Origin of the sequence: Mucilaginibacter jinjuensis, assembly GCF_028596025.1 — a bacterium.
In the GTDB taxonomy this organism is placed as follows: domain Bacteria; phylum Bacteroidota; class Bacteroidia; order Sphingobacteriales; family Sphingobacteriaceae; genus Mucilaginibacter; species Mucilaginibacter jinjuensis.
The window spans coordinates 3,802,806-3,860,476 of sequence record NZ_CP117167.1 but is presented as its reverse complement, the minus strand read 5'-3'; the positions used below and the strand labels follow the sequence as shown (position 1 = coordinate 3,860,476).

The following is a 57,671-nucleotide window of genomic DNA, read 5'->3' as shown; positions in this document are numbered from 1 at the left end:
AATATTGTTCGCAGGCTTTTTTTAGTTGTCGTTGGCCACCAATTCGCGGGTAGCCCAGGTTTTGCGTTAGCATTTTTTTAATGTTTTAATTAGAAATACTTTAAAATTGCTTTTGACAAACTTTACAAGCTTCGCGAAAACCAGGGCATGTTGAGGGTAGGGGCAGGCAAATTGCCGGCCATTGAGAACCCTCATATCAGGCCATTTGCTTTTTTCGCGAAAGCATTGTCCTTCCAAAACAGGCAGGTATCCTGGCTTATAACATTTCAGCGTCCTTCCCATCCGCCGATAGGCGATCAGTGGACATTGCTGGCTGAAACTTGTTTTGTTACTTACAGTTGCGCGACAGCCCGTGATTTGCACACGGTTCCCTATTAATTTCGATCTCTCGAAAACCTTTTTTGGTTGATAAAGTAATGAAAAGAACTACGTTACAATTTGCCTTTGTTACAAGGTTAAATTTTCAAACAAAGCTACCGAGTAAGATTTAATAACTGTATATATGTATTTATTTAAGTATAATAATCCATTTTATATTGATTGGAAAGAATTTTATACTTTTGATGTGTTCGAAATTAACCTGTAAAAGAAAATTATTCTATGGAAGGGCTTGATGATATTGATATTCAGTTATTAAAACTGCTGGGAACAGATTCGGAAATAACGGTTAAAGAGTTGGCTGCTAAAGTGAACCTTTCTGCATCACCAGTTTTTGAACGGGTAAAAAGGTTAAAAACCAATGGTTACATCAAAAAATATATTGCTTTGATCGATGCAGAAAAGCTCAATTATGGCCTAATTGTTTTTTGCAATATCAAACTTAAACAACACGACAAGAGCATAGGGTACAAGTTTGTGACAGACATTATGCAACTGAACGAAGTTGTTGAATGCTACAATATCTCCGGCGATTTCGATTTTCTTTTAAAAGTGTACGCCAGGGATATGAAACATTACCAGGACTTTGTGTTTAACAAACTCGGCTCGGTAACCAGTATTGGAAGCACACACAGCACTTTTGTGATGAGCGAGAATAAAAATACGTATAACATAAATCTTTAGTCTCTAAAGCTGCATTTTTTACAACCCGCTTAACCGCGTGGTGGTAAAGACAAAGTGACCGGGTATATCGCCTGTTTCCACATCCCATTTATACTTGCCTCCGGGTGTAAAGCAGTACAATCTGCCCGGGGTAACATAATCCTTGGCATCGGTCACAAAAATTTCCTTTGTTTGTGGGTTTACGGCAATACCGTAGGGGATGGTTATCTTTTTATCTGTGCCATCGGTAATAAAATTGGATGATACTACGGCTTGTTGCGCCGTATTTACGATAGCATAGCTAATGGTATTTTTTTGTGTAGTATAATTAAATCCGGCACTGATCACGTAAGCCGAATCTCCACAGATGGTAAGGTTACTTGCCGGCAGATTAAGTGTTTTAGAAACCTGGTCGCTGGAGTTTAGGATATAGATATTGGATGGGATGGTGTAATAATCCCCCCGCGAAGTTACATAGATATTGCCGTACGTATCCAATTTTAAGTGTTCGAGATTGATCGCAACTGTGATCTTTTTAACCTGTTTAAAAGTGTTGAGATCTATTACCGACACTGTATTATCATAGTTGGGTACCCGGTAACCACCTGAGTTGGCTACGTATAAAAAATTGTTACGCACCACCATTTCTTCGGGTTGGTAACCCACCACGCAGGTATCTTTAACCGTAAGTGTAGTAGTATCAATACGGGCCACATAACCCAATCTCGCATTCGGATCAATCTGTACCGGCCCCGCATAAGAGCTTACATAAGCATAACCTTTGTCAAAAGCCAGGTAGCGGCAATTGGGTATCGAGATGGTGGCGATATGTTTTGCAGTTTTTACATCCATTACCTCAACCAGATTTGATACATTAATAACTGCATAAAGCTTATTGCCGTAGATCTGGATATCATTCCCAACATCACCCAACTCCTTCACAATTGATGGGTTGCGTGAGGGATAAATGTTTTTGAGATAAGTTCCTGAGGGATAATCATAATAATCTATAGAAGCTTTATTACTACCCATGTTACCTTCGTTTAACAAAAAGAACCCTTTTATCGAGCCTGTTGTGCCGGTTGTTACCGTTGTGGTTGTGGGTTGGATAACTTTATCATCCTTCCTGCAAGAATAAAGCACTGCGACAATTAGCAGGAATAAAAAGATCTTTTTCATATAGTGATATTCATAATGATTTTATAATTGATCCCAGGCATTGGGTAATAAGGCACTACTTCATATTGCTGGTTAAACAGGTTATTAACCTCGGCAGTGAACCTGCATTTTTTAAAATTCCGCGACAACGAGATATCATGGGTATAAAAAGGCTTCTCATAATTTTCGGGGATATTAGCGATAGACTGATACCGTTCGCCAGTATAGATGTAGCTATAATTTAAACTCCAGTTTTTGTACGATGGGCTGATGATTACAGAGCCGCTGTTCCAGGGAGCATAAGGGATTTGTCCGCCGTAATATGGGCTGGTTAGGTCTGTAAAGTCTTGTGCTTTTTGATAGGTATAACTTAAGCGGGAGTTAAGCAAAATAGAGTTACTTATTTGCCATGTGCTTTGTACAGTCGCGTCAATACCTTTGATTTCCACATACCCGAGGTTGATCATCGTCCAGCGAAACTGGTTAGAGGTAGGTACTGCGATGATTTTGTTTTTTACCTGGTTGTAATAACCATCTACCTGTAATTCTATGCGGCGAAGCGCCTGGTGTTCATAGTTATGCCCATACGTAAAGCCTGCATCATATTGGGTAGTATATTCGGGTTTGAGGTCGATGTTACCTATAAACGTATAGTAAAGATCATTGAGCGTTGGCATCCGGAAGATGCGTTTATAAAAGGCACGAAGATTAAAATCCTGATTTGCCCAGGGCTTATAAGCAAAGATGAGCGAAGGCGTATATTGCTGCTTATCATCTGCGGCGCTATTGGCTATGCGGGTAGTTTCATGCACATAAGTTGCCAACAAAGAGGCTTGTAGTTTTAATTTGCCAAAATCTAATGAAGTGGCCAGTGCACTTAATCCGGTATAGCGGGTAGGGTAAACAAAGTTCACCAGGTCGGCATCGAGTTTATTCCAGATAAAATCGGTAGATAGGTTAACGCTCCACCACGGGTTCAGGTTAAACAAGTTGGCGGCTGACAGATAGGTTTCCTGCTGCTTATAATGGTTGTTAACGTAGATGGTAGAAACATCCAGGCGTGGGTCTGACAAGTAATGCAGATAATCATAAGCATATTTGCCACTCACCTGTAGGCTATAAAAAGGACTGAATGTTTTGCGGAAATTGGACTGGATAAATAAATTCTCATCCCATTGCCGGTCCTGATGAGGGAACTGGCCCGGCACATCCCTTACAGAAGCACCCGGATAACCCCTGTCCGAATCATAAAAATAAATCTTGGTGTTCCAGTCTCCATTATCAATTCGGCCGTGTACGCCGGCTTCTAAACGCAGGTATCGTACATCATCATTGGTACGCCTTTGCGTGGTATCATAACCATTGGCTTTGGTATAAGTGAAAGGATAATTGCCTTTGGTATACAAATATTCGCTGCTGAAAGATGTTGCAATACTATCGGTTAACCGGTGCTCCCAAAGTACGGATGGATTTATGGTACCGAATGAACCGCCCTTTAAAGTTATTTTATAGTGATCAACGGTATCACCCGCAAACTTGGGCACCCGTGAAACCATATAAATAGAACCCGCCGAGGCAAAATCTTTGGCGGGCTGAAAAATGGCGCTCTTCTGCCCGTTATAAAGAGAAATAGACTCCATATTGTCTAACGAGAACCTGCCTAAATCAACCATGCCGTTTTGTGCATTACCCAATTCAATGCCGTCATAAAATACCCCAACGTGTTGCGTACCCAGGCTCCGGATGTTAACTGTTTTTAGGCCACCTATACCGCCATAATCTTTAACCTGCGCACCAGAAAAGTAACGTATGGCATCTGCAACCGAGTGGGCACTAAGATTTTTAAGTTCCTGGCCCGATAGGGTTTGTACCGGGATAATCTCTTTACGGATACGGCTATCCATAATCTGCACCTCTTTAAGGTGGTGGGTGGTATCAGGAGTAGATTTAGTTGTTGTATCCCGCTTTTGGGCATCAGCGGCAGTGATCCCCAAAAGGACGAACATAAAAAATAATAAATGATAGCGTAAAGCTATTTCCATAAGCGATGCAGAGTTAACTCCACAGCCTAAGGCACAAAAATGAAATGAAAGGTATAAATAAAGACACCTGCACATCCCAGCTTCAATCCCCGAAAGCTATGAATTATATAATGCAATGGCAGGTCTTCTGACTTACTCTCCTCGGCCCGGTCTTCCCATCTCAATATAAATTGAAACAGTGACCATTTGATTGGGCTTTGTTAACAGAGCTTACAGCTGCGGGACAGTCCCGGAATTACACCGGCTTCCCTTTTAATCCCGGTCGTGAGTTCGGGAACCAAAACGGTGCAAAGGTAATTAATAATTAAGTATTGTGGTTATTGTTGCGAAACAGTAGCGCTTATTACGCCAGTAGTTCATAAGAGGCTCGCAGATAGGTAAATAAAGCGGGGCGAAGGTCATCCAGTAGAGATAGACGGATATGGTTTTCAAACTTTTTACCCCAGGCTGTACTTTTAATTACAGGCCGTTCTGCATGCTGTGTTTTGGAATAAAACTTAATATCCAACTCCTTTTTCATCGGCCTGATAACCAAAAAAGTGAGTCTGTGCGTAAATACAATACAATTTGGGGTTGTACCTACAAGTACACCATCCCAGTCGGCCACTTCGGCCAATATCTTGTCAAATAAAAGTATAAGCTCAGGCGAGCGCCCGTGGAATAGGCTGTCCAGGCTAACACGCTCGCAATAGTGCCTTTGCTCTGGTTTATGTAGTTCGCGGTCACATTTCGGGCAAATCCAGGTCATCTGTTTACTTATAAGATTTGATTTTTAAAGATAAGCTTTTAATAAGCAGATTAAACTTAACGCATTAACCAATACGCCGGTTTGGTAATTCATAGGGTATTCAATCAAATAATATTATAATATGCTATTAATGGGGTATTTTATATTATTAATGGCTTATTAGTTTTCTATTATAAGTTAATTAATACGCTGCCGGTAAATTGGTTACAATAAAGATGCAGGTCCCTGCTGCATTTAATATTAACCTAATACCAAATCTGTTAATGGAAATCACTGTATTAATACCACCTTAAGGCGTTTGCCTGTCTGTAACGCTCCATAATTAATCTTTTACCAATTATTAATCAATCAATTAATTTATGAATTACAAAAACTTAAAAATTAGCTTACTGCTAATGTCTGGCCTAATTATGGGAGCCTGCGCCAAAAAAAATGTAGGAGGTACCGAACCTGTCACGGCAAACAAATTAAATGTAAAAGTTAACTCTTCGCCCGTGGGCGATGTTGTAGGAAAAGTTACCGTTGGATACCAGGGCTGGTTTGCGGCCATTGGAGATGGTGGCCCATATAATGGCTGGTGGCACTGGTGTAACCCAGATAGCCAGACACCAAATGCGAACAACATCGGCATTAAATCATGGCCCGATGTGAGGGAATATACCAGCACCTATCAAACCGGTTTTGCTAACCTTAATAATGGCAGCCCGGCTAAGTTATTCTCATCGTACAATGATCAAACGGTTAATACACAGTTTACCTGGATGCAGCAAAACGGTATTGACTGTGCTGCATTGCAACGCTTTAACCCTAATGGTGGCGAAGGTGCAATCCGCGATGCGGTAACCGCCAAAGTTAAAACTGCAGCCGAGGCAACCGGCCGCAAGTTTTATATTATGTATGATGTTGGCGGCTGGACTAATATGCAGACCGAAATTAAGGCAGACTGGACTAATAAAATGTCGGCTTATACTTCATCGTCTGCTTATGCCCGCCAAAATGGTAAACCGGTGGTATGTATCTGGGGATTTGGTTTTAATGATGCTAATCACCCTTTCTCTGCCTCAGTTTGTCTAGATGTAATCAACTGGTTTAAAAGCCAGGGCTGCTATATTATTGGCGGTGTGCCTGCCTACTGGCGCGACCCGAATGCCAGTGAAGTGCAGCCCAACTTTTTGCCAACTTTTAATGCGTTTAACATGATTTCGCCGTGGATGATTGGTAAGATCGGGTCTATCGCCGATGCCAATAACTTTTACAATAATACCCAGATAGGTGATCAGGCGTATTGCAATAGTAACGGTATAGATTATCAGCCATGCGTTTTACCGGGCGATTTACAATTACGCCAGCGTGCTCACGGTGATTTAATGTGGACCCAGTTTTACAACCTGATCAGGGGCGGTGCGCAAGGGCTTTACATTTCGATGTTTGATGAGTATAACGAAGGTAACCAAATTGCCAAAACTTCAGAAAATTCATCATTTGTGCCGGCAGGCTCTAACTTTTTATCACTGGATGAAGATGGTACAGCATGTTCTGCCGATTACTATTTGCGACTTACCGGCGATGGCGGCAAAATGCTGAAAGGGCAAATCTCCCTAACCTCAATTCGACCTACAGCACCGGTAGTTGGTGGCGGTTCGGGCCCGGTTGCTCCAATAGGGCAGACTGTTACCTTCAAAGGATCAAATAACCTGTATGTGAGCAGCGAGAACGGCACTCAAGCCATGAATTGCAATCGCACTACGGCCCAAGGATGGGAGCAGTTTGCGGTAGTTAACGGCGGCAGTGGTAAAGTATCGTTGATGACACAGGGTAAATATGTATCGTCAGAAAATGGTACGCAGGCTATAACCTGTAACCGCACGGCGATTGGCCCATGGGAACAGTTTGATTGGATCAGTAATTCGGATGGGACAATCTCTTTACGTGGTAACAACGGTAAATACGTGTCGAGCGAAGGTGGAACACAAGCCATGACTTGTACACGGTCGACCATTACAGCAACTGAGAAATTCCGTATTAATCAGTAAGTAACACCGTTAATAAACAAGAAAGCCAGCATGAGGGATGCTGGCTTTCTTGTTTTAAATGGATTGTAGCAGATTAAGGCACATCTACCTTAATCACCTGCGAGTAGTTATATTTCTTATAACTATCATCTACACGTGCACCAACCCTGGCGTAAAACGTACGCCCCGATTTTAAGTTGGTAACAGTTAACGTGTAAGTGGTTGAAGCAATCGCATCAGACCATGCACTGTTAATGTTAACCTGGTTAGGGTCGCTGTACTGGCTGATGGTTGCGCCGCTGCCTACAAACTCAGTTGTGTTTACAAATGGCTTAACATCTAAGACATTAGGCAAACCTGCTGTAATAGGGGCTGCAATGTTGAATTTTAGTGTTAATGTAGTGCCTGATAAACTACTTGTCAGGTTCTTGATCTGCAGGTAAGGCGTAACGGTGAAATCTTTGGATGTTACCCCGCTGATGTCCAGTTCCTCACCTGTAACAGGCCAGAATGCACCTTGGGTAGGGGTTACGCGGTAGTGGCCTTTAAATAGTTTAGAATCTTCATAAGTGCCATCGTTTTTTGATGGGATATATTGCGGGGTAGGCGTAGCGCTCCAGCTTAATTCTTCGAGCATTACCTGCATGCCGGCTGTTTCTGTCAAAAAGTTGGCATTTGTTGTTTTATCAATGATCCTCCCTTGAAAGGTAGAATCCGGCCCCGGATAATTATCGGGTTTGGTACATGCTGAAATTAGTAGTGTGGCAAATACCAGCAATAGGGGACTGATTATTTTTTTCATGATGAAATATTTTTAGAATTAATAGCCTGGATTATTTGGATATAGGTTGGGGTTTTTACCTAATTCGCCACCTGGGATAGGTTCGTAATACCATTTTTTATCGAAGGTATAAGTACGCTGAAACGTTTCTACGTCGCGAATGAAGATGTATTTCTTCTCGTCGATAACATAGTAAGGCAGCAGGGCGTGGAATTTGGTATTATCCAAAACTTTATCAGCCGTATGCCATCTGCGCAGATCCCACCAATAGTGTTTCTCAAATGCCAGTTCTTTACAACGTTCGTTACGGATGGTATCGATGGTCATGCCACCTGTTGATAGGGTAGCGCCTGCACGTGTCCTGATCTGGTTGATCATGTTTAATGCATCAGCTGTTTGACCCAGTTCAAATGACGCTTCGGCACGGTTCAGCAACACTTCTGCGTAGCGGATATCTATCCAGCTTTGGGTACTTTTATACAAACCGCAGTCTGATTGAAGTTTGTTATAAGCCACATATTTTCTTACGAAAAAGCCTGTACGGGTTTTATTATCACCATCGGTGCTAATACCTGTAAAACCGATAATACGTAAGCCATTGTAAAGCGCATCTGTACTACCTGCTAAATGCTGATATTGATGGTTTGGTGGAGTAAGACCAATTTCGGCAGCAGCAGTACCGCTGAAATGATCATACAAACCTCTTTGTACATCGAAAGTAAGTCCCCTCAATGTAGCGCCAGGAAAGTAGATCGATGCCTTTAAGCGTGGCTCTAATCCTGCCATAATATCAGCCAGGCTATTGAATCTTATTGGTGTACCATCAGCATTGGTTACTTTAAGAGTGGTGTAACGCTCTACATCTTCAATAGTAGGGTAAGCGCGCGAATCACCATCAGCAGTCATGTAGCGTGGCGAAAACGTAGCATCATAACTGTGCGCAGTACCGCTCGGTACAGAATAATCCCGCACAAAAATATTCTCAGGGCTATCCTGGTCTAAAAACGCTTGTACATAGTTTTGCTCTTTATCGCCAACCTTGTTGTACAACTGGTAGTGGCCATCAAGCAATTTAGCAGCATCTACAGATTTCTGGAAGAAACCATTGGCTTCTGATGCCGGTATGCCGGTATAGCCAGCTGTTTGTGCAGGCCCTGCTACGAAATTAACCGAACCATATTTGGCAATACTACCTGCATATAACATAGCCCTTGATTTAAGTGCTGCTGCTACATATTTGTTAGCCCTGCCACGGTCATTACTCTCTGGCATCATGCTGTAAGCTTTGTCCAAATCGTCGGCAATAAAATTGTATACATCAATTTCCTTATCACGATGCACTTGTAATGATTCGAGGCTACCTTGTGGATCCTGCACAGTTTTAATGATCGGGATACCACCGTAGCGTTTCACCATAGCGAAATAAAAGTAAGCCCTTAAAAAATAGGCTTCGCCCAGTAACTGGTTTTTCTGTGCGTCAGTAATACCTTGGCCGCCTTTAGGCAGGTTTTCAATAAAATAATTAATATTACGCACCCATTTATAAGGCCAGTAACCGAAACCCTGTGCAGCATCACCTGTGCCGCCGTAAGGGCCAACAAGTTCGCCGCTTAAGCTGCCCGGGTTATAAAAACACTGCCAGCGGCCGCCATCCAGGTAACTAAAGCCTCCGTTGTTGCCTTCGTTGTTTGGGTCGTAGCCGCCGTCGTTACGGTAAATGAAATCTTCCATAGGCAAGCGGCTGTAAATACTTGCCAGGTAAGCCGTAACGCCCGTTGGGGTGCTAAATACAGCTTCGTCTGTAATAATGTTTTTTGGCGCTACCTCCAGCTTATGGCACGATGCCAGGGCCACGGTTGCGGCAATTGTTATGATGGTATGTTTTAAATTTTTCATATCTCGTAAATCTTAGAAAGTAACATTGGCGCCTACGTTAAATGATCTGTTCAATGGGTACAGGTAACCGCCTTGCGAGTAATTCCAGTCGGCATTAGGTGCCACAACACCCGGATGCTCTGGGTCTGAGTTTTTAAGGCCTGTTAGTGTAGCCAGGTTATAGCTGTTTACATAAACACGCAATTTAGAGATCCCTGCTTTTTTAAGTAATCTGCTAGGCAAAGTGTAACCCAGTTCCAGTGATTTGATACGCACATAAGTAGCATTTTGTACCGCTTTGGTACCATCTGCCGGAGGCGAACCGGTTGTTGGATAATAGCCCGGAACCCAAACGGTATTAGGGTCGTAAACATCAGCTCCCGGTACGGCAGTGTGCCATCTGTCCAAGAATTGTGTTAATGCACTACGACCGTACATTAAAGGCTGAGCCAATTGCTCTGCATATTGCACATGGAATAGTGTTGAACCTTGTAACAGCATGTTCAGGTCGAAGCCTTTCCAGTTGGCACCTAAGGTCATACCGAAGTTTACCAATGGGATGTCACGGGTTGCAATAGGGTGCTCATCTTTCGAGTCGATCACACCATCGTTATTCCAGTCTTTGTAATAGTAATCGCCGGGTACAACAGCCTGGTTACCACCACCAGTGTTTACATTATAACCATAGATCTGGCTGTAGCTTTGAAACTGGCCTCCGTAATCTTTACCCCACCAGATATTGGTGTAACGATCGGCCTGGCCATTTTTCCAGTTATCGTAAGAGTTACCGGCGCGGGTTTGCTGTACAACCAGTTTCATGGTTCTGGAAATTGAACCGTTTACGCTGATGTTGTAGCCCACGCTGCCAATATGGTTACGATGAGATATGATCATATCGAAACCTTTGGTTTGGTCGCTATCCAGGTTTTCTTGTGGTAATGCTGTACCTGCGGTGCCCGGTACAACAGATGTACGGGTATCAAGTAAACCAGTACGGGTACGCACGAAGTAATCGAAAGTACCATCTAACAGGCCGTTCCATAAAGAAAGGTCGGCACCAATGTCCAGTGTTTTGGCGGTGTACCAGGTTAGGTTAGGGTTAACCACACCAATTGATGCTAAACCGTTAACATAGTTGCCGCCTAAAATAGCACCTCCTGATGGGTAAGTATAACCCGGAATGAAAGGCACCAAACCAGCGCTGCTGTCATCACCCAACTCGCCATAAGATGCACGTACCTTAAAGTTGCTTAGTATTTTAGAAGGGATAAGGTTTTGGATGAATTTCTCCTCGCTTAAGCGCCAGCCGATAGAGCCTTCGGGGAAGAAGCCCCATTGCGCGCCGGGTTTAAACTTGCTCGAACCATCTTCACGGAAACCGAACTCGGCAAGGTATTTACCTTTGTAATCGTAATTGAAACGACCAACAACACCTTTGTTTACAGTTTCGTAAAGACCATTAGGATCCATATTGGCTACCTGGTTGGTTGAGTTACCTGCAAACAAATAAGGTAGGCCTAATGAAAACTCGCGCTGGGCGTTAAAATTATCGTTCTGGGTATCAGCTTCTTCATAAAGCAATAAGCCGGTAATATTATGGTTCCCAAACTTATGGGCATAATTTAACGAGAACTGCATCAGGGTTGATGTATTGGTATTATACCCCCTATATACGTACGATGGCGAGCTTACTAAAGTAGGCAGGTATGTTTTATTCTGCGGATCGTATTGATACAAGTTAAACGACTGGTTAACATTGGTATTGTCGGTAGGGCTGTAACCGTAATTGTACATACCTTTTGCCGATAAACCTTGTACGCCCGGGATGTCATAAGTTAAACTAGCCTGACCCTGGAAGTTTTTGATCTTGTTAATCTTATAGCCATTATAGCTCGAGGTAGTCATGGTTACCGGGTTAGCATTATCAGGTTCTACGTGCGGATATGCCGGGTTATTATTGGCGTAGATCTGATCAGTCGGTAGCTGGTTCCAGGCGTACTTAAACATGGTCCATACATCGGCATGCGGCTGATTTTTGGTGTCGGCATAGCCTGAAGTTAAAATTTCGGCACGTAAACGGTTGGTCAGCTTTACGTTTACATTCGAGCGGAAATTCCAGCGGTCGTAATTCATGTCGCCGCTTTTAAATACACCATCTTGTTTCAGGTAACCGAGGTCGAAAAAGTAGTTTACCTTATCGGTTCCGCCATTAATATTGAGGTTTTGTTGTACCTGTGGTACGTTCTGTTTCATCACAGCATCAATCCAGTCTGATGATTGCAGGGTACCGTTCTGATAAGGGACCATATCCGCAGCAGAAAAAGCAGGAGCAGTTTGCTGGTAAAAATTCTGGCCGAAATCTCGTTTTTGCTGCTCGTTTTTAAGCATCATGTAATCGAGTGCATCCACACCTTTTGGCAAGTTTAAAAACTGCTGCCAGCCGGCATTTATCGAATAACTGATGTTGAACTTACCGTTTTGGTTGCTTCCTTTTTTAGTGGTAACCAAAATTACACCATTGGCCGAACGAACACCATAAATCGCTGCTGATGCATCTTTCATTACCGAGATATTATCGATCTCATTAGGGTCCATCCGCGCCAGATCATCCGCGCTGCGTGGGATACCATCGATAACCACAAGCGGTGTAGCGCCATACCCACGGATATCAAATTTGGTATTAAAAGCACCAGGCTCACTACTTAACTGTTGGATACGCATCCCCGGTACTTTACCGGTTAACATATTCACCACGTTTTCATTCTTAGTCTCAACCAGTTCATCGCTTTTTAATGTTGATACCGAGCCGGTGAGTGTTGTTTTTCGCTGGTTACCGTAGCCCACAACAATTACTTCGTTAAGGCTTTTATTATCGGCCTTAAGCGTTATTTGCAAGCCCTTGTTATTGTTGCCTACCTGTACTTCCTGCGCAACATATCCTACAAAGGATACCTGGAGTATAGAACCAGCTTCGGGCGTGTTAATGGTAAATTTTCCCTGGGCATCGGTTACAGTACCTAGTGTGGTGCCTTTAACCTTGATGTTTACACCTGGGAGTGTAATACCGCTTTCATCCTTAACAAGGCCGGTAACCGTAACAGGAGCGGGCGCTGTTGAATGTGCCATGCTGCCGGCCATGCAAACATTGGTGAGCAGCAGTGTGAAGAGAAATAACCAGGCTGTCCTGGTCAGCTCTTTGCTTTTTAAGTATTTGTCCAATACTTTTCGGAGTTGTTTTTTCATGTTTTAAGGTTTAATCACTACCGGGGCAGCCATCATTCCTTGTTGCATTGCATTGTTAACCTATAAAATTGATATAGTAAGCCCGTTCGGCTACTATGTGTACATAGCGCCGTTGAACATCGTAATGGTACAGATGCATCGATCAGGATGTCTTTGAGCTAAATAAAATTGGTTTGTATAATTCTATATCAATAGGTCGTATTATGCGTTTGAAACAAAAGGTTGCGTGGATCCGGTTTACTAATTGGTTAATTTTTAGTTACTGGAAATAACTCGTTTTGCTGGCCTGGGTTGGGCGCGCTAACAATAAAACAATGCCGGTAAAAACTATGGCGGAGCATAATTTTACACAAGGAAGGATTAAATAAATCTTTCATCATACTTAGTTAATTTAGGTTTTGATTTAATTGGTTAATTACAGCAACTAAGTAATCGGCAAGGCACTAATAATTAACTAATAAATAGCTAATCGCATATTAATTGGTGGCATTAATAAACTTTTTTTAATATTTAATAAACAATCCAACTGTTTATAAACAACAATGGCTGTATAATGCCTTGTATTTGAGTATTATACAGCTATTTTTATATTGATTATTGCGGATTTATTTAATCACTTTAATTATCTGTTTGCCATTATAATTAAGGTTATAAGTTGATACTAAAGTATTAATACCGGTAGTTTTGCCTGGTGCAACAATCGAAATATTAAATATCCTGGTTTTTAGCATGCTGGGAAACGTGCCTTGCCTGTTGCTAATAGTGAGCGTATGCGCTTTATCGTTCCATTTAAAATCAATCAGGCTATAAATTCCGTGTTCATAATTGTATCCGTCGTTCTCATCTTCGTATAATGTGAAAGATCCATCGGCGCCGGGGTAAATCCTGATCTCGAGCTTATCATCAGCATGTTGCTCTGTATATTGCTGAAGCGAGCCGAATGGAATAATTGAACCGGCTTTAACAAACAAAGGGATTTGATCGATGGGAACCTTGGCTTGTATTTTCTTGCCTCCCTGGTAAGATTGTCCGGTCCAAAAATCAACCCAATCAGAACCTTTAGGCAGATATAAATTTTGCGACTTGGTGATATTGAAATCAACAATAGTATTTCCATTAGCACGGCTAACGTATAAAGAATCGGTAACCGGTGCTACCAGTATAGCTTTACCAAATAGGTATTGGTTATTTATATTCAGGACTGAAGTATCTGAAGGAAAATCCATAGCCAATGCCCGCATCATGGTTGATGAATGCGCGGTAACCTGCCATGCTGACGAATAAATGTAAGGTTGAAGGCGGTATCTTAAGTTGATGAATTTCTCCTGAGCATCGTAAGCCCAGTCGCCCTTTTTCCCGAACTGATAAATTTCCCTCGGTGTATTGGTGCCATGCGAACGGAACATGGGTGTGAATGCAGCAAATTCGAACCAACGGGTATACAATTCCTGAAAAGCCGGATCTGCTACACCTTTTGGATATTTTGTGCCAGAATAAAATCCGCCAATATCCGTATTCCAATAGGGGATACCGGATAGAGAAAAGTTTAAACCACCTGAAATTTGTTTACGCAATACATCCCAGGTTCCCTGTATATCACCCGACCAGGTCATGGTGCCATAACGTTGCTGACCGGCATAGGCAGATCGGGTTAAAATAAATACACGCTTATTAGGAATAGTTTGTCGTTGATGTTCGTATATACCTCCCGTTGTAGCTAATGGATAGGCATTTCTTAAGGTCTTAAATTTTCCTAAATAGGTTTGTGCGCTATCACTTTGGGCTGGGTTGCCCTGCTCTGGTTCAGTTGCATCAAGCCACCAGCCGTCTATGCCTTTAGAGAGGAGATTTTTGTTGATATATTTCCAGTATACATCACGCGCTGCAGGGTTAAAGGCATCGTAAACTTTAACCGACCGATCCTCTGGCCAGGTTTTAAAATCAAATAACATCCTCTTCTCTTTAAATTCTTTATAGATTTTGGTTTGGGGGCCGAAGTTTGGCCATACGGATATAATGATATGGGCATTTAATTGATGAACGCTATCCACCATTGCCTTTGGGTTAGGGTAAAGTGGGTTCCCAAAATCAACCGCATTCCAAACACTATCACCTTTGCCCCAGTACTGCCAGTCCTGAACTATACCATCTAACGGTACGTGCAGGTCGCGATATTTTTTCACAACACCAACTAACTCCTGCTGACTGGTATACCGCTCGCGACTCTGCCAAAAGCCGAATACCCATTTAGGGAACATGGGCGCATTGCCGGTAAGTTTTCTTTGCCCTGCGATAACCCCATCAGCATTACCTCCATCAATAAAATAGTAATTGACGACATCGCCTGCGGCAGATTCGAAAGACGTAATACCATCCTGATCCTGAAATCTTGTGGCAGACGCATTATCCCAAAATATTCCATACCCGCCGGAAGACAGTAAAACAGGTACAGCAATTTCCATATTCTGTTGTCGAAGGGTTACAGCATGGTTGCGGTAATTCATTACGCCCTCCTGATGTTGACCTAAGCCGTAGATGGCATCTTTGGTAGGTAAACTGAATTCTTGTTTAATACCCTCGTTTGAGTGGTTGCCGTTAACCCTTTCTGCCATTAATAATTTGCCGGTTAAGTTGTAATAGCTAATTGTGCCACCATTTATATCAACATTAATTTTTAACGCTTTTGTAGTTATCGTTAGTCGTTGTCCGGCTTGTTTTACCGAGAAAGAAGCATTTACAGGTTTGGCAATAACACTAAGGCTTAATGGTTCTTGCATCTTCTTTAACGGAGATTTCAGCACATGAACAATACCCGATGAGTAGAATTGCAATTCAACTACACCAGTGGATGTATTGACAGTAATTGCTCTATCTGTCCGGGTGAAACTTTGTGCATTAACAGGTGTAGCCATTCCGTACAGTAAGGCGGCTAACAATAATTTTTTTAACATCATTAATATTTAGGAAGGTTTGAATAATGCTAAGAAAGCGGCTTTGGTTAACAGACCATTAATAACAAACTAATTGGTGCCCAAACTCAATTAATTGCCCGGTTTGTGTGTAATAAAAATGATATACAACGATGGTTAAGGCTTTATTAACCTTTTATTAAACGATTAAAAGTAATTGCAGCAACAATTATACAGCCACCAAATGAGAAGAACTTTTAGTACAGTACTAACCACATTATTTCTAATTCTAACCACATGTCAGCTTTTTGCCCAGAGAAATATTCATCTGGAAGAAAGTTTTAACACCCCAACCACCAAATATGAAAAAATTGGCCGCGGCATAACAGACGTTAAAAACAATACACTAACTACCCGCGATGCTTACCTATGTTTCGGCGAAAACAGCTGGGCCGATTACGAGATTAAGTTTAAAGGCCGTGTACCCGATACCGCTAAACAGGTACAGCTTTGTGCCGGGTTCCGCGCTGCCAATCGCGACGATCGTTACATCCTGATGCTGAAAGGTGGGAACGAAAAGTTTCTATACCTGGCCCGTTTGGGTTATATGGGTTCTGATGATTTCCTGGCTTTGCGCGAGCTTGATTTCCATCCGGAACCGGGCACATGGTATGATTTTAAAATCCAGATTGCCGGTAACCGGATCCGTGTTTACCTCAATAATGAAAAGCTGCCACGTATAGATGTGGTTGATAAATTAAGCCATCTTGCCCCGGCAGGTAAAGTTACTTTAGGCGGTAGTTGGATTGCCAATGAGTTTAAAGAGCTTAGTATTACATCGCTCAGTAAAAATGCACTATTGCGCCAGCCGGTTGAGGAATGGGAGCCTGTATCTGTTGATAAAGTTGCATTACGCAAAAAGCAACGATCTGAATATAGACCAATAGAAGTTAAACAAGTTGCTGAAGGCCGCAATGACATTTCACTTGATGGCCGCTGGTTGTTTTCGCCCGGTTATGAAGTAAGTGATGAAACAGATGCCACATCTCCATCTCATAGCGATAAAGACTGGCATGTAATGACAGTCCCCAATTTCTGGAACCCACTGCGCGTATGGCAACATGGCGAAGCGTATAACACCGCGAGTAAAGGCGTGGCCGATAATTACTATCAGAAAGATTTGGACAGGTGCGAAGCTTACACTTTCGATTATAAAAAAACTGCCATAGGCTGGTATCGCCAATGGCTGAATTTGCCGGATAATATAAAGGGAAAACATTTAGAACTGACTTTCGATGCTGTATCAAAAGTAGCAGAGGTTTGGGTGAACGGTAAAAAAGCAGGCAGCCACGTAGGCATGTTCGGCGATTTTAAACTGGATGTAAGCAGTATGCTAAAACCCGGTAAAAATCTCATAGCGGTAAAAGTGATCCGTGATTATGTGAAGGATATTAAAGATGCCAATAAAATTGCCGGTGTTGCCGTAACGGTTGAAGTAACCCAAAAAATGGTAAAGGATCTGGCTCACGGCTTCTTTCAGGACGATCCTGCGGGGATCTGGCAACCGGTTACGCTTACAATTACCAATCCTGTAAGGATAGAGGACGTATTTATTAAACCCACACTTACCGGTGCAGAGTTTAATGTTACGGTTAAAAATAATGAAGCCAATCAAACATCATTCTCAATTTCAACAGGTATTAATGGAGTGAAATTTAAAGATGACTTGTATAATGCAGCATCTTTAAAGCAACTGTCATTAAAAGCCGGTGAAACTAAAACCTTTACCTATAACATTGATGGGTTAAAGCCAAAGCTTTGGTCGCCCGACTATCCTAATCTTTATGATTTTAAGTTTGATTTGGCAAATAATGATGGTAAGCAGATTGATGAAAAAATCATCCGTTCGGGCTTCCGAACTTTTAAGGTGGATGGCGATTATTTCTACCTTAATGGTAAGCGTTACTGGCTGCGTGGCGGTAACCAAACCGCTGCGCCGTTGGTACCTAATGATACAGCAATGGCCCATAAATTTAACCAGTTAATGAGGCAGGGCAATATTATGGTTACCCGTACCCACACTGTGCCTTACAATGAGATCTGGATGAATGCATCAGACGAGGATGGGATAGGGGTGAGTTACGAAGGCACCTGGCCATGGTTGTTTTTGGAAAGCAGTATGCCTGCACCAGAGCTGGTGAATTTGTGGAAAAATGAGTTTTACGATCTCATTAAAAAGTACCGCAACCATCCTTCATTACTGATCTGGACGATGAACAACGAAATGAAGTTTTATGATAACGATCCGGACGATGAAAGGGCCAAGATCAAAATGAAAACCATTTCTGATGTAGTAAAAACCATGCGGACGATTGATCCAAGCCGGCCTATTGTTTTTGATTCTAACTACCGCCGCAATACCAAAAGATTTGGGGCCGACTTTTATAAAGATATAGACGATGGAGATATAGACGACCCACATGCTTATTATAACTGGTATGATTATTCGATGTTTAAATTCTTTAAAGGCGAATGGCAAAAGAATAACAAGAATGATGGCAGGCCGCTTATATCGCAGGAAATGTCGACCGGCTATACTGACGAAACCGGTCACCCTACACGTTATTACACCTACGTGCATCAAAATCCAGCTTCGCTGGTGGGTAAGTTCGCATACGAGTATAACGATCCTAAATACTATTTAACCACGCAGGCTTTTATTTCAAAAGAGCTGGGCGAAGCGCTTCGCCGTACTGATGACCGCTCGGCAGGGATCCTGCATTTCTCCACCTTAACCTGGTTTGCCAATGTAGATATGGTTAATGAAATTAAGCCCTGGCCGGTTTATTATGAAATGAAAAAGGCCTTGCAGCCGGTATTAGTCACAGCAGAATTTTGGGGCAGGCACTTTTATGCAGGTGCCAAATTGCCAACGCAGATCTGTATTGTTAATGATAAAGAAGACGGTACAGCAGTAGGCCCGTCTACCCTGAAATGGGAATTGGTTGGTAACGATAATCACCAAATTGCCACCGGCGAATTGCCAATACCAACGGTTGAACATTATGGCCGCAAATGGATTGATCCACAAATCACTATTCCTGTTAACTTACCACAAAATCGTGTTGATAGTAAGTTATTATTAACGTTAATAGAAAACGGTAAAAAGGTTTCAGAAAATAGTTATGATCTGTTATTGATGAATAAAAATGATCTTAACGCAGATGTACTTAATAACAAAAAGATCCTGGTGCTCGATAAAAATAAAGGAATTAACGAAGCACTCAGTTTTTTAGGTGTGAAGTATACTTCGGCTAACACCGTTGCTGATCTTCAACAAAAGGCCGATGTTTATATCCTGTCAGGACTTAATTCCCTGAACACTAACACTGCTGAAACTGCGCAGATCAAAACCTTACTGGCATCAGGCAAGCATGTATTGCTTTCCGGCTGTGGCAATTTTGTGCACACCCTTTATCCTGAGTATATCAGAAGTATTGTAAAAGAAGATGGCGAGGTAACTAATATGGAAATCCCCGAATCACCAATTTATAATGGTTTAGAACCTTTAGATCTCCGCAATTTTAATAATAATGAACGCGAACTGCCATCAGTAATGGCTGGAGCTTTCCGTATCAACAGGAATGAAAATGTGGTACAACTGGCATCTTTCACCAAAGTGCATGGCTATTTGCCGGGCGATGTAAACGAAAGGATGAGCCGCCTGGATAAAATCAAAGGTTTCCCGATTGTGAAAATTGGCAATGTAATCCTTTCGCAAATGCGATTGGATAAAACCTTGACCGATCCTGTAGCCGGTAAATTATTAATTAATATGCTGACAGATCTTGCCCAATAATCATTTAAACTAACAACCTATGAAAAACAGTTTAATCACCTCAATTTTAGTGGCATCGGCAATTGCTTTCATTAGTAGTGAAATGAAAGTAGAACCTGCAAACAGACAGGTTCTTAGTCAGGTAGCCGGTTATACCCCCGATCCATCAACCCTCGATAAAAAAGTAATGTTTGGTTATCAGGGTTGGCAGGCTACCCCCAATGACGGCTCGGGCAACCATGTTTGGCGACACTGGTTTGGCCGTAGCTCGCCCGATTCGGCCAATGCAAACTTTGATGTTTGGCCGGATATGCGCGAGTACCCTAAATACGTAACCGAAGCTACCAATATGAAGTATCCTGATGGTACTAAGGCAATGCTTTACTCGGCCTATAAATATGGTACGGTAGATGTGCATTTTAAATGGATGAAAGAGCATAACCTCGATGGCGTTTTTGAGCAACGCTTTGTAACCGATGTGAGGCAGCCGGGAGGCCGTAAACATTTTAACCAGGTGGTATTGAACGTGAAAAAAGCCAGCGAGAAATACCAACGAGTGTTTTGTATCATGTATGACATATCGGGTGCTGGACCAAATTGGAAGAGTGAGCTGATGAACGACTGGAAACAACTGGTCGATTCGCTGGAAGTTACCAAAAGCAAAAGTTATTTGCACCATAAAGGCCGTCCGCTACTGGCTATCTGGGGTATTGGTTTTGATCATACCAAATTTGCTACTGCTGCACAGACGGATTCCTTATTGAACTGGTTCCATGCCACCGCACCCAAAAAATACCAGGCCACTATTATGGGCGGGGTAAATGATAACTGGCTAACACACAGCAGCGAGTGGAAAGCAGTTTATGACAAACTGGATGTTTTAAGTCCTTGGGCGGTTGGCCGGTATCACGATGAAGCAAGTACAGATCGTTTTATGAACAATGATATTGTGCCCGATAAATCCTATTGCGATCAGAAAAAGATCGATTACCTCCCCGTTATTTTCCCCGGCTTCTCCTGGTATAATTTAAGGCATGGCAAATCGCCGTTTAACCAGATCCCGCGCAATGGCGGGGCGTTTTACTGGCATCAATCGTACAACGTGTTAAGTGCCGGTGTAAATATGGTTTACATTGCCATGTATGATGAGGTTGATGAAGGCACGGCCATGTACAAACTGGCACCAACCGCTGCTCAAAAACCGGTGCATGGTAAGTTTATTTCGGCAGACCAAGACGGGATTACTTTACCTTCAGATTGGTATTTGCGTTTGGCAGAAGGTACGAGTGATATTCTTCGTGGTCGACAAAAAAATACGAATCAAATCCCGGCTTATTTAAAGAATAACTAATACTTAGCTATGAATAAAAGATTTTTTGCGGGATTGATTTTAGCATTATTTCCTGTACTGGGTTATAGCCAGCACCAGGAATATACGGGCACATTTGCACCATCTGAAAGCCTGGTGAAACCGGCCGAGAAACCATATCGTGACGATCTATGCCTTAATGGATCATGGCAATTTCAGCCTGTTGAGTTACCTGCCGGTTTTAAAGAGGGTATTGATCCAACACCAGAATTACCGGCAATGAGGAATGAAGGTTGGAATAAAACCCCGATCCGTATACCATCGCCCTGGAACGTGAATAGCTTTGCCGATAATCACGGCGAGGGCGGCGATTTTCGCACTTATCCAAGCTATCCCAAACTATGGGAAACTATAAAAATGGGCTGGCTGAAGCGCAATTTCATCGTGCCTCAAAAATGGGATGGAAAGAGAATAGTTTTACATTTTGAAGCCGTTGCCGGTGATGCCGAGTTTTTAATCAATGGTAAATCTGCAGGTCATCATTTCGGTATCTTTTTGCCGTTTGATATTGATGTTACCAACCTTATCCATCCCGGTGCGCAGAATGAAATAGCTGTTGGCATCCGTAAGGCCTCGCTTTTTGATAAAAGGGGAGAGTATGGCCGCAGAACATACCAGGCAGGCTCATTCTGGGGGCAGCATATTGCAGGGATATGGCAGGATGTTTACCTTGAAGCATTGCCGCAGACCTATACGGCTAATGTCTACATCCAACCTAAACTGCGTGAAGATAAGTTACAGGTGGAAGCAACTATAATCAACCAAAATAGCCAAACTATTGATGCTGTTATTGGCGGGGATGTGTTTCAATGCATTGGCCGTAAAAATCATTCTATTGATGAGGATGCTGATCCGGTTACAGCTTTGGCGACTGATGCTTCGCTTACTCTTCCTGTTGTGAAAGTTAAACTGCATCCCGGCGAAAATAAAATTATGTTATCGGCAGATGTGAAGGGGCGGTTAAAGAATTGGTCGACCGATGATCCTAACTTATATGGCTTAGTTTTGAAAACTAACATTAACGGAAAAACGATCGATCAAAAATATACAAGGTTCGGCTGGCGCGAAATCACGTTTGAAGGCAATAAAGTGCTGCTGAATGGAAAGCCTATCGTAATGAAAGGCGACTCCTGGCATTTTATGGGTATCCCGCAAATGACGCGTAGGTATGCTGTGCCCTGGTTTACGGCTATGCGTAATGCCAATTTAAACGCGGTGCGTTTGCATGCACAACCTTATCCATCTTTTTACCTCGATGTAGCCGATGAAATGGGCATTTTAGTGCTCGATGAAACTGCAATTTGGGCCAGTGATGGTGGCCCTAAAATGGACGACCAGCATTATTGGGCTGATACCAAAAACCATGTTGCAGAATTGGTTATTCGGGATAGAAACCACCCCAGTGTTTTTGGCTGGAGTGTATCAAATGAAGTAATGCCAGTGGTAACCAATGTAATGCACAACCCATCGGGTGTAAAAGATACTTTGGTGAAATATTACGGCATTTGGGCAGATATTTGCCGGAGGCTTGATCCATCACGACCATGGGTTTCTGCCGATGGCGAAGATGATGGCGAAGGCCGTTTCCCCGATTATATTGTGCATTATGGCGGCCCCGCTGCTATGGATCGGGGACAGAAAAGCGGAAAGCCCTGGGGTGTAGGCGAGGCCGGCAATGCCTACTATGGTACGCCCGAACAAGTAGCTGAAACCAATGGCGACCGTGCTTATGAATCCTTTTTAGGCAGAATGGAAGGTGTAGCTGCTGATTCGTACCAGATTTTAGTTAACGAGCGTAAACGTAATGCTATTTACCGCAGTGTATTTAACATGGTTTGGTACGGTTTGAAACCTTTGCCTTTGGGTTTGAGGGATACAATGCGACCGCCGAAATTAAGCGACGGGATTTGGTTTACAGCATTTAAAGAAAACCAGCCAGGTGTGCAACCCGAAAGGCTCGGTCCGTATACTACAACCTTAAATCCAGGTTATGATCCTGCATTACCACTTTACGAAACCTGGCCATTGTTTGAAGCCATTAAAGATGCCGGTGCCGAACCGCTTGTTGGTGAAGATAAATGGGTAGCTAAGAAGCTCATTGTTGCTGTCGCGAAACCTCGCCCGGCCGTTAAATCATTAAATGTTATCGCTGGCGAGAGTAGTACGCTTTCGGCAGAATTGAAAAAAATAGGTGTACCCTTAAATAAGGTAGGTAAAGGAACCGTTCCACAAATGCTTTTTGTTGATGGGGCACATCCGCCTAAAGAAAATAGTAAAGCGGTAATTGATAAGGTGCTGCATAATGGAGGCACAGTGTGGGTTTGGGCAGCAGACAGTACAAAGTTGCAAGAGCTGAACACCTTACTGCCAGCTCCGTTATCCATTACAAACCGTAGTGGCTCTGGCTTGCTGCCTGTTGTAAAAGACAGTTTGACGTCGGGTATTAGCAATGCCGATTTGTATTTTTCAGAATTAAAGCCAGCCGAGGTTGTGACTTGTGGATTGGTTGGCCCGTTGGTTAAACAAAGCAATGTGTTACTCGAAGTAAACCATACCGATTGGCTGAAATGGAACAAGCAGGCTGAGTATGCTAAAACGGCAATGATCGTTCGCTCTGAACGGGAGGCTAAGCCATCAGGCGTAGTGCTTATTAAAAAGCAAATTGGCAATGGTACTTTAATCATCACAACACTGCCATCGGCACCTAAACTGGCAAAGGCACAAAAGTTGGTAAAACAGTTATTAATTAATGCCGGTATACCTATTGATTTAGCAAATAGTGCAGATCAACCCTTATCGAAAGATGGTACAATAGTGCGCGAGTTGTTTTTAGGAAATTTTCCTGTCAAGTCCCTAACTGATGGAGAGGCCGCTCATTTTGTCGATCCGGCGCAAGGCGAAAAAATGCGTGAAGGAGTTGTTGTTAACGACAAGGTTTGGAGCCCAATAGTCAATGAAAATAAGGTAGCAGATCTGTCAGCGCTAAAAACCAACGGACCCAAGGACCATGCTGTTGCTTACCTTAGTTTCTGGGTGTCGAGTTCAAGATCACTGGAAGATTTATTGATAGAACCTAATATCCCGGTTGTGAAAATGAAGGTGGCGGCGAGTGATGCTGCACAGGTTTTTCTGAATGGAAAAATGGTAATCAATAATAGCCGTACCGGGAGCTATGCCGATGGGAAGTCGCAATCTAAAGAGTTGCCTTTGCGCCAGGGCTGGAACCACTTCCTGATCAAACTGATCCAGGTTGAAGGCAAATGGCAGTTCTCTGGTCAGTTAACCAGTAATCAGCCTGAGTTTCTATCGACGTTAGTTTCGTCACTCGAAAAACCGTAATCTATAATTAGAAAAGGCCTGTATCTATTATCGATACAGGCCTTTTTTATTCTACAATAGCGTGAAATTCTTTGTTGAATTCTTCGCCATAAAGTTGCTTAAACTCTTTATTGAAATGCTCGAATGTGGATTTAGCCAATGAGTGTTTACCTATCTGAGCCAGTGATTTACATTTAATCACCATCGCGTCTTCATTAACAGAATCGAAGTGGAAAATGCAGTTAGCAAGTTTGATTAAAAATTCCGGATCTTCTGATTGCTTGAGTTTACCGGCATATTCCAAACAAATGTCAATGATCTGATTGGCCACTTCCGATTTAAATTCGTCGAGCCACGAGAACTCATTGTTGGCCAGGAAATTACCACGTTGGGTAATATTAATCAGTTCATCAATTTTCTCTTTTGTGATGTTTTTACGGTCGGCAGCAATTTGCAGAAAGTGGTAATAATCAACATACATCAATTTAGGGTCAATCTCTACTTTCCACTTACCTGTTGTTTTTGACAATTGCAAACCACCGCTTTGTTGTAATATATTTTTAAGTTTCGACAGGTTTGCCGAACGGTTATTCTTAGCGCTTTCTTCCGATTTATCGAACCACAATATTTCAATCAGTTTCTCGGGGCTCACACCACGTCCGTATTTTAAGCTGTACACTAATATCAGTAAAAAGAGTTCCTTTAATAAGGAAGTAAATTGCTTGCTGATTTCTTCACCATCTGCTGTAAATAATTGCAGGTCGCCGAAAAGGAATAAACTGCTGCTATTACCCGTGACTTCAAATGTCGCATGTTCTTGTATTGGTGCTAAATGAGAAGAAACTGAAGGAACTACAGCGAGAGTTGGTTCAGCAACAGGTTCTGCTACAGCTGCTTTTGGTTTCCTTTTTAGCAAGAACCAAATTGCTGATAACAATAATGCAACTAATAAAGGCACTATATAAACAAGCTTACTTGTAGATTTTACTGAAGGGGTACTTATTAGCAGTTCGGGCGGGCTCAACAGCGTGTAGATATTTACCGTTGTTTTATTTTCAACTGTACGGAGTAGGGTAACAGCTATAAACTCCTTCTTTTCTTCGCTATAATAGATGTTGGCAAACGAAAACGTGTCAGAAAAATCGTAAGGTATCTTGCTGTTGACAACTTTGAACGACGGATTATCCAGCGAACCTATCAATAATTGCAGGTACGAGTTATAAGTATGGTTAGGGAAAATAAGTGTATAAAAATGCTTGTTATCCTTATCAATAATCATTGAATTGGCAAAAGCCCAATCCTCGTTCTTAACTTTTAAATCATAAAGTTTTGTGAAGGTCTTTGTCCTGGCATCGAACTTCGTCAGGTCATAAAAGTTTTTTGGGCCGAGTGCCTGCAGGCCACTGTTGCTACCGTAACCACCCAGAATGTAAGCAATATCACCATTATTGGTAGTACCTGTAGCCGCTAAATAACGTGGCGAAAAGTGGGCACCGCCTGCATTTACCATTTCCCATTGATGGGTATCGAAGCTGTAACGATTTATTGTGTTTTTATATTTAAACTGCCCATATCCATCTAATATATATAACGAGTTATCGGCAGACCGGAAGAAATTATTAGACTGCCAGAAATCTATTGCCGGGTCGGCAATGCTGTATTTCTGGTTCCATCGCCGGGTTTTAAAATCAAACTTTATAATTTCCTTCTGCTTGTTCTCTATATAGTAGTTATATAAGGTTGAATCATAAGGATTAAAGCTTGATTCATTACTTTTTACCAGGTTAAGCGGACCAGAATTATAGCCGATAGCCGACAGAGAATACTTCTTTAAGGAGAAGGTAATTAAAGAATCAGCACCTACAATATACAGTTCACTCGTACGCGGATTAAAAGCAACACTGGCGGCCCCATTAATTTTCAAGCTTTTTTGATGAGACCATTTGGCATGCAGCGAATACATCCATAATGGATTCACAACTTCGCTTTGCAGTTTGTCATGATCTTCATGCGCAATATTGCCCTGGTTTTCATTCAATGCCCAATGATAGGGGGCACTGTTATCGGCCTCAATTTTTACATCTCTTAATTTAAACGGAGGGCAATCATTGGTTTTAAAAGTTGAGAAATTATTAACGCCGAAAAATAACTTATAAAGGTTGGGCTTAAAATGAAAATTATGTTCAACATATTTATTGTTGTTCACCATCACCGTCAACTCGTCTTTCGCGAAATTAAATGTAAGTGTAAACTTATTCCAATGGTTAACCAGGTCGGTTTGCGAGATATTGAAACTGATATTAGAGTAGCGGTCGCCCATCACCAATTTAAAGTGGTTGGGGTCTATGCCAGGCTCATCAGGCCTTGGGTCGCGCTTGTTATAAATAAGGTCCACATTGTTTTTCCCGTTTTCAATCAGTCGAAAAATATAACCGTAATAATCTTCACGGTCGGGCAGGAACGACATTTCGAAGGAAATTCTGATAGTATTATCTATATGTAATCCGTTCTGTGGAAACAGATCTAAAGAAGTTCTTTTCTCAGGGACAGTATCGTGGCTGAAAAATCCCAAACCATACGATTGGCCCCAACTCTCGGGTACCAAACAGGTATTAAGCAGCAACAACACTAATAATAAGCGTATCGTGTTCATGACAATATATCACCCCGCAGGAGGCAGTATTGAAAATAGGTTTTAAAAATTCAATGAAATTGAAAAGGCTATAACTGGTAATAATTATAATCAAAATAAAGATAAATATTAAAACACTATCCACAACACTTTTTAATAAGGAATGTGAATTTTTCATCGCTTGCTTATGTTTCCACCTGCTTTAATCAAAATAGATGTAAAACTGTGCATTCAACAATTAACACTAAGGTCACATAAGTACGCCGAAAATATTTTCATTTTACCCGCATTTTTGAGACATTAATTTAAAATCTGCGCTCATATTTATAAAAAGGCCGTTTTTATTTTTCTCATTAAGGATCATTTAAGGTTCTGTTAAGGATCGATGCGTACTTAGCTCCCGATATTTTAACCAATAACACCTATTATTAAACCTTAAATTCTTAAACATGAGAAGACTTTTATTCATGCTTTTTTTTACATGGAGTGTGATTCAATGTTTGGGACAGAACCGTGTAATAAAGGGCAAGGTAACCGATGAAAAAGGCCAACCTTTACCCGGCGTTACAGTCACTGCCAAACAAACCACTCAGCGCATTGCCACCAATACGGATGGTAATTACACCATTACACTTAATGGTAATGTTAATGTGCTTGTATTTACTTTCGTAGGCTATCAACCCCAGGAGGTTAATATTGCCGGGAAAGCAACTGCCGATGTTAAGATGTTACCGGCCGCCTCCAGTACCCTGGATGAGGTTATTGTTACAGCGCTTAACATCCCCCGCGAAAAGAAATCATTGGGTTATGCTATTCAGAGTGTCAACGTAAATGACATGACCGAAGCCCGCTCGCAAAACATCAGCGACCTTTTGGATGGTAAGGTATCAGGCTTGCAGATTATTACCAGCGGGCAGCCAACGGGCTCCACTCGTGTAGTTATACGTGGCGCTAATTCAATCACCGGTAACAATCAGCCGCTTTACGTGGTTGATGGTGTACCGATTGATAACAATGACTCTAACGGCCAGGTGGGCAACCTCGATTACGGTAACAACGCTGCCGACCTTAACCCGGATGATATTGAAAATATCCAGGTTTTAAAAGGGCCTAATGCAGCTGCTCTTTATGGCTCGCGCGCGGCTAATGGTGCAATTTTGATTACCACTAAAAAAGGTAAAAAGAATTCGGGCCTGGGCATTTCTTACAATGGTAACTATATGGCCTCACGTGTACTGCAGTTTCCTGACTTGCAGTATATATATGGCGAAGGTACCGGTGGCCGTATGAATGGTACGCTTGTAGGTCCGTTGGGCTCTGGCGTTATACAGGCGGGCACAAGTGGTAGCCCTGCTCGTAACTGGGGTTCGCCAATGTTAGGGCAACCATATTTAACTTATAATGGTTTGTTGTCAACTTACTCACCTCAGGAAGAAGCAGTAACCGGTTTGTTTAAAGTAGGCGGTACATCAACACAAAACGTTTCTCTAACCAATGCCGACGACAAGAGCTCTTTCCGTATTTCTTATACCAGAACAGATGCTAATGACGTGGTGCAGAACCAAAACGTAGTTAGCAAAAATAATTTCCAGTTAACTGGCAGCAGGCAGTTTGCACCGTTTTTGAGAATAGAAACCCGCTTACAGTATATCCAGGAAACGGTAAAGAACCGTACCTATCGTAATGAAGACCCCGCCAACCCATTAAATTATATTAACAACGCGGTATTGAGCATTCCATTAGAAAGTTTGATCCCATGGAAAGATGCTAACGGCAACGCGATACTTGGTGGCGGTAATACCAGTATCGAAAACCCTTACTGGGATATTAACGAAAACTCGAACAAAGACACCCACAACACCCTGATCGGTGGGGTAACTGCTTATATTAAAATATTTAAAGACTTACAATTCAGGGCGCAGGAATCGGGCGATTTGCTGTGGGGCAATCGTTACACTTTCATTCAGAAAGGATCTTTAAGTAATATCCCTGGTTCGTATAACGAGTTTCAACAGAATAATAAGGTGTGGAATACCGAGGGCTTGTTTTTATATAACAAACACCTGAAAGATTTCTCAATCGTAGCCAACCTGGGGGGTAACTTACGTTATACCAATTATTATAATACCCAAACAGGGACAGCATCACTTGCAGTACATGATGTAAAGAACCTCTCGAACACTACCAGTATTTATACAGCTAATGAGTCGCTCGTTAGGTCGCAGGTTAACTCTGTGTATGGCACAGCATCTGTTGGTTACAAGGATTTTGTATTTGTGGATGTTACCGGCCGTAACGATTGGTCATCAACCTTACCTGCTGCCAACGCCTCTTTCTTTTACCCATCAGTTAGCGGCAGTTTTGTATTTACCGAACTGTGGAAAAACATCCCGCCGTCTATTTTAAGCTTTGGTAAGATAAGAGCATCAATAGCTAAAGTAGGTAATGATACCAGCCCATATAACCTGTACTCGTTGTTTGGCAACGGCGGCAGCTTTAACGGCATTAACTACGTAACCTTCGATCAGTTGCTGAAGAACAGCAACCTTAAACCGGAGTTAACAACATCAACAGAAATAGGGTTAGAGTTGCACTTCCTCAATAACCGTATTACTTTAGATGGCGATGTTTATAAGTCGAAATCAGTTAACCAGATCCTTACCGGATTTACCCCTCCCGAATTTGGCTTTAATCAACAGATAATAAATGCAGGGTCGGTACAAAATAAAGGTATTGAACTTTCTTTATCGGGAACACCGATCAGAAGCAAAAATTTTAGCTGGGATGCCATCTATAACTTCTCTGCAAATCGCAACAAAGTACTTTCTCTTGCTCCGGGAATATCATCCATTTTGTTAGGGCAAGCCGTTACCGGAAGTGTTTATGCCGAAGTTGGAAAACCGATAGGGGTAATACGCGCACAAGATCAGGCTTACTCGTCTGATGGTAAAGCGCTTATAGTCCCAAGCACGGGTGTACCTTATTATACAACGATAAACCCTGTTTTGGGTAACGCAAGCCCAAGTGCATTAATGTCCTTCGGTTCTACATTTAAATATAAAAGGCTGAGTTTTAACTTCCTGGTATCAAGCCGTATCGGAGGCTCAATTTATTCGGGCACCAGCTTCCGTTACTTTACATCAGGTATATCTTCTCAGACCTTACAAGGCCGCGATGCATGGTTGTTTAGCGATGGTGTATTGGGCGAGAATGGAAACGAACAAAATGGAACAACATCTATCTACAACTTGGCGTACCCGGATGCCGCCCGTGTAAAAGGATCGATCTTTCCGGGATATGCACCTTTGCTTAATGCTAACGGCCAACCGGTGTTAGATGCTAACGGCAATATGATAGCCAATCTTAATGCGCCAAATACCCGTTACATTTCCCCTCAAACTTACTGGCAGCAGGTAGGTGGGCACATTGGCCATTTGTATACTTATGATGCTTCTTATGTAAAGCTTACCCAGGTAATTTTAAGCTACCAGCTTAACCAGCGATGGTTGCCTCATGTTTTCAAAGCTGCATCTGTATCGCTTGTAGGCCGCAACCTGTGGATCATATTCCAAAAAACGCCTAAAGGTATCGATCCAGAATCCGCCGCTTCTTCAGGAAACGGACAAGGATTGGAAATGGGCGGTTCCTTACCCTATGCAAGCTATGGTGTTGATTTAAAACTTTCATTCTAAGTTGATTATGAAGAAGATTATTATATATATCACCCTGGTGCTTATCTGCACTACGGTATCATGTACCAAAGATTTTACGGGCTTAAATACAGACCCTTCGAGGTTTGCATCGGCTGCTCCCGAGTCTATATTAACCGGTGTTTTCTTGAATACCATTAACAAGCTGGAAAGCAACAATATTAGTTACCTGTGGGAGTACAGTCATATTGTTGACCCCGCTGGCCGCTATTTAGGTGGTGATGAAGGAACCTGGAAAACCATGTATATTAATGTATTGGGTAATACCGAACAGTTGAAAAAACTGTACGTAGGCAATGCAGCCTATACCAATCGCGTTGCTATTACAGATATTTGGGAATGCTATGTTTACGCTTACCTGGTAGGTACTTATGGCCCTATACCTTACAGTAATGCAGGCAAAACAAACAATCCTGATGTGGAGTATGATGATGAAAACACCATCTACACTTCTATCCTCAATCGCTTAAAGGCTGATGCTGCCGCCATAAATGTTAACGGCGATAAAGTAAACCCCGATGTAATTTTCAACGGTAACTTAACCCAATGGATAAAATTTGCCAATTCGTTAAGGTTACGTATTGCTTTACGTGTACAAAATAATTTACCTGATGTTGCCGCTACCCATGTTAAGGATGTGATGGCTAACGAAAGCATGTTAATGACTGCTGATGCTGATGATGCCAAATTTGCTTATGGAACTGCCACAGGCAGCCAATCTGTTTACTACACTCAACTGGTACAGGGAACCGCATTTTTAGGAACCGCAGCGCCGGTTATGAGCGATTATGTGTTTACTTATTTCCGCTCGTATCATGATCCGCGAATTGATGCTTATTTCCAGAAAGCGGCAACGCCTTTTAATATTACAGATACCTTAACCAGTACCAAAAGCAGTTTGCATTATATTGTGTCTTACCCTATACCTCACTTAGGGCAGCCAAAAACACAGCCAAGCCAAACAGCATTGACCGACTGGGGGCTTACCGGTGGGACATTTATTGGAGCCACGGTACCTACTAATTTTAGTACAATGCCTGCTGCGTTAACCGCGTCAACCCGTCCGTTTTATATGATGACTTATGCTGAGGTTTGTTTCCTGAAAGCAGAGGCCGTTATGAAAGGCTGGGGAGGTTCGCAAACTGCCGATCAGTATTATTATGCAGGTATCAATGCCAACTTTGCTTTCTGGGGGTTAACCCCTGCACAGGCATCAGCTTATGAAGCTCAAAATGGCATTAAATGGGGCACAGCTGGCCATGGCTTTAACTATGATCTGGGCTTTATTAGCACCAGTATTCCGGCCGATAACATGACCAAGATCTGGTTACAGGAATGGATAAATTTTTATGATGATGGCGCATTTGATGCCTGGTGCTTGCAACGCCGTACCCATAATCTCATTTTACCGCCGCATACCAATCCGGGCAATAACCCGGGGGTTACAGGTGTTGGCGCTAATTATGCCAACCTGCCCGATCGCTGGTTTTATCCGGTACAGAGCGAAGTTAATACTAACCCTCTTGGGTATGCTAATGGTGTGAAATTACTGGGTAGCCCCGGCGATTATGTATTCACTCCTTTAAAAATAGAACCGGCTTATACTTATCCTAACTGGCCCAAAACTAAAGTATTTATCGACTATAGTTTTGTAGAGAAATGGTACGGTAATAATATAGAAGACCTTACCGCCGCAGGTATAAAATACAGCGTGTTATCAACCTATTAATAAAAAACTGAAGATGAAAAAGAGACATATATATACAATTGGTTGTTTGGCGTTATTAGCGCTAACAAGCGCATTCTCCTGCAAAAAGAAGGAACCAACTGTAGAAGACAACTTCCTGGATTATAAGATCCCCGATGTACCGGTTACAAGTAATTATACGGTAGGTGCATTTTATTACCAATTTGGATCATTTAATACCAATGTTACCCAAAAGCCAACGGTTGGTGGGCCTGGGCCATATTTTTATTCAAACGGTTTCCCGGCACTGGGTACAGCTACAGCACCGGTACTTACCCCGGCTATTATGGATCAGCACGTGGCGGATGCGCAATTGGCTAAGATTGATTACTTTATATTTTCGGTAAGATCGCCCAATTTAAACAACGCCGGTTTCAAAGCCGATTCTAACACCATTGTGTCGTTTTTAAATGCAGCTAACTCATCAAAAACCAACTTCGCTGTTTCCTACAGTCTTGATATTGGGCTGTTAGGCATCACCAACTCTGGCGGCACCAGTGGTAATGGGGTAACCATTGAGTCCAACGCTACTAAACTGGCGGCATTTTATAACGATTTCAAAAGGTTATCCTATTGGATGACCAAGGCTAATTACCAAAAGGTGAATGGCAAATATCTGATCGTAATAAATAACGCACAAGATCTGAACTCAAATAACAATGCCGCATTATATGCGCAGCTCAGGAGCAATTTATCGGCAATGGGTTTCCAGCTTTATATTGTAGGGATGCAAAACCGTTGGTCGCCGCCAGAGCGTTATTTCTATCGTTTCCAGAACTGTACCGATGCGATGTATGAGGCCAATATGTCTGATTATGCGAGTGATATCGACAGGTTTAACCTTTTCCCACAGATGTGCGATCAAAACTTTGCTTACTGGAAAACAACTGTTGAATCATGGGGACAGGAATTTATCCCTTGTGTAATGGCCGGGTATAATTACCAGATTGGTAACCCAACCTCATCAAACCTCAGTGTGCAGCGTACGGCAGATGGTGCTTATTATAAAACATTTACCAATGTGGCTAAACGCAATGCTTCCAAAAGCAGGCTGATATTCGTCGATTCATTTAACAACTTTAGTGTGGATTCGCAGATTGAACCTACCCAAAGTTATGGTACACTTTACCTCGACCTCACCAGGACGGGCTTCAAAGTAAACTAATCAACATGAAAGACCGGGTAATTGCCCGGTCTTTTTTCATGCAAATAAAAATCTGCTTTGGTCACCAATTTATGTGCCTGTTAATACTTTATTAAGCAATAAATAAGCGTTGTGCATTTTTTTGAAGTATTAACCCATTATACTCTATGAACAAAACAAAATATACGCTTTTAGTTACCGCGGTATTGTACGTTAACGCTATTGCTGCAATGCATCATGTAAACAAAAAAGCAGCTCATTTACATGCTGATACCACAGGTTGCAATTGCGATGTAGATAAACAAATAGAGCTGGCTGCCAAAACGAAGGGAAATAAGAAACCAATTAGTACGGTATCGAAAACTAAAACGGATGCTGCTATCCCAAAATACCTCGATCCTAAGGTTCCTATTGAAGAGCGGATAACAGATCTGCTTCCCCGCTTAACGCTCGAAGAAAAAGTTGTTGAGCTAAGCGACAGCTGGGGATCAAAAGCAATTCCACGTTTGAAGATTCCAGCTATGCTAAAAACTGAAGGCTTGCATGGGCAATCTTATTCAACCGGGGCAACTATCTATCCGCAACCCATAGCTATGGCCAGTACTTTTAACACCGATTTAGTTAACAAGATTGGTATAGCCACCGCGGTTGAAAGTAAAGCCGCAAATCTGCGCGTAACCTGGTCGCCGGTGCTGGATGTAGCACGCGATGCCCGTTGGGGCAGGGTAGAAGAAACCTATGGCGAAGACCCTTACCTCGTAAGCCGGATGGGCGTGGCCTGGATCAATGGATTCCAAAGCCTGGGTATGTTGGCCGTCCCCAAACACTTTGCCGGTCACGGCGAACCATTGGGCGGGCGCGATAGCCATGATGTGGGCTTATCAGATAGGATGATGCGTAATATCCACCTCGTGCCATTCAGGGCTGCGGTAGAAGAAGCACATGTTGGTGGCGTAATGGCTGCCTATAGCACATGGAATGCCGTACCCGACAATGGCTCGACCGAATTACTCCAAAAAATACTACGTGAGGAATGGGGTTTCGATGGCATGGTGGTTTCTGACTGCAGCGGCCCCGAAAATTTCCTGTACAAACAATCAACCGTCAGCAATTTAGAAGAGGCCTGTCGCGAAGCTATTCGTGCGGGTGTAGATATTGAATGTGGCTCAGCTTTTAAGAAAGCGCTGAAGCAAGCGGTTCAAGATGGTTATCTAAAAGAGAGCGAACTGGATAATAACCTTCGCCGGGTTTTCAGGGCGAAGTTTAAACTTGGTTTATTTGAAAATGCAGGCTCGCCTGATATGGTTTGGGATAAATTACCAGCCTACAACACACCAGAGCATCAGGCTTTGGCAAGGGAAGTAGCCGTACAAGGATCGGTGTTACTGAAAAATGATCGACAGTTACTTCCATTAAAAAAAGATATTAAAACTATTGCCGTAATTGGCCCCAATGCAGATATTGCACAGATAGGTGATTACTCGGCCAAGCCCGAAGCCAATCAATTGGTTACTGTTTTGCAGGGTATAAAATCGCATGTGAGTGTGGGTACAAAGGTGTTATATGCGCATGGCTGCGATGTGCTGTCGGCGGATACCTCTGGCTTTGCAGAAGCCAAGCAAATGGCCGCTCAAGCTGATGCTGTAGTATTAGTTGTTGGAGATCAATCTGTACGCGAAAATATCCATGATGCATCCAAGCCGACTACAGGCGAAAATGTGGATGGCGCTACTTTAGAAATTCCGGGCGTGCAACGCAGGTTAATCAAAGCTATTCAGGCTACAGGTAAGCCTGTGGTATTGGTACTGGTAAATGGCAAACCTTTTACCCTGAGTTGGGAAGCCGAAAATATTCCAGCCATACTCGAAACCTGGTATCCGGGCGAAGAAGGCGGTAACGCCACAGCTGATCTGATCTTCGGCGACCGTAACCCATCGGGGAAATTGCCTATGACTTTCCCCCGCCATGTAGGCCAATTGCCGTTAACGTATGACTATATGCCATCGGGTCGTAATTATAATTATTATGATATGCCATTTGCGCCACTGTTTCGCTTTGGGTATGGACTAAGCTACACTACCTTTAAGTATAGTAACCTGGTTATTACTCCTAAAAAAGATGATCCCGGTTTTGTATCAATTTCGGTAGATATTCAAAATACAGGCGACCGTGATGGTAATGAAGCAGTACAATTATATGTTACTGATATGGTTACTTCGGTAATTACCCCGGTGATACAGTTGAAAGGAGTGAAGAAGGTTTCGCTCAAAAAAGGAGAAACGCAGACTGTGAATTTTGAATTAACGCCATATCAACTATCTATCTTAAACCCCGGTATGGATAGGGTATTGGAGAGCGGTAAATTCAGGGTGCACATTGGTAGTGCCAGTCCCGAGTTTCCGGGTGGCAATACGGATCAAAAACAGAAGATTGGTTTTAAAGACGCGACTGAAGGTATTTCGGGAGAATTCAACATAGATAAAAACTATAAGGCCAATTTTAGCTATCAGCTTAAAATACCTACAACCGCACATGCCGGCGAAAGCTTCCCGGTTACGGTAACGGTTAAAAATGAGGGCAACCTGCTGGATATTGCCGATCTTAAAATTTACGGTGAAAACTTAATAGATACCCATCGTTTCGAAATAGCAGCGGGCCAAACCAAGAGCTTTACCTTTAATATCACCTTATACCACAGCGGGCAGCAAAATGTAAATGTGGTTTTGGGTTCTAAGATAACCTCGGGCAGTATTCAAGTCTTAAAATCACCTGCAAGGTTACAGTTGACTAATGCTCGTACCGTTATTGGTAACGATGGCGTATTGCATTACAAAGCACTAGCTACCAACGTTGGTAGCGAACCTTATCAAAATACACTAACCATTGCTGCGGATGGTAAAGAGGTTGCGCGTCAATCCCTCACACTTTCGCCGGGCGAACATCGGGATGTTAATATTGATTATGCGTTTCCGCACTCGGGTGCTTTTCAGTTAAAAGTTGGCAGCGATGCACCGCAGCAAATTATTGTGCCGGGAGGAGTGAGCTTAGGACTTAAAGATCCACTGGTGTATCTGAATTTTGATAATGCAACTGATGGCGGCGTGCGCAACGAAGTTACAGGCACTATACTCCCGGTAAAAGGTAAACCCGAATATGCAAATGGCAAGCAAGGTAAAGGCTTTTACACGGCTGATAAAAAGACATTTATTAATGCTGGAAGCTTAGACCTGTACCGGAAACCTTTTACGCTTGCTACCTGGGTAAATATCGATGCTTTAGAAGATGGACAAGCCATGCTATTTGGCGGCCAGGCACCAATGGGAGCCGATATTGATGTAAGCGGGACTAACCTCGCAGCAGGGATCTTCAATAAACAATTATTCTCCTCTTTCCTGGATCGTGATGTGAAGGGGAAAGCCCAAACTGAAACCGGTAAATGGGTTCATGTGGCTTACACCTATAATCCGGATAAAGAGCAAGGCTCGCTATATATTAATGGTAAACTCGATCAGCAGGGGGCGCAAAAACCTTATGCTGGTCCATTGGAAATGATTGGTGGGGCACAGCGCTTTAATCACGGTAAATACACGATGGATGATGTATTAATAACCCGCTCATGCCTGCCTGAGAGCAGCATTAAGCTATTGGCAGATGAAGGTATCAACGCCTTTCAAAAAGGTGAAATAACTACTGATTGGCGCGACCTAACTGCTATGCTTGTCAACTTGAAAGCATCAGCAAATATTCCTTTAAATAGTAATATTAAAGTAACGGTTGAAGTTGGCGATAAAAGCGGTAATAGCATTGATTCTAAAACCATCGACCTAAAATCGGGTGAACAGAGTATCCCTCTAAACGGTATTAAGCCCGGCGCTAAAGTGAAGCTTAAAGTTACGTTTACAGCTACTAAGCTGGGTGTGATACCGACTCTCCAAACGGTTTCGCTCGATGCCATCAGGTGGTCAACCACAGATGAATGGCAGAAGGGCAGCCATTCCGAAAGTTTGAAGATCGGCTTATAATTAGAAAAGAGAAGGCGGGCAAAATGTCCGCCTTTCTTTTTTTAATATCTCTGTATTTTTCTGACTATTAAGCTTTTATTAAACTTCCATTAAACTCCTCATCTACATTCGGTAGTAATAAATACGGTCATTCTGTTTCTCCAACAAGTGGCCTTAATAAACCTAATAACCTATAAAAATGAATTTAAAAACGTTTGTTCCACCGTAGGTTTGGCCTGCTTTTGTCATCGCGCTAATAAACCTCCATAAACATTAACAATCACCAATTATTAAAAAATGAGAAAAGAAATGTTATTATGGGCATCAGCCCTGTTGTTATTTTCGGGCTGTTCTAAAAGTAACCTGGCCGAAAAAAGTGTGAATCCTTTAACTAAAAAAATGACCGGAAGTACTACCTTATTATCGGGTACCGGCGATGTAGTGGGCAAAATAACCGTGGGCTATCAAGGTTGGTTCGGCTGTGCCGGCGATAACTCTCCATACAACAGCTGGACACACCAAAACCTGGAATGCTGGCCCGATGTTCGCCAATATACCACCACCTACGCAGGCGATAAATTTAACCAGGCCGGTGTGCAACAAGCAGCTTTTAATGGCAATCTGGGTAATGGCCAGCCAGCCAAAATGTTTTCATCGTACGACCAATCGACCGTTAATGTGCATTTCTTATGGATGCAGCAAAACGGTATTGACTGTGCCGCCTTACAAAGATTTGGAGGTGCGCTAAACACAGACGCGCGCGACAAAGGTTTCCGTGATGGCATGGCTACCCGCGTACAAAATGCAGCGCAAACTTACGGGCGCAAGTTTTATATCATGTATGACATCTCGGGCTGGACTAACTTCCAAACAGAAATGAAGACCGATTGGACCAGCTTCATGAGCGCACATACCACATCATCGGCTTATGCCAAACAAAACGGCAAACCGGTAGTGTGTATCTGGGGTATTGGTTTCGCTAACAGGCCAGGCAATGTTACCTCATGGTCTGATGTTATTAACTGGTTTAAATCTCAGGGATGCTATGTAATTGTTGGGGCACCGGGCAATTTCAGTACAGATACGGCAAACCAGGCTGCCTATAACCTGGCCGATATGCTGATGCCATGGCGGGTTGGCGCTACCACCAATTTCCAAACGATGGATGCCAATGATCTTACTTATTGCAATGCGCATAACATCGATTATCAAACTGATATTTATCCGGGTACTGCTTTCTACAACTCTAATGCTTCAAGGCCTAAAAATGAAATCCCGCGGGTACATGGCGATTTTATGTGGTCGCAATTCGCCGGGGCGAAGAATGCTAATGTAAGCAGCGTTTATATTTCGATGTTTGATGAAATGAACGAAGCTACAAGTATCTTAAATTGTGCCGAAGATGCTTCATCTATCCCGGCAGGCAATTATTTCCTGACGCTGGATGCAGATGGCACCCATGTTTCGTCCGATTTTTATCTGCGCCTGGTTAATGATGGTGGTAAAATGATTAAAGGGCAAATTGCCTACACGGCATCGCACCCTACACCGCATGTGTTAACACCACCTGCAAGTTTAACGCCGCATGTGCTTTCCAGTTCTTCGATCCAGATCAACTGGTCGCAGGTTGCAGATGCGCCGGTTTATAATATTAAACGGGCTACAGTAAGCGGTGGTCCATATACTACGGTTGCCGCCGGTGTTACAGGTGGCACTTACACTAACACAGGTTTAACAGCTAATACTACTTATTATTATGTAATATCGGCAGGTTATATCAATGGTGGTGAGAGTACCAACAGCGGGCAGGTTAGTGGCAAAACCAATCCATAATACATTAAAATTAACCATTTATAGTAGCAAAGGGTGCGAATAATTATTCGCGCCCTTTGCTGTTTTATAACAAACAAAGGCTATAAAGCTTTGCTGCTAAGCTTATTTTTTATAGCTTAGCTTATTCGTGTAAGCCGCGACGCTTTCTGTTGTCCGGAAAACCTATAAATTGATTTTTTGCTTTAGATGTTGTTAATGCATGGTAACTGGTTTATTATGAGATGGTGTGGATTTAAAATATTTGTAATTACAGCTATTTTAACGGTGGGTGCTTTTCAGTGTACTTTTGCCGAATCATACGGCTTAAGCTTTTACAGCCATGAAGTAGTACAGGATAAACGTACCTCCCTGCAATTAAATACAGGCAATACACTGCAATCAAAAGATAATTTTTCTGTTACTTTCGATCTTTCATTCATCGCCCATCAGGAGATCTATTTCGGTTATATATTCCGACTGATCAATGATAACAACCAGAATATCGATCTTATTTATGATAATCAGCCAAACACTAAACATTTTAAACTGATTGTTGGCGAGCATTTAACCCAGATACAATTTAACCTGCCCGATAAGCTGCTTTTTGAAGATTGGACCAATTTTAAAATTATAGCCGATTTTAAAAATGACAAAATATCCTTAATAGCAGGTGGTAATACTTACATCGAAAATAATGCGCATTTAAAGCAAGGGAGTAACTATAAGTTACTGTTTGGGGCTAATGCTTATAAGCAGTACCAGTCTACAGATCTTCCGCCTATGAAGCTGCGGGATGTTAAGCTGTTACAGCAGGATAAACTGGTTGATTACTGGCCTTTGAACGAATATAGCGGCAATATAGCCGTTGAAACTGTTAATCAGAATAATGGCGTGGTAACTAACCCGCTTTGGCTAAGATCCCGTCACCGCAACTGGCAGCTCGAAAAGGAACTTACCGTGCCTGGGATTGTAAGTTCGGCGTTTGATGCAAAAACACAAAGCATTTACCTGGTTACTTCCGATTCTGTGATCGTATACTCGGCTAATGGCTCTAAAAAAATGCATGGCCTTGGTTATGCCACTGGTACAGAAGAGTTGGTGCCGGGCGACCAATCCCTCTATTTCGATAATAAGCTATATTACATTTTTACTGATAAAAAGCTGGTAGCCACCTATAATACGGAAAATAAAAACTGGGATCAACGATTAAAAAAACTTCCTTCATTTACCAATTACGGCCATTTAAACAAATTTTTCTCGGCCAGGGATACTTCATTATATATAATCGGCGGCTACGGTCAGCTGATTTATAAAGACAGTGTTTCGAAGTATAATGTTAGCAATCATCAATGGGAATATGTAAAGACTAAGGGCGATGCTTTTACACCAAGATACCTTGCAGGCTTAGGCACAACAGCTAATGCAGATACTGCTTATATTTTAGGCGGATACGGCAGCGCATCGGGCCAGCAAATTGTAAACCCACGCAATTTGTATGATATGATGCGCTATACGGTAAAAGATAAAACCTTTAAAAAGCTCTTCGATCTGGATTCGAAAGGAGAGGACTTTGTTTTTGCCAATTCATTAATTATCGATCAAAAAGCTAAAACTTATTATGGTCTGATTTTTCCTCAGCATAAATACAATTCGCATTTGCAGTTAATCAGGGGATCGTTAGAGAACCCATCGTACCAGGTTGTTGGTGATGCCATTCCTTTCCTGTTCCATGATGTTTCGTCATTTGCCGATCTGTATTACAGCAGCGAGACCGGGAGCTTTTTTGCTGTGACCTTATTGCAGGATAACAATAATACCCATATTAAGATTTATTCGCTGGCTGGTCCGCCCGAGGTATTACAGGCTACCGCATCATTGGCAAGCACTGCTGGTTTTAAAGCATGGTGGCTGGAAGTATTTATTGGTGTACTTGCAGTAATTGGCGGTATCTTATATTTAAAGAGAGGTAAGCCAACCCAATTTACCCCGCATATAAACGAAGAGCCTGTTGCACCAAGGCCGGTAGTAAACCACGTTGCTCACCAGGAAACCGAAGAGATTATTGCAAGCATTGAGTTTCCGGTAGTGCCTAACCCGACCAGAAATGCTATTTACCTGTTTGGCGACCTGCACTTATTTACAGATCAGGGTGCGGAAATCACCAAAGCATTCACCCCGCTTTTAAAAGAGTTGTTCCTGATCATCACCCTATATTCTATTAAATGGGGCAGGGGGGTTAGTTCCGAAAAGCTGAATGAGATTCTGTGGTTCGATAAATCGGAAAAAAGCGCACGCAATAACTGTTCGGTTAATATTGTGAAGCTGAAAACCCTATTGGATAAGATGGGGCATTACCATCTTTCGAAAGATACCGGCTATTGGAAAATAGATATTGATTACGATGCGATTTTTGTGGATTACTATAATTACCTCAGCATTGTATCCAACAAAGAAGAGCTCGACAAGCAAAAGATTTTACAACTTACGCAAATCACCCAACGCGGTAATTTCCTGTCGAATATTGAGTACGAATGGCTGGATACTTTTAAGTCTGATGTATCAAACGAGATCATCGACTGCTACCTGCAGTTTGCCAATTCGATGAAGATCTCTGATGATCCACGTTTCCTTATCAAACTGGCTAACGATATTTTCTATTTCGACCCTGTTAATGAGGATGCCATGATCCTGAAATGTAAAGCGCTATCGTTCCTGGGCAAACACTCGCTGGCCAAAACCACTTACGAGAGTTTCAATAAAGAGTACAAGGAAATTTATGGGGAGGATTTTGAGAAGAATTTTCACGCCGTAATGGAATAATTTCTATTAACCGTCAAAAAAACGTTCATTAATTTCGGGATTAGGCATTTATTAAAGTTTTGTTAATCGCTGCCGGTTAATTTGTATTCCATAATTAACCATTTAACTAATTAACCAAAAGCGATGAGACAATCTCTATCAGTTAAAATCCCCTCATTTAATATTAAAAACCGGTTAAGCGCATTTTGTGCTGCGCTTGTATTTTCGGTGACCGTTCTATTTTCTTCGGGCAGCGTTATGGCACAAAAAAATCCATTCATCACCAGTATGTATACTGCCGATCCATCAGCCCACGTATGGAAAGATGGCAGGTTGTACGTATATGCATCGCACGATATTTTCCCGGCTCGTGGTTGCGATCTGATGGATCAGTATCACGTGTTTTCTACCAATGATATGGTTCACTGGAAAGATCATGGCGAAATTTTACGCGCAAGCCAAGTGCCATGGGGCAGACCAGAAGGCGGTTTTATGTGGGCGCCTGATTGTGCCTATAAAAATGGGACTTATTACTTCTATTTCCCGCACCCAAGCGGCGAGGGTAAACTGTGGAACAGTACCTGGAAAATTGGTGTAGCAACCAGCAAAAGCCCGGCAAGCGGCTTTAAAGTGCAAGGCTATATCAAAGGCCTCGACCCGATGATTGACCCATGTGTTTTTGTTGACGATGACGGCCAAGCTTACCTGTTTTACGGCGGTGGCGGCACCTGTAAAGGCGGCAAGTTAAAAGACAACATGATGGAAGTTGATGGCGAAATGCAAAAAATGGAAGGCCTACAGGATTTCCACGAAGCCAGCTGGGTACACAAAAGAAACGGTATCTACTACCTGTCGTATTCAGATAATCATGATGTAAACGGTAAACACAACCAGATGCGCTATGCTACAAGCAAAAGTCCGCTTGGCCCGTGGACTTACCAGGGCATTTATATGGAACCGACAGATAGCTTTACCAACCACGGTTCGATAGTTGAATACAAAGGTCAGTGGTGGTCGTTTTATCACAACAGCTCATTATCTAACAACGATTGGTTAAGATCAATCTGCGCTGATAAATTATATTATAATGAAGACGGTACCATCAAAATGGTAGTGCAAACAACCGGGGCAGAGAAGAAGTAGCCGATCCTATATTTACCTTAAAAAAATCAGGAGCACGAATGTGCTCCTGATAACCAATTACGAACAGCGGCTGAGAGCCAATAAGGAATAATTTTTTTATTACTCAAATAACGCGCTGAAGCCTTAAGAAATTTATAATTTCTGATTAATAACAGCTTAAACGCTGTTTTTTTTGAATTAATAATCGCCTTCTTTTATTAATTTGCCCCATCCAATTTAATTAACCCATATATCCTGATGATAAAAAAACATTTGCTATTTGCCTGCTTAGCATCCACTATGCTATCGATTGCAGATATGCCTGTTATGGCGCAAGACAAAGCTCCCGTTTTTAGGAACGCTGCCTTACCTATTAATGAGCGCGTTAATAACCTGGTAAGCAGCCTTACCCTCGAAGAAAAAATTTCACTGCTGGGTTACCAAAGCAAAGCCGTACCACGTTTAGGCATCCCAGCTTATAACTGGTGGAACGAAGCTTTGCATGGCGTTGCCCGTGCAGGCGAAGCAACCGTATTTCCGCAGGCTATAGGTATGGCCGCTACTTTTAATGATGCGCTGTTAAAACAGGTAGCGTCGGCAATTTCTACCGAAGCCAGGGCGAAATATAATCTAGCCAGTGCTAAGGGTATGCATCCACAGTATATGGGCTTAACTTTTTGGTCACCCAACATTAATATTTTCCGTGACCCACGCTGGGGCCGCGGACAGGAGACCTACGGCGAAGACCCATACCTAACCGGCCGTATGGGAACTGCCTTTGTTAGAGGTATGCAGGGCGACGATCCCAATCATTTAAAAACAGCAGCATGTGCCAAACACTTCGCTGTGCATAGCGGCCCGGAAGCTGGTCGTGGTGCTTTTAATGCGGTGATAGATCAGAAAGATCTGCGCGAGACTTATCTCCCTGCATTTCATCAACTGGTTAATGCCGGGGTGGAATCTGTAATGGGCGCTTATAACCGTGTAAATGGCGAGCCTTGTAATATAAGCCCAACGCTATTGGGCATTTTAAGAAACGAATGGGGTTTTAAAGGCCATTTGGTAACCGATTGCGGTGCTTTGGATGATATTTGGGAGAGCCACAAAGTATTACCCAACCGTGTAGCTGTGGCGGCTGCTGCGGTTAAAGTTGGTGTTAACCTTGATTGCTCAACCCTGTTGCAAACCGAAGTAATGCAGGCCGTAAAAGAAAACCTGTTAACCGAAAAGGAAATTGATGCAACATTAAAAACCTTATTGGCCACCCAATTTAAACTGGGTTTTTATGATGACCCGGCCAGCTCACCGTACTCGGCTTATGGTGCGGATAGTGTAGGCACAGCTTACCACGTACAGCTTGCCCGCAAAATTGCAGAGCAGGGCATGGTGTTGCTGAAAAATAACAATAACCTGTTACCCCTTAATAAGGATAAGGTAAACAATATTTTGGTGATGGGCCCTAATGCTTTTAATGCTGATGTGTTGTTGGGTAACTACCGCGGCATCTCGTCTGACTTGGTGACTTTTACCGAGGGTATTACCAAGGCGGCTGGTCCAGGTATAACGGTTCAATATCAGATAGGAAGTGATCTGGTTGATTCGACGAAAATTCAATACGTAGGCGATGCCCGCAGCAGCGATGTAACGTTTGCAGTTATCGGCTTATCGCCTTTAATGGAAGGCGAAGAAGGAGATGCTTTCTTATCTAAAAATGGTGCAGACAAGGCCGATTTGCGTTTGCCTGCCGTGAATATCGCTTTTATGAAAAAACTGCGTAAGGAGAGCAATAAACCTATTGTTGCCGTAGTAACGTCGGGCAGTGCCCTGGATATTGCTGAGATAGAACCTTATGCTGATGCCATAGTTTTGGCCTGGTATCCCGGCGAGCAAGGCGGTAATGCATTTGCTGATATTGCTTTCGGAAAAGTTTCGCCATCAGGGCACTTGCCGGTTACTTTCTATAAATCGCTTAAAGACTTGCCTGATTATAAGGACTACAACATGAAAGGCCGTACCTATCGTTACTTTAAAGGCGATGTGGAATATCCTTTCGGTTATGGATTGAGCTACACTACATTCGATTACCAATGGACAGCCCAGCCTAAAACCACTTATACAGAAGGTCAAAAGGTTAGCTGCTCAATTAAAGTAGCCAATACCGGCAAAATGGATGGCGACGAAGTGGTACAAGCCTACATTACTTATCCCAACATCGACAGAATGCCTGTTAAAGAACTGAAACAGTTTAAACGGGTAACAGTAAAAAAAGGAGATCAGCAGGAAGTTAATATTGAAATACCATTAGCTGATCTGGAAAAATGGGATTTGAAACAAAAGAAATGGAAACTGTACAAAGGCCAGTATCAGGTAGTATTGGGCAGTAACTCTGCCGATAAAAAATTGGCTGCCTCATTTACCGTAAAATAATCATGAAGAAGTTAGCCTTAGTATATGTACTGGTTTGCTTTGGGTTTAGTGTTTACGCACAATCGCCTGCTAAACAAACAACCATTTGTAATCCATTGAATCTTAGCTACCGGTTTATGCCCGATACGCCCTCGAGGCGCGAAGCAGCTGATCCGGCAATTATCCTGTTTAAAAACAAATACTACCTGTTCGCTTCAAAATCTGGCGGGTATTGGAAATCTGATAATCTCATTAGCTGGAATTTTATTACATCGGCCGATTTGCCTTTGGAGGATTATGCCCCCGCTGCCGTTGTTGTTAAGGATACAGTTTATTTTATGGCTTCAACCGGTCAGGGTAAGCAAAAAATCTATAAAACCAACGATCCTGATTCGGGTAAATGGCAGGTGGCTAATGCCGACTTTCCAATCAAGATGACTGACCCAGATTTATTTTTGGACGATGATGGTAAACTGTACTTCTATTACGGTTGTTCAGACAAAACACCAATCTATGCAGTTGAGCTTGATAGAAAGACCTTAAATCCCATATGCAAACCGGTTGAATGCTTTAACAGTGATATTGAAAACCACGGCTGGGAACGCCCCGGCGATTATAATGAACGCAGCAGCAGGCCTTGGGTAGAAGGCTCATGGATGACGAAGCATAACGGTAAATACTATCTGCAATACGCCATGCCCGGCACCCAATACAAAAGCTACGGCGATGGTGTTTATGTAGCCGATAACCCTTTAGGCCCTTTCAAAATACAAGTTACTAACCCGGCCTCTTACAAACCCGAAGGCTTTATTGCAGGGGCAGGCCACAGCAGTACCTTTCAGGATAAGTTTGGTAACTACTGGCATGTATCTACCATGACTATCTCGGTAAAGCACATGTTTGAGCGCAGGTTGGGTTTATTCCCAATGTTTTTTGACAAGGATGGTGAGTTGTATACCTATACCGCATTTGGCGATTTTCCGCATGTAATCCCGCAAAAGCACATCAACGGACCAGAAGATTTTCAGCCCCGTTCCATGCTGCTTTCTTATAACAAACCGGTGCAGGTTTCATCGGCCTTGCCTAATCATCCCAAAGCCAACGCAGTTAATGAAGATGTGCGTACTTATTGGAGTGCCGGAACCGGTAACAAAGGTGAGTGGATAAGTGTTGACCTGCAAAAGCGAAGCCGTGTAAATGCTGTACAGATAAACTTTGCTGAGGAAAGTGTGCATTTATTAGGCAGATCAGATTCCATTTATTACCAATATCTGCTCGAATATTCATCAGATAATAAAACCTGGAAAACCATCAAAAACAAAATCCTTAAAACGGATTTACCGCATGATTATATTGAGTTGGCTACACCTGTTTCAGCAAGATATATCCGCTTAACCAATAAACATGTTCCGGATGGTAAATTTGCTGTTTCAGGATTGCGTGTATTTGGCAAAGGAAATGGCAAAGTACCTGCCGTTGTTAGCGGACTTACTGTTAACCGCAATACCGATGCCCGTAATGTTTCATTAAGCTGGAAAAAGAGTTCAGGAGCAGTTGGCTATAATGTAAGGTTCGGTACGGCCCCCAATAAACTGTATTTAACTTACCAGGTGTTAAATGCAAATGAGGTAACCATTCACAGCCTTACCCGCCAGCAAAAATATTATTTTGCTGTTGATGCCTTTAATGAGAACGGCGTAACCAAAGCCGTTAAGGTTACTGGCGCTCAATAAACATCTTTTCTGTTAATTGGTGACAATTTCAGGGATTGTCACCAATTAATTACCTTCTACTACATCTATTAGCTATTAATTAAGCTTTTGTTAACCTCTAAAAATAATTTCGGAGCATAAATAACAACCAATTTATTAAGCCGAAATTATGATAAGACTAAAACTCGCTTTTTTGAGCTGGATAGTGCTTTGTGCTGTATATACTGTACAGGCTCAAAATGTACATAGTAAAACTACCCTATACCCAACCTACAAAGGGCTGGTAATGGCCGGTTACCAGGGCTGGTTTAGGGCGGCCGGTGACGGCACCAGTGCCCGTGGATATTCTTACGGTAACGAAAAACAATCGAGTATTGATATGTGGCCCGATGTTACCGAATACGAAAAAACTTACGAAACCCCGTTCAAAAATGCCGACGGGAAACCATCACGCATGTTTAGTTCGGCCGATAAAAGTACGGTTGATCTGCACTTTAAATGGATGCAACAGTATGGCGTAGATGGCGTTTTTATGCAGCGTTTTTACGGCAATGTAAAAGCTCGTGACAAAGAATCATCAGCCATTATACAGAATGCTTTTGAAGCTGCTTCTAAATATAAACGTGCTATTGCTGTGATGTACGATTTGTCGGGTTTAAACCCTGGTGAAGATTGTTCGGCAATTATTGAGGACTGGAAATACATGGTTGATCAGATTAAGGTAACCAACCAATCAGGTACTAAAACCTACCTGCACGAAAACGGTAAACCTGTGGTATGTATCTGGGGAGCTGGGTTTCCTGATCGTCCTTACAACATCCGCAACATCGGTCTTGATAGGCTGATTGATTTTTTAAAGAATGACCCCGTATATGGTGGCTGCGCGGTTATGCTGGGCGTACCAAACTCCTGGCGTACCCTGCGTGCCGATTGCGTTAGCGACCCTTACCTGCACCAGTTAATTAAACAATGTGATATCGTGTTGCCATGGGCTGTACAACGTTATTCGCCTTTATTGCATAACGACATCGACCGTTACCGTGATGATATTATTGACGATATTAAATGGTGCCGCGAAAATAACCTGGAGTATGTGCCTTGTGTGTATCCGGGTTTCAGCTGGCATAATCTGAGTCTTCATGCTTTCCCTGATGATATTAAGCCCAATGCTTCAATACCAAGGCAAGGCGGCCGTTTCTACTGGCAAATGATGTCAACAGCCATGTCGGCAGGGGCAAGTATGCTGTATGTGGCCATGTTTGATGAAATTAACGAAGGCACTGCCATCTTTAAAGTAACCGATCATCCACCGGTAACACCTGCCGGAAACGGCGTACATTTCACTGATCTGGAAGGTGTACCATCAGATCGCTACCTGTGGTTAACAGGGGAGGCTGCTAAAATGCTGAAAAGAGAAAAACCATTGGTGTTTAAAATGCCGGTACAGGGCGCATCCAAATAAGGTAAACCCAAAAGCTGATGATAAAGAAACTGATATGCTTTTTATTGGTGCTGCAGGTATGCCATGTGTGTAAAGCGGTTACCAAAGTAGCCTGTATAGGCGCAAGTATTACCTATGGCGCAACAGTAAAAAATCGGGAACATAATTCGTATCCGGCACAGCTTCAAACCATGCTGGGCAACAAATACCAGGTTAATAATTATGGCGTAAGCAGCTGCACTATGCTCAAGCACGGCGATCATTCTTATTGGAACACCAAAGAATATCAGGCCGCTTTAGCAAGCAATCCCAATATTGTTTTTATCGATCTGGGAGGTAATGATGCCAAATTGGTTAACCGGGTTTATTTGAACGAGTATACTGCTGATTGTAAAGCCATGGCTGCGGCATTTGCTGCATTGCCTACGCACCCGCGTGTGATATTATTGTTGCCAGTAGTTTCTTTTGATAAAGATACTACTGGTATCTGGGACCCGGTTATTGTAAACCAGGTGATGCCAAAAATGCGCCAGGCGGCTTATGATGATAAGTTGGAGGTGATAGATATTCATTCACTTTTAGTTAATCATCCTGAATTAATGCCCGATAAAATCCATCCTGACTCTACAGGTTCTAGGATTATTGCCCGCCGTTTGCACGATCAACTGGTTATCAAAAGGGATCCCGGCTTCAATATTTTTAATGCAATTGATCAGCAGAAAAGTGAAAGCCAGTTTTATGGGTATGCTTGTGCCGATTTTACATTGAATGGGCATCAGTGCAAAGTGGTTAAACCAAAATGGTCGGCACCGCAGCATCCCTGGGTTTGGCGGGCACGTTTCTGGGGACATGAGCCCCAGACTGACATTGCTTTGTTAGAGCGTGGCTTCCATATCGTTTATTGTGATGTGGCCGAGTTATTTGGCAATGCCGAAGCCATAGCGCAATGGAACCAATTTTATGATGAATTGCATAAAGGAGGCCTGGGGCCAAAAGCAGTAATGGAGGGCATGAGCAGGGGAGCAGTCTACGCCTTAAACTGGGCGGCTGTAAATCCTACCAAGGTAGCCTGTGTATATATCGATAACCCCTTATTGGATATGAAATCCTGGCCTGCTGGTTTGGGTAAAGTAGTCCCTCCGGCAAATGAAGAATTAAAGCAATTTAAGGCTGATTATCACTTGGAAACAGATGAGCAAGTACGAAACTTTAAAGGCAGCCCGATTGACAAGGTAGCCGACATTGTTAAAGGACATTATCCCATCCTGATACTTTGTGCGGATGCAGATGAGGCCGCAATTCCCGACGAGAACACCCTGCCGTTTGAAAAACAGATGAAAGCATTGGGCGGAAGCATCACGGTACTTCATAAACCAGGCTTTAAGCATCACCCGCACAGTCTGCCTAATCCAACGCCAATTGTGGAGTTTATTCTTAATTCAACCCAATTATAATTCAGCCAATAAATTATTAAAATCTAAAAGAACCGCTTTAAGTGTCAATTAATCATTTATTATAAGTTTATTAATTAACCCGCACTTAATTTACCCAATCAACCGATAACCATTATAACCTAATATACCCATGAGGAAATCTCTGTTTATACTTATACTTTTTTGTTGTAGTAAGGCCATGGCGCAAAATGGCCAGGAAGAAAATTCCGGCGCTGGTAACCTGAAATACATAGACCCACGCATTGGCAACGTAGGCCAGTTGCTTGAACCTACAAGGCCAACTGCACAACTGCCCAATCAAGTGATCCGAATGTATCCGGAAAGGGCTAATTACAAAGATGATCAGATCTCGAGCTTTCCGCTTACCATCGTCTCGCACCGTTTAGGCGAAGTGTTCTCGTTAAAGCCGATCAATAACACACCTGTTGCTGCATCATGGCAGCAAAAGCAAGCTTATGATAACGATTTGGAGGTAACCCGCCCATGGTATTATTCAACCTATTTAATCGACGACGATATAACCGTCGAATTTACCCCCGGCAAAAAAACGGGTATCTATAAGTTTACTTTCCCACAAAATGCAGCCAATAAAAGCCTTTTGTTCGGTCAGTACAACAATGCGCCCGGCTCATTCAAATTTACTTCGGGCAACACCTTAACAGGCGTAGAAACCTATCATGATAATATTAAAGTTTACATGTATGGCGTTTTCAGCACCGTCGGTAAATTCGGGACGGAGAGAAAAGGCCATTTGGCAGATTCAACCGCTATCGAAGGTAAAGGGATCGGTGCATGGGTAAGTTTCGCTGATAAAAACACCAATGTAGTTGAGTTCAGATACGCTATTTCTTACATCAGCGCCGCGCAGGCTATGGCCAACTTTAACGAAGAAATTAAAGGCAAAGAATTTAACGAGATCAAGAGATCAGGAGAAAATGCCTGGGCCAGTGTGGTAGATAAAATTGAGGTAGAAGGTGGTACCGAGGCACAACGCAGATCGTTCTACTCAGCTTACTACCGTTGTAACGAGCGGATGGTTGATATTACTGAAGACGGCCAATATTACAGTGGTTACGATAACAAGATCCACCAAACACAACGCCCGTTTTATGTGGACGATTGGACATGGGATACTTACCTCGCTCTACACCCGCTGAGGGCTATTGTTAATCCTGCCATGGAATCAGACATGCTGAACTCTTATGTAACCATGTATCAGCAAAGCGGTTGGATGCCAACTTTCCCGGTTCTGTTTGGCGATCATGCCTGTATGAATGGTTTCCACTCATCAGTAATGATTTTGGATGACTATCGCAAAGGCATTAAAGGTTTTGATACCCAACAAGCTTATAACGGCATGCTGAAAAATGCAACCCAGGCTACCATGTTGCCGTGGAGAAACGGCCCTAAAGGCGAATTGGAAGATTTTTACTATGCAAAAGGCTATTTCCCGGCGTTAAGACCAAGTGAAAAAGAAACAGTAGCAATGGTGCACCCATTTGAAAAAAGACAAGCTGTAGCAGTAACGCTTGGCGGTAGTTATGACGACTGGGCTGTAAGCGAATTTGCTAAAGAACTGGGTAAAACTAAAGATGCAGAAACCTTTAGCCTGCGTGCTAAAAACTATAAAAATTTGTGGAACGAGCAGCTGAAAATGTTTATGCCGAAAGACAACAAAGGCCAATGGATTATGATTGACCCTAAGTTTGATGGTGGCATGGGCGGCCGTGATTATTACGACGAAAACAATGGCTGGACTTACTTATGGCAAGTACAGCATGATGTTAACGGATTAATCGGGTTAATGGGTGGCAAGCACGATTTTGAAGCCAAACTTGATCAACTGTTCCGCGAACCGCTTGACAGGTCGCAATATGAGTTTTGGGCCAAGTTTCCGGATGCTACAGGTTTGGTTGGCCAATACTCAATGGGTAATGAGCCAAGCTTCCACATCCCATATCTATACAATTACACCGCACCATGGAAAGCTCAGAAACGCGTTCGCTTTTTGTTAGATGTGTGGTATAAGGATAACATCTTCGGTATCCCTGGCGATGAAGATGGTGGTGGCATGTCGGCATTTGTGGTGTTTAGCTCTATGGGCTTTTATCCAATTACGCCGGGTGTGCCAATGTATACCATCGGTAGCCCGGTGTTTAGTAAGGTGACTATTAAATTGCCTAATGGGAAGCAATTTAAACTGGTGGCCAATAACTGCTCGGTTGTGAATAAATACATCCAAAGCGCAAAGCTAAACGGACAAACTTTAAATACGCCATGGTTTACGCACGATCAATTAACCGGCGGGGGAGTACTTGAATTAGAGATGGGGCCTAAACCTAATAAAACCTGGGGAGTGCAATAGTGCCTCCCAAATACTAAACCGATACTAATTATACCTAAGCAGAATGAACTTGTTTACATACAAAAAACTGGCCGGTTATGCACTTGCAATAAGTGCATTGCTTGCCTTTAAAGAATATAAAGCACCCTTATACCCCTACAAAGATGCCCGCTTACCTGTTGAAAAACGGGTAGCCGATTTACTTAGCCGCATGACCACGGATGAGAAAATAAGGCAGTTGGATATGTTTTGGGGCAAAGAGATCAGCGATTTGCAAGGAAGGCACGAAGCTTCTTCTTTTTCGGAAGAAAAGACGGCCAAAATGTTCGGCACTTTAGGCGCGGGTTCCATTCATGACTTTTATCCGCTTACGGCAGATCTATCAAACCAGGTGCAGAAATACGCGATAGAACATACCCGTTTAGGCATCCCGGTTTTGTTTATCGAAGAAGGTTTGCATGGTTATTCGGGCAAAGGAAGTACTTCTTTCCCGATACCCTTGCAACTGGCCAGCTCATGGGATACTTCATTGGTTCACAAGGTAGGCCGTGTAATTGCCACCGAAGCACGTGCACATGGAACAGACATGATCTTAGGACCTGTACTTTGCTTACCCCACGACCCACGTTGGGGCCGTGTTGAAGAAACTTATGGCGAAGACCCTTTTCTGGATGCTGCTAACGGCGTAGCGATGGTTAGAGGTTTACAGGGATCTGGCTTGAGTAGCAACAATTCGGTAATTGCCGAGCCTAAGCACTTTGCTGTTCACGGTATCCCCGAAGCGGGAAGTAATACAGCACCGGTAAACATCGGCGAGCGCGAAGCAAGATCAACCTTTTTATATGTGTTCGAGAAAGCAGTACGCGAAGGTGGTGCAATGGGTATGATGGCCGCCTACAGCGAACTGGATGGTGTGCCTTGTGTAGATAATAAATGGTTGCTAACCGATGTGCTGCGTAAGGAGTGGGGTTTCAAAGGTTTTGTACTGTCTGATCTGGGCGCTATCAAGATGTCGCTCGAGAATCATCATATCGCTACAGATACCAGCGATGCATTGGCGCAAACCTTTAACGCGGGGCTAAACATGCAGTTTTATGATTTTAGCCACCAGGGATTTATGGATGCGGTGAAGAAAGCCATCAATGATAAAAAACTAAGCATCGAACAACTTAATAAAACTGTTGCCGATGTATTGAAGGTGAAGTTTTTGTTGGGTTTATTTGATCATCCATATATTGACAATGCATTGGTCAGCAAAGTTTTCCATACCGAACAAAGCCAGCAATTATCACTGAAAGCTGCGCAGGAAGGTATTGTGTTGTTGAAGAACGAGCAGTCAGTACTTCCCTTAAAATCAAATGTAAAATCAATAGCAGTTATCGGCTCACTGGCAGAGAGTACGTATTTGGGAGGCTATTCTAATACCGAAGATAAAGCCATTTCTATTTTAGATGGTTTGAAGCAACGCGGAGGTGATCTGAAGATCCATTTCGAAAAAGGTTATTCTTCTGATTCGACACAAAGCGGTCTTAATCTTAAAGATAAAGCCGTTGATCTGGCTAAAAACTCTGATGCGGTAATTTTAGTTTTGGGCGAAGACCTGAGCATAGTAGGCGAGGGGAAAGACCGCGCCGGTCTTGACTTGGATGAACGCCAACTTAACTTAGCAAAAGCTTTGCAGGCAACAGGTAAACCAGTTGTTGCAGTGCTGGCAAATGGCAGGCCATTATGTATTAACTGGGTAGCGCAGCATATCCCTGCAGTTGTAGAGAGCTGGTTTGCCGGCGAAAAATCTGGTTTGGCTATTGCCGATGTATTGTTGGGTAAAGTTAATCCATCCGGCAAATTGCCGATTACTTTTCCGCGTTCGGTTGGGCAAATCCCTTTTTATTATAATCATAAACCAACCTCGTATCATAAATATGTGGACGAAAAAGATACGCCGTTATTTTCCTTCGGTCATGGGTTAAGCTATACCACTTTTAAGTATGATGATATTAAACTTTCATCAACCAAAGTTGCGCTTAATCAAGATATAAAGGTGAGTGTTAAAATTACCAACAGCGGTAATGTTGCCGGTACCGAAGTAGCACAATTATACATCCGTGATGTGGTGAGCAGCGTTACAACACCAGTTATGTCGCTTAAAGGTTTCCAGCGTGTTTCACTTAATCCTGGTGAAAGCAGGGTAGTGGAGTTTACAGTTAAATCTGCAGAACTTGCTTTGTGGAACAGGCAAATGAAACATGTAGTTGAGCCCGGCGAATTTAAAGTAATGGTGGGCAGTTCATCAGCAGATATCCGCCAGCAGGGAAGTTTCCGGGTAACTGCCAATTAAAAATAATCGTTAAAAAATATACCTGAACCTTTGAGTTTTTTAGTTGATTTGACTGTGCTTATCAGATTTGATAAGCGCAGTTTTTCGGCTTAAACCGTTAAACTAATTTATATACCAATTATGAAAAAACACATCTTGACGAACAATCTTCTAAATCTATCGTTACAGCCCGATCCCTTGTGGATTATAGGCCTAAAATTCATTATATCAGGACTCTATCAAACTAATAAACCTATTAATACCGGGCTTTTTAAGATTTTTTAATGATTTATGCTTATTAATACCTTAATTAATTAAATGTATTTTGTTGATTATCAAATTGTTATAATGTGATTAATAAAATAAGCGCTTATTAATTCATAATTAGTATTTCATTAATTGCCTGGCATTAATATTACCAATGATTTTATAAACCAATATTATTAAAACCTAAAATAAATAGCATGAAAAAACTTTTATGTATGTTATTGACATGTTTTATAACCTTCGAAAGCGGCACTCTACTGGCATTTTCGAATCATAAAATGTCAATAATTATCCCGCCTGTCGACGTTAGCGGAACAGTGAAGGATAACAAAGGCGAACCCCTGATTGGTGTCAGCATTAAAATACAAGGTACATCTACCGGTACACTTACAGATGCCAAGGGCGTGTTTCATTTACACGTTGCCGATAACGCTGTTTTAATTTTTACCTATACCGGTTTCAAACAAATAAGCGTACCTGTTAACGGCCTTACTAACATGAACATCACCATGGAAGAAGAAGCGACCATGCTGAAAGAAGTAGTGGCAGTAGGTTACGGTGTGCAGCGTAAAAGCGATGTAACAGGATCAACAGCTACAGTATCGGCAAAAGAAATTGCTAAGCGACCACTGGAACGCGTTGAGCAAGCTTTACAAGGTACTACCCCAGGTGTTACCGTACAAAGTAACAGTGGCCAGCCTGGAGCCGGCCTTAGCGTAAGGATCCGCGGCGCTAACTCTATCACCGGTTCAAATGAGCCGCTTTATGTAATAGACGGGTATATCGGTGGCAGTATCGAGTCAATCAGTCCGGGTGATATCCAGTCTATCGAGGTATTGAAAGATGCTTCGGCCACAGCCATCTACGGTTCACGCGGTGCTAACGGTGTGGTATTGGTAACTACTAAAACAGGCCATATCGGCAAACCTACTGTTGATTTCAGCGCATGGTTTAGCAAGGCTATGGTACCAAAACAACTGGATTTAATGAATGCGTATGATTTTGCCCGCACGGTAAATGCGCAGTTTGCTACCACAGGTAACCCGCCTGCATTTAATGATGCGCAACTTGCCGGTTTTCAATCAAACCCTGGTACCGATTGGCAAAAAGAAATAGAACAAAAGCCCTGGATCAGAAATTACCAGGTTGATGTTAACGGAGGTTCGGCCGATGCTAACTATTTTATTTCGTTCAACCACCTCGATCAGCCCGGTTTAATTAAAAACCAATGGTATAACCGGTCTACCTTAAGAGCAAACCTTGGCCTTAAGCTTAATGATAAAATGGACGTTAAATTTTATATCACCACATTGCTGCCTAACAGCCGCAACACAGGTTATGCCGGCGATATAACAGACCCATTTGCACAGGCCAGCCAATGGGATCCTACGGTACCTGTAAAAGATGCCAACGGCGATTACATCCTTAAATCGCAATATGCATCTAACCAGATTAACCCGGTTGCACAAGCCCGTAATCAAGCTGTTGATAACAGTACAACCAATGTTACCGGTACAGGTGTGTTTACCTACAACATTGTAAAGGGTTTAACATTTACCTCTAACGATACTTACGAAACACAATCGCAGGTAACCCGTATCTTATACGGGCCGGAAACCAGCCTTGGTTTGGTAGGTGGCGATTATGCGCAAACTAACAATAACTATTATAGATCATATCAAAGCAGTAACTTCTTTACCTATAAAGCTGCATTGGGTAACCATGCGTTTACTGTAACCGCCTTATATGAGTTGAAAAATGCACAGTCAACCAATGATAATGCACAGTCAAAAAACCTGTCTACCTATGCATTAGGTTATTATAACCTTGGCTTAGGTGCTACGCAGCTAACTACCTCGGGCTACTCGCAGGATGAGTTGCAGTCATTTATGGGTCGTGTTAACTACTCTTATAAAGATAAGTACCTGTTAACTGCCAGTGTACGTTCAGATGGTTCATCACACTTAACCCAAAAATACAGCACATTCCCATCTGTGGCTGTAGGATGGAATGTTGCCCGCGAAGAATTTATGCAGGACAATAAGATCTTCTCTGATTTAAAATTCAGGGCAAGCTGGGGTAAAACAGGTAACCAGGCAGTACCGGCTTATGCTACTATAGCACAAATAAGCAGCGGTGGCCCGGCTTATTATTATGATGGTACCACGCCAACAGTTACCACACCATTAGGTTCACCGGTATCAACCTCTTTGAAATGGGAAACAACAACTACTACAGATGCAGGTTTGGATGCATCATTCTTTAAAGGCCGTTTAACTTTTACTGCCGATGCTTATTACAAAAAGGTTACCAACCTGTTGTACAATTACCAGGCGCCATTTTATTTAGGCGGTGGCAATTACCTGCGTAACATTGGTAGTTTAGAAAATAAAGGTATTGAGTTTGCCATTGGCGGTACACCGGTTGCA

The 57,671-nt window shown here is 42.6% G+C and carries 28 protein-coding genes and 2 riboswitches (2 of these 30 cut by a window edge); of the genes, 19 read left to right on the top strand and 9 right to left on the bottom strand.

What is annotated here, in order from left to right:
* Positions 1 to 73, bottom strand: the start of a protein-coding gene (gene metE / locus PQO05_RS17015) for a 5-methyltetrahydropteroyltriglutamate--homocysteine S-methyltransferase (RefSeq protein WP_273628627.1). The gene continues 2,234 nt to the left of window position 1, outside the view; only the first 73 of its 2,307 coding nucleotides appear in the window; its start codon is at positions 71 to 73; its stop codon lies beyond the left edge, outside the window.
* Positions 74 to 224: 151 nt separating this feature from the next.
* A riboswitch (cobalamin riboswitch) is annotated at positions 225 to 415 on the bottom strand.
* A gap of 185 nt (positions 416 to 600) precedes the next feature.
* Here metE and PQO05_RS17010 point away from each other — a divergent pair.
* Positions 601 to 1,062, top strand: a complete 462-nt coding sequence (locus PQO05_RS17010) for an Lrp/AsnC family transcriptional regulator (RefSeq protein WP_273628626.1) — start codon at positions 601 to 603, stop codon at positions 1,060 to 1,062.
* Between the two features lie 18 nt (positions 1,063 to 1,080).
* On the opposite strand, the gene PQO05_RS17005 is transcribed toward PQO05_RS17010, so the two are convergent.
* The 3 genes from PQO05_RS17005 to PQO05_RS16995 all read right to left on the bottom strand — a co-directional run bounded on the left by PQO05_RS17005 (position 1,081) and on the right by PQO05_RS16995 (position 4,989).
* The gene (locus PQO05_RS17005; RefSeq protein ID WP_273628625.1) at positions 1,081 to 2,220 is read right to left on the bottom strand and encodes a YncE family protein; all 1,140 of its coding nucleotides are present in this window, start codon (positions 2,218 to 2,220) and stop codon (positions 1,081 to 1,083) included.
* The gene (locus PQO05_RS17000; protein ID WP_273628624.1) at positions 2,217 to 4,241 is read right to left on the bottom strand and encodes a TonB-dependent receptor; all 2,025 of its coding nucleotides are present in this window, start codon (positions 4,239 to 4,241) and stop codon (positions 2,217 to 2,219) included. Before PQO05_RS17000 ends, PQO05_RS17005 begins: the two co-directional genes overlap by 4 nt.
* 100 nt (positions 4,242 to 4,341) lie before the next feature.
* Positions 4,342 to 4,538: riboswitch (cobalamin riboswitch) on the bottom strand.
* 46 nt (positions 4,539 to 4,584) lie between these two features.
* Positions 4,585 to 4,989, bottom strand: coding sequence for a DUF5655 domain-containing protein (locus tag PQO05_RS16995; protein WP_273628623.1), 405 nt, complete (start codon positions 4,987 to 4,989; stop codon positions 4,585 to 4,587).
* A gap of 359 nt (positions 4,990 to 5,348) precedes the next feature.
* Here PQO05_RS16995 and PQO05_RS16990 point away from each other — a divergent pair, with 359 nt between their 5' ends.
* Positions 5,349 to 7,022, top strand: coding sequence for a hypothetical protein (locus PQO05_RS16990; protein ID WP_273628622.1), 1,674 nt, complete (start codon positions 5,349 to 5,351; stop codon positions 7,020 to 7,022).
* A 73-nt stretch (positions 7,023 to 7,095) separates the two neighbouring features.
* Here PQO05_RS16990 and PQO05_RS16985 read toward each other — a convergent pair whose 3' ends face one another.
* The 4 genes from PQO05_RS16985 to PQO05_RS16970 all read right to left on the bottom strand — a co-directional run bounded on the left by PQO05_RS16985 (position 7,096) and on the right by PQO05_RS16970 (position 15,854).
* Entirely contained in the window at positions 7,096 to 7,803 is a 708-nt protein-coding gene (locus PQO05_RS16985; protein ID WP_273628621.1) for a DUF3823 domain-containing protein, read from the bottom strand.
* A gap of 18 nt (positions 7,804 to 7,821) precedes the next feature.
* Positions 7,822 to 9,678, bottom strand: coding sequence for a RagB/SusD family nutrient uptake outer membrane protein (locus tag PQO05_RS16980; protein WP_273628620.1), 1,857 nt, complete (start codon positions 9,676 to 9,678; stop codon positions 7,822 to 7,824).
* 12 nt (positions 9,679 to 9,690) lie between these two features.
* A complete protein-coding gene (locus PQO05_RS16975) occupies positions 9,691 to 12,900 on the bottom strand; it encodes a SusC/RagA family TonB-linked outer membrane protein (RefSeq protein WP_273628619.1) in 3,210 nt (1,069 codons plus the stop codon).
* A 605-nt stretch (positions 12,901 to 13,505) separates the two neighbouring features.
* Complete coding sequence (locus PQO05_RS16970) at positions 13,506 to 15,854, bottom strand: glycoside hydrolase family 31 protein (protein ID WP_273628618.1); 2,349 nt, start codon at positions 15,852 to 15,854, stop codon at positions 13,506 to 13,508.
* A 199-nt stretch (positions 15,855 to 16,053) separates the two neighbouring features.
* Here PQO05_RS16970 and PQO05_RS16965 point away from each other — a divergent pair, with 199 nt between their 5' ends.
* Genes PQO05_RS16965 through PQO05_RS16955 form a run of 3 tightly spaced genes read left to right on the top strand, consistent with a single transcriptional unit; the run spans position 16,054 to position 24,355 of the window.
* A complete protein-coding gene (locus PQO05_RS16965) occupies positions 16,054 to 19,668 on the top strand; it encodes a glycoside hydrolase family 2 protein (protein WP_273628617.1) in 3,615 nt (1,204 codons plus the stop codon).
* Positions 19,669 to 19,687: 19 nt separating this feature from the next.
* Positions 19,688 to 20,998 carry a glycoside hydrolase family 99 protein gene (locus tag PQO05_RS16960; protein ID WP_273628616.1) on the top strand — a complete coding sequence of 437 codons (1,311 nt, stop codon included), beginning with the start codon at positions 19,688 to 19,690 and terminating at the stop codon, positions 20,996 to 20,998.
* 9 nt (positions 20,999 to 21,007) lie between these two features.
* Positions 21,008 to 24,355 (top strand): glycoside hydrolase family 2 protein, encoded by a 3,348-nt coding sequence (locus PQO05_RS16955; protein WP_273628615.1) that lies wholly within the window; start codon positions 21,008 to 21,010, stop codon positions 24,353 to 24,355.
* A 46-nt stretch (positions 24,356 to 24,401) separates the two neighbouring features.
* Here PQO05_RS16955 and PQO05_RS16950 read toward each other — a convergent pair whose 3' ends face one another.
* Positions 24,402 to 26,987, bottom strand: coding sequence for an AfsR/SARP family transcriptional regulator (locus PQO05_RS16950; RefSeq protein ID WP_273628614.1), 2,586 nt, complete (start codon positions 26,985 to 26,987; stop codon positions 24,402 to 24,404).
* A gap of 428 nt (positions 26,988 to 27,415) precedes the next feature.
* On the opposite strand from PQO05_RS16950, the gene PQO05_RS16945 reads away from it, so the two are divergent.
* From PQO05_RS16945 to PQO05_RS16880, 14 genes are all read left to right on the top strand, one after another.
* Positions 27,416 to 30,658 (top strand): SusC/RagA family TonB-linked outer membrane protein, encoded by a 3,243-nt coding sequence (locus PQO05_RS16945; RefSeq protein ID WP_273628613.1) that lies wholly within the window; start codon positions 27,416 to 27,418, stop codon positions 30,656 to 30,658.
* Positions 30,659 to 30,665: 7 nt separating this feature from the next.
* Positions 30,666 to 32,405, top strand: coding sequence for a SusD/RagB family nutrient-binding outer membrane lipoprotein (locus PQO05_RS16940; RefSeq protein ID WP_273628612.1), 1,740 nt, complete (start codon positions 30,666 to 30,668; stop codon positions 32,403 to 32,405).
* Positions 32,406 to 32,418: 13 nt separating this feature from the next.
* Positions 32,419 to 33,588: a glycoside hydrolase family 99-like domain-containing protein gene (locus PQO05_RS16935; RefSeq protein ID WP_273628611.1), complete on the top strand. Its 1,170-nt coding sequence runs from the start codon at positions 32,419 to 32,421 to the stop codon at positions 33,586 to 33,588.
* A gap of 146 nt (positions 33,589 to 33,734) precedes the next feature.
* Positions 33,735 to 37,589: a glycoside hydrolase family 3 N-terminal domain-containing protein gene (locus PQO05_RS16930; RefSeq protein ID WP_273628610.1), complete on the top strand. Its 3,855-nt coding sequence runs from the start codon at positions 33,735 to 33,737 to the stop codon at positions 37,587 to 37,589.
* A 276-nt stretch (positions 37,590 to 37,865) separates the two neighbouring features.
* Positions 37,866 to 39,401, top strand: coding sequence for a glycoside hydrolase family 99 protein (locus PQO05_RS16925; protein ID WP_273628609.1), 1,536 nt, complete (start codon positions 37,866 to 37,868; stop codon positions 39,399 to 39,401).
* Between the two features lie 216 nt (positions 39,402 to 39,617).
* A complete protein-coding gene (locus PQO05_RS16920; protein WP_273628607.1) occupies positions 39,618 to 42,200 on the top strand; it encodes a galactose oxidase in 2,583 nt (860 codons plus the stop codon).
* 123 nt (positions 42,201 to 42,323) lie between these two features.
* A complete protein-coding gene (locus tag PQO05_RS16915) occupies positions 42,324 to 43,322 on the top strand; it encodes a family 43 glycosylhydrolase (RefSeq protein ID WP_273628606.1) in 999 nt (332 codons plus the stop codon).
* A gap of 279 nt (positions 43,323 to 43,601) precedes the next feature.
* Positions 43,602 to 45,728: a glycoside hydrolase family 3 N-terminal domain-containing protein gene (locus PQO05_RS16910; protein WP_273628605.1), complete on the top strand. Its 2,127-nt coding sequence runs from the start codon at positions 43,602 to 43,604 to the stop codon at positions 45,726 to 45,728.
* A gap of 2 nt (positions 45,729 to 45,730) precedes the next feature.
* Positions 45,731 to 47,440: a family 43 glycosylhydrolase gene (locus tag PQO05_RS16905; protein ID WP_273628604.1), complete on the top strand. Its 1,710-nt coding sequence runs from the start codon at positions 45,731 to 45,733 to the stop codon at positions 47,438 to 47,440.
* A 148-nt stretch (positions 47,441 to 47,588) separates the two neighbouring features.
* On the top strand, positions 47,589 to 48,881 hold the full coding sequence (locus PQO05_RS16900; protein ID WP_273628603.1) for a glycoside hydrolase family 99 protein: 1,293 nt from the start codon (positions 47,589 to 47,591) through the stop codon (positions 48,879 to 48,881).
* Positions 48,882 to 48,898: 17 nt separating this feature from the next.
* Positions 48,899 to 50,314 (top strand): GDSL-type esterase/lipase family protein, encoded by a 1,416-nt coding sequence (locus tag PQO05_RS16895; RefSeq protein WP_273628602.1) that lies wholly within the window; start codon positions 48,899 to 48,901, stop codon positions 50,312 to 50,314.
* A gap of 130 nt (positions 50,315 to 50,444) precedes the next feature.
* Positions 50,445 to 52,679, top strand: coding sequence for a GH92 family glycosyl hydrolase (locus PQO05_RS16890; RefSeq protein WP_273628601.1), 2,235 nt, complete (start codon positions 50,445 to 50,447; stop codon positions 52,677 to 52,679).
* Positions 52,680 to 52,722: 43 nt separating this feature from the next.
* Entirely contained in the window at positions 52,723 to 54,996 is a 2,274-nt protein-coding gene (locus tag PQO05_RS16885) for a glycoside hydrolase family 3 N-terminal domain-containing protein (protein WP_273628600.1), read from the top strand.
* A gap of 443 nt (positions 54,997 to 55,439) precedes the next feature.
* Positions 55,440 to 57,671, top strand: the 5' portion of a protein-coding gene (locus PQO05_RS16880) for a SusC/RagA family TonB-linked outer membrane protein (protein ID WP_273628599.1). Its footprint extends 801 nt past the window's final position; the window shows 2,232 of its 3,033 coding nt (coding positions 1-2,232); its start codon is at positions 55,440 to 55,442; the stop codon falls past the right edge of the window.

Coding starts and splice junctions, on each gene's coding strand:
- PQO05_RS16975 (WP_273628619.1), bottom strand. CDS start 12,900: ATGAAAAAACAACTCCGAAAAGTATTGGACAAATACTTAAAAAGCAAA.
- PQO05_RS17005 (WP_273628625.1), bottom strand. CDS start 2,220: ATGAAAAAGATCTTTTTATTCCTGCTAATTGTCGCAGTGCTTTATTCT.
- PQO05_RS16990 (WP_273628622.1), top strand. CDS start 5,349: ATGAATTACAAAAACTTAAAAATTAGCTTACTGCTAATGTCTGGCCTA.
- PQO05_RS17010 (WP_273628626.1), top strand. CDS start 601: ATGGAAGGGCTTGATGATATTGATATTCAGTTATTAAAACTGCTGGGA.
- PQO05_RS16940 (WP_273628612.1), top strand. CDS start 30,666: ATGAAGAAGATTATTATATATATCACCCTGGTGCTTATCTGCACTACG.
- PQO05_RS16970 (WP_273628618.1), bottom strand. CDS start 15,854: ATGATGTTAAAAAAATTATTGTTAGCCGCCTTACTGTACGGAATGGCT.
- PQO05_RS16930 (WP_273628610.1), top strand. CDS start 33,735: ATGAACAAAACAAAATATACGCTTTTAGTTACCGCGGTATTGTACGTT.
- PQO05_RS16935 (WP_273628611.1), top strand. CDS start 32,419: ATGAAAAAGAGACATATATATACAATTGGTTGTTTGGCGTTATTAGCG.
- PQO05_RS16980 (WP_273628620.1), bottom strand. CDS start 9,678: ATGAAAAATTTAAAACATACCATCATAACAATTGCCGCAACCGTGGCC.
- PQO05_RS16995 (WP_273628623.1), bottom strand. CDS start 4,989: ATGACCTGGATTTGCCCGAAATGTGACCGCGAACTACATAAACCAGAG.
- PQO05_RS16885 (WP_273628600.1), top strand. CDS start 52,723: ATGAACTTGTTTACATACAAAAAACTGGCCGGTTATGCACTTGCAATA.
- PQO05_RS16890 (WP_273628601.1), top strand. CDS start 50,445: ATGAGGAAATCTCTGTTTATACTTATACTTTTTTGTTGTAGTAAGGCC.
- PQO05_RS16925 (WP_273628609.1), top strand. CDS start 37,866: ATGAGAAAAGAAATGTTATTATGGGCATCAGCCCTGTTGTTATTTTCG.
- PQO05_RS16905 (WP_273628604.1), top strand. CDS start 45,731: ATGAAGAAGTTAGCCTTAGTATATGTACTGGTTTGCTTTGGGTTTAGT.
- PQO05_RS16960 (WP_273628616.1), top strand. CDS start 19,688: ATGAAAAACAGTTTAATCACCTCAATTTTAGTGGCATCGGCAATTGCT.
- PQO05_RS16920 (WP_273628607.1), top strand. CDS start 39,618: ATGAGATGGTGTGGATTTAAAATATTTGTAATTACAGCTATTTTAACG.
- PQO05_RS16945 (WP_273628613.1), top strand. CDS start 27,416: ATGAGAAGACTTTTATTCATGCTTTTTTTTACATGGAGTGTGATTCAA.
- PQO05_RS16895 (WP_273628602.1), top strand. CDS start 48,899: ATGATAAAGAAACTGATATGCTTTTTATTGGTGCTGCAGGTATGCCAT.
- PQO05_RS17000 (WP_273628624.1), bottom strand. CDS start 4,241: ATGGAAATAGCTTTACGCTATCATTTATTATTTTTTATGTTCGTCCTT.
- PQO05_RS16965 (WP_273628617.1), top strand. CDS start 16,054: ATGAGAAGAACTTTTAGTACAGTACTAACCACATTATTTCTAATTCTA.
- PQO05_RS16955 (WP_273628615.1), top strand. CDS start 21,008: ATGAATAAAAGATTTTTTGCGGGATTGATTTTAGCATTATTTCCTGTA.
- PQO05_RS16915 (WP_273628606.1), top strand. CDS start 42,324: ATGAGACAATCTCTATCAGTTAAAATCCCCTCATTTAATATTAAAAAC.
- PQO05_RS16900 (WP_273628603.1), top strand. CDS start 47,589: ATGATAAGACTAAAACTCGCTTTTTTGAGCTGGATAGTGCTTTGTGCT.
- PQO05_RS16910 (WP_273628605.1), top strand. CDS start 43,602: ATGCTATCGATTGCAGATATGCCTGTTATGGCGCAAGACAAAGCTCCC.
- PQO05_RS16985 (WP_273628621.1), bottom strand. CDS start 7,803: ATGAAAAAAATAATCAGTCCCCTATTGCTGGTATTTGCCACACTACTA.
- PQO05_RS16950 (WP_273628614.1), bottom strand. CDS start 26,987: ATGAACACGATACGCTTATTATTAGTGTTGTTGCTGCTTAATACCTGT.